This window comes from Streptomyces sp. NPDC101152 (assembly GCF_044768275.1).
Classification (GTDB): Bacteria; Actinomycetota; Actinomycetes; order Streptomycetales; family Streptomycetaceae; genus Streptomyces.
On the sequence record NZ_JBIWPO010000013.1, the window covers coordinates 1 to 55,234 of the forward strand.

The following is a 55,234-nucleotide window of genomic DNA, read 5'->3' on the forward strand; positions in this document are numbered from 1 at the left end:
GTAGACGGCCACGCTCGCGATGCCGGCGTCCCGACAGGCACGGGCCACGCGGACAGCGATTTCGCCACGGTTGGCGATGAGCACCTTGCGCACGACGGCCCTCTCCTCATTCGGCAGGAATTCCGGATGACCAGGCGCGCCCGGGAGAATTTCCTTTCCGGGACCGGCGCCTGATGACTCGTCCATCATCCGAGGGGGTGTTCGACGCTTTCAACCGCCCGCAATCAAGCCTTCGGACCAGATCCTCAGACGGGATACGGCTTTGTTGGCACAGCGCCAGGCAAGTGTCAGGAAAGGGTCAGAAGCGCCGGAGCGCGGGTGCCGCTTACGCGAAGGAGCGGACGCAGAAAGGGCGGGCTCCCAAGAGGAACCCGCCCTTTCCACGTCCGGCGCGATGCCCGTCACGGGCCGTCGGCTGAGGTTCAGCCGCTTCCGAAGCGGAACCCCACTCCGCGCACGGTGACGATCCAGTCGCTGCCCCCCAGCTTTCCGCGCAGACTGCTGACATGGGTGTCCACCGTTCGACGGGACCAGGATCCGCCCCAGACCTGCTGCATGATGCGCTTGCGGGAGATCACGGTCTCCGGGTGACAGGCGAGCAGGTGGAGCAGATCGAACTCCTTGCGCGTGAGCTCCACGACCTGCCCGTGCAGACGGACCTCACGCGAGGCGGCGTCTATGCGCAACGGCCCGTGCAGCACGACCTGCTCGGAGGGCACCTGCGGACGTGAGCGACGCATGACGGCGTCCATACGGGCCATCAGTTCCCGGAAGCCGTACGGCTTGACGAGATAGTCGTCCGCGCCGGCCTGCAACCCCAGGACGCGGTCCAGCTCCGTTCCCCACCCGGTGACGGCGATGAGGGGCACGTCGCTCAGGGAGCGGATGGAGCGGCAGACCTCCAGCCCGTCCAGGTCGGGCAGTTCGAGATCCAGCAGGACGATGTCCGATACCTGGTAGGCCTGCAGAGCAGCGTTTCCCGTGGCCGCCCCCTCGACCTGATGGCCGTGCCGCCGCAGGCCGGTGGCCAGAGCCTCCATGTCCTCGGGGTTGTTCTCGACGACCAGGACCCGCCAGGTCGTCGACGGCTTGGGTATCTGTGTCTGGACGGGCTTCCGATACTCCAGAGTGCTGATCGTTGCGCTGTGGCTCACTGCTGCTCTCCCCCTGAACACGTAGTTCCGCACGAGCACCTTGGCTCATCGAGCCTAAAAACGTACCCGTCAGTTTGTCAAAAAAAGACTAGGTAAACTTACCCAACGTCACAACTCGGGCCGTCTTTGTCCGGCTTGAGCGAACATGAAGGATCAATTCCGCTGCGATCTGTGATGGTAAGCGATCTCACCGGATCACGAGATGGGCAAATCCCGACCGCGAATCAGGTGCAAACGACCACTGACGGCCACTGCGGTTTGTTCTGGTGCGCCAACTCCCCTCCGAGGCGTTGCACATCCCCTGTGGCGGTGGTAGACCGTCCGGGATGTTCTCGACCCGGCTGACTCCCGGATTCCGCTTCTCTCTCGCCCTGGTCATGAGGGGGGAAATGTGATCTTCTGGGCAGTACTGACGGAGTGTCGACACTGACGAGGGCTGCCGGCGGGACCGGCTCTCCCCCCGTTCGGACACCCGACCAATTCCAAACAAACCATCGAGTCCGTTACCTGGACGGGGGACTGAAGGGATTCACGTAGGTGGGACTACAACAGGAGAGGGCGATCCGGACCAGGCGACGGATGCTCAAGGCGGCCGCCGAGCTCTTCGACCGCGAGGACTACGCCTCCGCAAGGCTGTCCGACATCAGCGCGCGGGCGAACATGAGCACGGGTGCCCTGCACTTCCACTTCGCCAACAAGGAGGAGCTGGCCCAGGCGGTGGTGAGCGAGGCCCGCGCGGTCCTGTGGCGCGCCGCGCGCCTCGCGTACGAGAAGAACTCCGACCCGCTGCAGGCCCTCACGGACATCTCGCACACCCTGGGCCAGTTGCTGTCCTGGGACGTGGTGTCGAGGGCGGGGCTGCGACTGGACAACGACCGCTCCCGCAAGGGGCAGGAACAGTTCATCCGCGCATGGCACGCCTGTGTGCAGCGTCTGCTGGACCGGGCGCGCCGGGAGGGCAGTCTCGCGCCGCATGTCCAACTGCGCTCCATCACCTGCGCCGTCGTCGCCGCCACGACCGGCATAGGCGTGCTGATCAAGGGCGGGGAGGGCGACCGGATACGCCTTGCTCTCACCGGGTTCTGGCAGGGCTTCCTGCCGGGGCTCGCCGCGCCGGACATGCTCGGCGACCTGAACCCCGGCGGAACGGACGTGGTGGATCACGTCATGAGGGCGTCGCGTTATCTACCCATCGACGGGGATGACGCCCTCGGTGCGCAGGCGGCGGCCTCAGGACGGACGTGAGGCGGGTCCGCTGCCGGATCCGGGACCGGCCGTGCGGCGCGGTAACGGTCGGCGTAGCCGGGGAACCGCTCCGCGAACCCCGCTCCGGGATCGCAGCCGAGGTCGGTCCAGACCGTGTCGTCCGTGAACCAGTGGTCCACCGCCAGCAGTTGGAGATGGTGACGGGCGAGCCCGTGGTCGTGAAGCCGAGCGGGGGCGGCGTCGACCGGGATGCCGGGTGCGGGCCCGGGGAGGAGGCCGTACGTCTCCGCGACCGCCGTGAGCAGGTCGTCCCCCGGTACGGGGGCGGGGTGGTTGACGAAGTGGACCCGCCCCTCGCCGGCCCGGGGGGCCAAGGCCGCGGACAGCAGGACGTCCGCCAGACTCGCCGCGTCGATCATCGACTGCAGCCCGAGCCGGCCCCGCGGCCGGCCGCCGAGAGCCCGCAGCAGTGCCAGGACGCCGGCGACCACCCAGCGGTCCCCAGCGCCGTAGACCAGGTGCGGGCGCAGAACCGTGCCGCCCGCCGCGAGGACGTGGCGCTCGGCCGCCGCCCTCGTCCGGCTGGTGTCCGATCCCGGGGCGACGGGTACCTGACCGGGCCGCACCCCGCGAAACGGCCCCCGGCCGTGCACCGCCGCGGTGCTCAGGTACACGAACCGTCCGACCCCGGCCCGCCGGGCCTGCTCCACCAGGGCGGCGGTGCCCAGGTCGTTGACCCGGCGCAGCAGCCGAGGGTCGCCGCCGACCTGGGAGGCGCAGTGGACGACCGCGTCGACACCGTCGCAGACACCGCGCAGCGAGTCGGGATCGGTGAGGTCGCCCCGTACGTACTCGATCGGGACGCCGCCCGGAAGCGGTGGACCGGCACTCGGCGAGGAGAGCGCTGACGGCCGTGCCCGCACCAGCAGGCGCAGCCGGACGTCCCCCGCTGCGCGGGCCGCGGCGAGCACGTGCCCGCCGACGAAACCGCCGGAGCCGGTCACCAGGAGGTGCCGGCTCATGTGCCGGACCGCACGGCGGAGCCAAGGACCGCGGTGAAGACCGGCTCCTCCTGCTGCACGCCCTGCACCCGCAGCACCGCTCCCCGCTCCGGGCACAGGTCGTGCCGGGCCAGGATCCAGCAGGGTTCGGTCAGTTCGCAGTACTTGTCGAAGGAGATCCGCATCGACGCGGGGTTGAAGTCGTGTCCGGACGTCAGCGCGTTGGCTGCCTGCCGCGCGGCCTCCAGCAACACCATGCCGGGGACGTGGTCGTTGGGGCGGGCGAAGAGGGTGGGGTGGGTGGTGTCCAGGCGGAGCCGCCAGCCGGGGCGGTGCTTGGAGTGCGCGAGGACGACGTCCCTGCGGTCCACGCGTCCGGTCTCGTAGGGGGCTACGGCGGGGAGCGACGGCAGCGGGCGGTTCGGGACGGACATCCGCTCTCCGCGCAGCCTGCGGTAGACGCGGGCCGAGGTGCACAGGAGGATGCCCATGCTGGTGGCGAGCAGGCGGCCCAGCCGCTCGAAGCGGAGGTCCACCCGCATGCCGACGAGACGGCCGGCCCGCAGCTGGACGTCGGAGCACTCGACCACCACGTCGATCGCCCCCGAGGCGCTGAGCACGGTGAAGTCCCTTGTCTCGAGCCGGTATCCGAGTTCCCGCATCACGAACTGGTCGTCGAGGGGGACCCCGAACTCGGCGTGGGCCAGCATCATCGTCGCCTGCCGGGTGGTCTCGGCGACGAGCAGCGGATCCTGACGGCCGTCGGGCAGCGGGGCGAAGAAGCGGTGCGCGGCGGGCCAGTTCACCGAGACCAGGAAGCGGTGCTCGGACAGGCGCAGCCAGTCGACGGGAAAGCGGTCCGCCGGGTCGGGGCGGTGGCAGAGCCCGCCCGTGGCCCGGCCGGGCGGTGTCAGTACCGGGGAGTCGGTCTGGTATGGGTCGCCCGCCATGGTGCGATCGGGTCGCTCGTCGCCCCGGCCCTCGATCCGGCCGGCGTCATCGGAGCGTGTGAGGAACGATATGGCACCTTCAGACATGGATTGCCCCCTGAGTCGATACCTGCGGGGATCGCTTCCCCCTCGACAAAAGACTGGCAGTCCGGTTCTCTTTGCGTGTCGACCTGACAAACCTCTGACATGGAAACAGGCACGGTTGCATGGCGCGTCAAGCACGAGCGATACAAACCCGCACGTCGATCCTGCTCGCGGCGGCCGAGGTCTTCGACGAACGGGGCTACAACACGGCCACGATCACGGAGATCATCGCCCGGGCCGGCGTCACCAAGGGGGCTCTCTACTTCCACTTCACTTCCAAGGAGGACCTGGCTTCCGGGGTGATAGCGGCGCAGCTGGAGCTCGGGCCGTTGCCTCCGCAGCGCACGAAGCTGCAGGAACTCCTGGACCAGGGGCTGCTGTTCGCGCACCAGCTGCAACACGACCCGTTGACCCGGGCCAGCGTCGGGCTGGCGATGGACCAGTGGAGCGAGAGCGCCGAGGGGGGCCACAACCCGTTCCACGCCAGACCGTTCCAGTCCTGGGCGGACCGGCTGACCGAGGTGCTGGTCGAGGCGCGTGCCAGGGGGGAGTTGCTGCAGCACGTCGACCCGGCGGAGATGGCGGAGCTGCTCTCCGGGTCCTTCACCGGCATCCAGTGGACGTCCCAGGTGCTGTGCCAGCGCAAGGACCTGATGCGCCGGGTGATCTACATGTTCCGCTGTCTGCTGCCGAGCATCGCGGTGCCGCAGATCCTGCCCCTGCTGGAGCTGACCCCCGAGCGGGCCGTGTCCCTCCTCGCCGCCCGCGACGCCGCCCTGGAGGCGGAGGACTCACCCACCGACGACGGGCGCGAGGACGCCGCCGACGCGGGTAACGGCGCCGGCGCGGACGAAAAGGGCGGCGGCGCCTGACCGGCCGGCCGGACACGGGAACGGGAAACCGGCACCTCGCTCCGCGGCACCCGCGTACGGGAGCGCTTGCGAGACGCCGGCAACCGGTCTGCCCCCGGCCGTTCTCCATCGCGGCGCCGTCGCCCCTCAACCGGCCATTCCGTCAAGGGGATCCGGGCGGCCACCCCTCCCGCCGGGCTCCGCACGGGCCGGCGGTGGGAGGGGACGTGAGGTCTCCTCCAGGCGGTAGCCGACGCCGCGGACCGTGGTGATCCACCCCTCGCCCAGCTTGGCGCGCAGGGCGCTGACGTGCGTGTCCACCGTGCGGGTGGAGATGGCCCACTCGTCCGCCCAGACCGCCGCGATCAGGTCCCGGCGCGAGACCACCGTCTCGGGTGCCGAGGCCAGCAGCAGCAGGATGTCGAACTCCTTGCGGGTCAGCTCCAGGGGCTGCTCCGCGAGCCACGCCTCCCGTGCGCCGGGATCCAGGCGCAGCGCTCCGCAGGACACGCCGACCGGACCACCGCCCGTGGCGACGCGTCGCGTCACCGCGTTCATCCGGGCGATCAACTCCCGGAACCCGTACGGCTTCACCAGACAGTCGTCCGCACCCGACCGCAGGCTGAGCACCCGGTCCAGCTCGGAGTCCCGGCTGGTGAAGGTGATCAGCGGTGTGTTGCCCGAGGCCCGGATCTCGGCGCACACCTGAAGACCGTCGAGGTCCGGCAACTCCAGGTCGAGCAGGACGACTTCGGCCTGCTCCCAGGCCTGGAGGCCCGCCCGCCCGGTACGGGCCCGCCGGACCTGGTGGCCGTTGCGCACGAGGCGGCAGACCAGCGGTTCGGCGGTCCCGTCATCCGGATCGATCACCAGTACGCGCATGTGCACTCCACACCGGGCCGTGCCCCTCCGGCGCCCCGCACCGCGGGCCGACGGCCCGGACCGTTACTCGCCCGCCGACCGGGTGTGCACCACGCGGTAGGTGTTGGAGTCCCGCCAGATGGCCAGCGCGTCCACCCGGGCGTCGATCTTCTGCCGCTCCGCCGACCGCTCGGCGGCCGGCTGCTCACGGAACGCGTCGTAGGCCTCCTTGCTGTCCCACTGCGAGTAGACGACGACCCACTTGCCCTCGATACCCCGCCCGCGCAGCCCGCGCAGCACCGTGTGGCTGCGGTAGCCCGGGACCTTCTGGAGCCAGTCCTGGGAGGCGCCCAGGGTCTCGACCAGGTCGTCCTGGTGCTTGTCGGTGACGCCGTACAGGTCGATGACCGTGTAGTCGTCGCGGTGCGGCCCGATCTCGGTCTCCCCGACGCCCGGCTTCTGCTGGGTGAAGACCACCTCGTTCTGCAGCAGCCGGATCGCCGTGGTCATCTCACCGAACAGCGGCAGCGTGCGGTGCTTGAACTCCTCGCCGGCGTACCGGGCCTCGAGGTCCTCGGTGGAGCGCCACTGGATGAAGTTGGCGGTACCGAACTTGGTCTGCCCGCTGTGGACGGTGCTCGATCCCCAGCCCTCGTAGGCCGCGGCGTCGACGATCTCGCGCATCGCGGCGAGCAGGCTGTCCTGCTTCTCGGCGGAGTCGGTCGAGAACAGGTTGAGGACGGTCAGGTTCTTACCATCGGCTGCGATCTTCGGCATTCTCTCTTCTCTTCCGGTAGATCGGTTGGTGAAAGAAGCAGAACTCGAAATTGCTGGATCGGTGCTTCCCGATCAGCATGGCAAGTCGGCCGGTCCGGATGAAGAGCGTGGTGTTCAGGACTGCGCGCAGATTGTCAGGCCTTTGCCGCCCGCGTCAGGTCTTTCGCAGCTACGTCAGGTCTTCGACAAGTGCTCTTGGGCAGTCATCGGCCCGCGCGCGATGCTCGGGCAATGAATTCCGTCACGTCAGCAGCCGAAATCAGCACTCTGCTGGACCGATATCTCATCGGTCTCGACGAGGAGAAACTCGACGACGCATGGGCGCGCGCGCTGTTCAGCGACGACGCCCGGGTCGAGTTCCCGATGGCCCGGCACGAGGGCATCGAGGGACTCGCCGACTGGCACCGGCAGGCGCTGGACGCCTTCGCGCGCACCCAGCACCTCAACTCCCCGGCGGTCGTGGACCTCACCGGTGACGAGCGGGCGGTGCTGCGCGCCAATCTGGTCTCCACCCACGTTCACCACCCGGACGGGTCCGGCGACCCGCTGTTCGTCGCGGGCACTCTCGTGCGCGGCGAGGCCCGGCGCACCGAGCGGGGCTGGCGGCTGACCGACCTGTCGTTCCGGCTGGTGTGGTCGACGGGCACCCCGCCCGTACCGAAGGACGCCCGATGATCGCGCTGGCGGCCGGGATCAAGGATCAGCAGATCGCGACCATGCTGCTCGACATCGGCGTGATCCTGCTGGTCGGTGCCGGACTCGGGGCGCTCGCGCGCAAACTGGGCCAGCCCAAGGTGATCGGCGAGATCACCGCCGGCATCGTGCTCGGACCGAGCCTGCTCGGCCTGCTGCCCGGTGATCCGGCGCACAAGCTGTTCCCGGCCGACGTACGGCCGTTGCTGTCGGCGGTCTCCCAGGTCGGCCTGGTCCTGTTCATGTTCGTGGTGGGCTGGGAGTTCGAACGCAGGCTCATCAGGCCGTACGCCCGGCTGGCCGCCGGCGTCTCGCTGTCGTCCATCGTGCTCGCCTTCGGCCTGGGCGTCGCCGCGGCGGTCGTCCTGTATCCGCACCACGCCACGGTGGCCGGACACCACATCTCCTTCACCGCGTTCGCGACGTTCATGGGCACAGCGATGTCCGTGACGGCGTTCCCCGTGCTGGCGCGGATCCTGACCGAGAACCGGCTGATGGACACCCGCACCGGCGCCCTGTCGCTGGCCAGCGCCGCGATCGACGACGTCCTGGCCTGGTGTCTGCTGGCGTACGTGTCGGCCCTGGTCAGCTCGCACGGCGACTACGCGGGCCTGGCGAGGATCGGAGCGCTCAGCGTCGCCTACGTGGCGCTGATGTTCGTGGTGGTGCGGCCGCTGGTGTCCCGGCTGGTGTGGCGGTGGGCCGCCATGGAGCGCTGGAACCTGCTGCTCGCGGTGCTGTGCGCCGGCGTGTTCGCCTCGTCGTGGCTGACCTCGTGGATCGGCGTCCACCAGATCTTCGGCGCGTTCCTGTTCGGCTTCGTCATGCCGCGCGAGCCCCGGCGGGTGCTCGCGGCCCATCTGCGCAGGCCCCTGGACGACGTGAGCGTCGTGCTGCTGCCGGTGTTCTTCATCGTCACCGGCCTCGGTGTCGATCTCGGTTCCCTGACCGCGGCCGACTACCTGGCTCTGTTCCTGGTCATCGGCGTGGCCTGCCTGGGCAAGCTGCTGGGCGCGATCGTCCCGGCCCGGCTGTCGGGCCTGTCCTGGCGCGAGGCCAAGGACCTGGGCGTGCTGATGAACACGCGTGGCCTGACCGAACTCATCATCCTCAACGCCGCCGTGAGCCTCGGAGTGCTCGACGGACGGATGTTCACCATGTTGGTGATCATGGCCCTCGTGACGACGGCGATGGCGGCCCCGCTGCTGTCCCGGCGCGAGCACCTCACGGCCGGCGAGAACCGGAAGGTCCGTACGACCACCGCGGACGCGACCGCGCCGCGCAGCTGACGAGGGGGATCTCGTGACATCCGTCCAGCCGTTGTCCCAGCACGGCCGGCATCATCTGCGACCGCCGGTCGACGGCCGTGCCCTGCGCACGGTGTGCGGCAACTTCGCCACCGGCGTCACCGTCATCACCACCGGCGGCCCCGAGGACGGCGCCGCCACCACGGTGAACTCCTTCACCTCGGTCTCGCTGCAGCCACCGCTGGTGCTGTTCTGCCTGCACCGGCGCTCCCGGCTGCGCCCGGTCCTGCAGCGCTCCCGCGGCTTCGTGGTGAACTTCCTGACCCGCAGTCAGGAAGGGCTCGCCTGGAAGTTCGCGGGCCGCGACTCGGCGCAGCTGGCGGAGGTCCCGCACCACCGCTCGGCGAACGGGCTACCCGTTCTCACCGAGGCCCTGGCCTTCCTGGAGTGCCGTCTCGCCGAAGAGTACGACGGCGGTGACCACGCCATCCTGGTCGGCGAGGTGACCGCCCTGGGCACCCTGGGCGAGGAGGCCGAACCGCTGGTGTTCTTCAAGGGTGCCATGCGTGTCCTGGACGACGACGTCCCGGCACCCGCCCGGGGCTGAGAGCGGTGGTGACCGTACGTCAGCGCGGCACCGCGACCGGCTCGTCGGCCTCGTCGAACTCCCGCCTGGCCCGCTCGACCTTCCACAGGTTGTCCGCGGACCAGTCGGCGAGATGGGCGAAGATCGGCGCCAGGCTGCGGCCGAGCTCGCTGATCTCGTACTCGACCCGGGGCGGCACCTCGGGGTGGTACGTGCGCACCACCAGGCCGTCCCGCTCCATCTGGCGCAGCCGCTGGGTGAGCACCTTCGGCGTGATGGTGCGGATGTTGCGCTGGAGCTCGACGAAACGCTGCCGGCCGAACTCGTTCAGCGTCCACAGGATCGGCGTCGTCCAGCGACTGAAGACGATGTCGACGACCGGGGAGACCGGACACGCCAGTTCCGAGTCGACCTGCCCGCTCTTGGTGGTGGCACCGCTCATGGCGCCGCTGCTGCCGCCCAATTGAACCCTCCCGGGTAGTCACTTTCCTCTAGGTACCTACTTTACCCAGGATGCTAGCTTCCCGGAAGACGGTCAGCGAACCCCGCTCCCCGTCCCGCGCCATGTCCTTCCGTCCGGCTGTCCCGTCTCTGCGGAAGCCGTACACCCCGTCCCTACGGAGCCCTTCCGTCACATCCCTTAGGAGCGACATGTCGACCCAACAGTCGATGCGCCTTCCCCACCACGCCGCCGCGTCGGAACCGCCGCGCCGCCCGGGACTCATCCTGGCGTTCCTGTGCGTGGCCGGCTTCATGACCTTCCTCGATGTGTCGATCGTCAACGTGGCCCTGCCGACGATCGAGAAGGAACTGCACATCTCCCAGACGTCGTTGCAGTACATCGTCACCACCTACGGCATGCTCCTCGGCGGCTTCCTGCTGCTGACCGGCCGGCTGGCCGACGCCTTCGGCCGACGCCGGATGCTGCAGACCGGCCTCGTCCTGTTCGCCCTCGCCTCCCTGCTCGCCGGTCTCGGGCAGAACGCGGCCATGCTCATCGTGGCGCGCGGCGCCCAGGGCCTCGGAGCCGCGTTCATCGCCACCGCGGCGCTGTCGCTGCTCGCCAACAACTTCGAGGAGGGACCCGAGCGCAACAAGGCCCTCGGCGCCTGGGGCGCGCTCAGCGGTATCGCCGCCGTCGCCGGTGTCACCCTCGGCGGTGTGCTCACCGACGGTCCGGGCTGGCGCTGGATCTTCTTCGTCAACGTGCCGATCGGCCTGGTCTGCGCCCTGATCGCCCCCAAGGTCGTCGCCGAGAGCCGGACGGCCGAGCGCACCCGCTCCTTCGACGTCGCGGGCGCCGTGACGCTGACCGCCGGTCTGGTGCTGCTGATCTTCAGCCTCGGCCAGACCGTCTCCGACTCCCACGTGCCCGCGGGCCGCGTCTACGGCGGCTTCGCCCTCTCCGCGATCCTGCTCGTCTCGTTCGTGCTGATCGAGCGCCGCGCCGAGGCTCCGCTGATCCCGCTCGGCGTGTTCCGGCGCAAGTCGCTGCGCGCCTCGAACATCGTCGCCGTCCTGCTGCTCGGCACCTGCGTCACGCTGTTCTTCTTCGCCAGCCTGTTCATGCAGCAGGTCCTCGGCTGGTCGGCCCTGAAGACCGGTCTGGCCTACGTCCCGCTCGCCGTGATCGTCGCGGTCGGCGCGGGCATCGCCTCCCAGCTGGTGACCAAGGTCGCCGCCAAGCCGGTGCTGATGGTCGGCCTGACCCTGACCAGCGTGGGCATGTTCCTGCTGTGGCGGGCGCCCTCCGACGCCTCCTACGCCGTGGACCTGCTGCCCGCCTTCCTGATCTCCGGCCTCGGTCTCGGCCTGTCGTTCGTGCCGGTGCAGGTCGCCGCGTTCACCGGCACCGACGAGGACGAGTCCGGTCTGTCCGCCGGTCTGATCAACACCGCCCAGGAGGTCGGCGGCGCCCTCGGCCTGGCCGTGGCCGCCACCTACGCCTTCCGCCGGGTCGCGGAGCTGACCAAGTGGGCGGACGGGGTGCCCGCGCGGGTCACCCACGCGCGCACCGAGGTCTTCCACGACGCGTTCCTCGCGGGTGCCTGCTTCGCCGCGGCGGGCCTGCTGCTCACGCTGATCCTGCTGCCCCTCACCAGGGCGGCCGACCAGCCGGCCCCCGCCCCCGCCGCCGCCTGAGACCGGAAGACCCGCCATGCCGACGTCACCGCATCTGTCCGCCGCGGCCGAGGACTTCCTCGCCGAGAACCAGCTGTGCGCCTTCACCACCCTCCGTCCCGACGGTTCGCCCCACGTGACGCCCGTGCGCTTCACCTGGGACGGCGAGGCCGGTCTGGCACGGGTCATGACCGCGGTGACCCGGCGCAAGGCCAGGAACGTGCTGGCCCAGCCCGGCGGCCGGGTCTCCCTGTGCCAGACGGCGGGACCCCGCTGGCTCACGCTGGAAGGCACCGCCACCGTGCACCGCGACCCGTTACGCGTCCAGGAAGGGGTACGGCGGTACGCCAAGCGGTACTGGTCGCCACCGCCCGAGCCGCCGGGCCTGGTCGTGATCGAGATCCAGGTCGACAGGGTCATGGGCCTGATCTGATGCCGAGGGTGCCGGAAGTCGCCGGCACCCTCGCTCATTTCCCCCGCCCGGCCCGACTGCAGAGTCTCTGACGAAACTTGTCAGAGACCTGTACTTGCGGCCGTTCAGCTTCCCGCACTCCCCCGGAATACTGGTGAAAAATCCACTGGGAGAGGAAACATGGACCGCTTTCATGCCGATGTGATTGTCGCCGGTGCCGGCCCTTCCGGTCTGATGCTCGCCGGTGAACTCCGCCTGTCCGGTCTTTCGGTCGTCGTACTCGACCGCCTGGCCGAGCCCATGCAGCAGTCCCGGGCACTCGGATTTTCCGCCCGCACGATAGAGGAGTTCGGCCAGCGCGGACTTCTCGAGAAATTCGGTGAACTCGAGACGATACCCTTCGGTCATTTTGGTGGACTGCCCATCGATTACCGCATCATCGAGGGCGGCAATTTCGGTGTCCGGGGTGTTCCGCAGTCGAGGACCGAGGCCATTCTCCACGCGTGGGCGACCGGTCTCGGCGCCGAGGTGCGTCGCGGGCACGAGGTCGTCGGCATGACCCAGGACGACACGGGCGTCGCGGTCGAGGTGTCCTCCGCCGCCGGTGTCGAGACGCTGCGCGCCCCCTACCTGGTCGGCTGTGACGGCGCCCGCTCCACCGTCCGCCGCCTGGCCGGCGTCGACTTCCCCGGCACCAGCGCCACCATCGAGATGCTGATGGCCGACGTCGCCACCGACGAACTGCGCATCCGCCCGACCGGCGAGGTCGGCGAGTCCGGCATGGTCGTGGTGCTCCCGCTGGGTCCGCACGCCACCCGCGTCGTCGTCTTCGAACGGGGCGCCGGTGTCCGCCCGACCCAGGAACCGCCCACCTTCCCCGAGGTCGCCGCCGCGTTCGGGCGCGTGACCGGCGAGGACATCACCGGCTACCGGCCGCTGTGGACCAGCTACTTCACCGACGCCAGCCGGCAGGTCGCCGAGTACCGCAAGGGCCGGGTCTTCCTCGCGGGCGACGCCGCCCACATCCATCTGCCCATCGGCGCCCAGGGCATCAGCGCCGGCGTGGGCGACGTGGTCAACCTCGGCTGGAAGCTGGCCGCCGCGCTGAAGGGGTACGCCCCCGAGGGACTGCTGGACACCTACCACACCGAGCGCCACCCGGTCGGCGCCCGCATCGTCGCCAACACCCTCGTGCAGCGCTCCCTGTACCTCGGCGGCCCCGAGATGCAGCCCCTGCGTGAGCTCTTCGGCGAGCTGGTCGGCATCGAGGAGGTCCGCCGCCACCTGGTCGGCCTGGTCACCGGCCTGGACATCACCTACGACATGGGCGAGGGCGGCCACCCGCTGCTGGGCCGCCGACTGCCCGACCAGGAGCTGCTGGTCGGCGACGAGAAGACGAGCACGTACGAACTGCTCACCAGGGGCCGTCCGTTGCTGCTGAACCTGAAGGGCGGTGCGGCCCTCACCGAGGCCGCCGCCGGATGGTCCGACCGCGTCGACGTCGTCGCCGCGTCCCGGCCCGACCCCGACGCCCCGGCCGCCGACCTGCTGGTCCGCCCCGACGGCTACATCGCCTGGGTCGGAGCGGGCGGCTCCGCCGAGGGACTGGCCGAGGCCCTGCGGCGCTGGTTCGGCGACCCCGCCTAGGCGCTTCCCGGCCCGTGGCCCTTCGGGGCGTCGCCCACCCGACCGTTCGTCAGAAGAGGAGTTCCGAGTTGACCGGCAAGGCCGAGACACAGATGCCCACCAAGGCCGACACACAGAAGAGCGCGCCGAAGGCCGGCGAGTGGACCGAGTGCGACGTCGTCATCCTGGGTGCCGGGATCGGCGGCTCGATCACCGGCGCGATCCTGGCCCGGCAGGGCGCGAAGGTGGTGCTCGTCGACGCCGGCCAGCACCCGCGGTTCGCGGTCGGCGAGTCGCAGAACCCGCAGCTCGTGGAGTGGCTGCACATCCTCGCCGTGCGCTACGACGTCCCCGAGATCAAGCACCTGCTCGACATCAAGGCCGTCACCAAGTACATCGGTGCCCACCACGGCAGGAAGCAGAGCTTCGGTTTCGTGCGGCACGTCCCCGACCGGGAGCCGGACCCCCGCGAGGCGACGATGTTCGTCATCCCGAAGATGCTGACCGAGGCGTCGCACATGTTCCGCCAGGACACCGACACCTACTACTTCAACGTCGCCGCCAAGTACGGCTGCACCCTGCGCCAGAACTGGCGCGCCACCGACCTCGACTTCGACGACGACGGCGTCACCGTCACGGGCCAGAACGGCGAGGTCTTCCGCGCCAAGTACCTCATCGACGCCAGCGGTTTCCGCTCGCCGCTCGCCCAGAAGTTCGACCTGCGCGAGAAGCCCTCGCGGCTCCGGCACCACGCCCGCTCGATGTTCACGCACTACGTCGGCATCAAGCCCTACGACGACGTGTGCAACTATCCCGAGGCGCTGCGGCCCCCGGAGGAGTCCCCGTTCCACGGCGGCACCCTGCACCACCTGATCGAGCGCGGATGGTTCTGGATCATCCCGTTCGACAACTACAAGGACTCCCGCAACCCCATGTGCAGCGTGGGCCTCACCTTCGACGAACGGCTGTACCCGCAGCCGAAGGACATGACCCCGGACGAGGAGTTCAACCACTACCTCGACATGTACCCGGCCGTGAAGCGCCAGTTCGAGGGCGCGCGACGGGTGCGCGAGTGGATCTCCACGCCCGACCGGATCCAGTACTCGTCCAAGCAGACGATCGGCGACCGCTGGTGTCTGATGTCGCACGCCGCCGGCTTCGTCGACCCGCTGTACTCGCGCGGCCTGTCCAACACCTTCGAGGTCGTGGACGCCCTGTGCTACCGCCTCCTGGAGGCGCTGCGCGACGACGACTTCTCCGCCAAGCGCTTCGAGTACGTCGAGCGCCTGGAGCAGGGGCTGCTGACGTACAACGACATGATCGTCAACAGTTCCTACATCGCGTTCTCCCACTTCCGGCTCTGGAACGCCGTGTTCCGGGTCTGGGCCTGCTTCACCACACCCGCCACCATGCGGCAGATCCAGGCCCGCCAGGAGTTCCAGCTGGACGGCGACGACCGGCACTTCCGGGAGCTGGAGAAGTCCCCGTACCCGGGGCTGTGGTGGCCGGACAGCCACGCCTTCAAGCACCTGCTCGACGTCACCCACGAGACGTGCCTGAGCTACGAGGCCGGGGAGATCGACGGCGACAAGGCCGCCGACATCGTCTTCCAGGCCATCAACGACTGCGAGTCGGTCAACACGCCGTTCGGCTGGAAGGACGGCGAGGACCACCGCTTCTACCGGGCCACCACTCCCACGATGATCAAGTTCATGTGGTGGGCCAGCACCAACGGCCCCAAGGAGATGCGCGACCTGGGCCGCTCGATGCTCAAGGGCGTCGTCAAGTCGGCCGCGCGCGGCCGCAAGGTCTCCTGACGCACGCTCCGCCGGCAGTGCCGCGATGGGCCGTGTTTCGTCCGCGGCGCCGTTGTGGCTTGTCGCGCAGTTCCCCACGCCCCTGGGGACGCTGCAGAACCGCCCGCACGGGGGGCCGGCGCAACTCCCACGCGCCCACCCCGTGCGGGCGGACTCACCGACCTTTCTCCACCTCATCCGCTTCAACTCCGGGACACCGTGTGATCAGTCGTAGAACCCTGCTCGGCGCCGGCACCGCCGCCGCCGGTCTCGCCCTCGTACCCGCAGCCCCCGTCGCCGCCGAGGCCTCGGGGACGCCGTGGAGCCGGCTCGCCGCCAGGCTCTCGGGCCAACTCGTGCTGCCCACCGACCCCTATTACACCGTCGCCCGTCAGGTGGAGCTCGGGCAGTTCGACTCCGTCAACCCCCAGGCGGTCGCCTACTGCACGAGCGCGGCGGACGTCTCGGCCTGCGTGCGCTTCGCCCAGGACTACGGCGTCCGTACCGCGGTGCGCAGCGGGGGCCACAACTACGGCGGCTGGTCCACCACCCCGGGCATGATCATCGACGTGTCCCGGCTGAACGCCGTGACGGTGCAGAGCACCTCGTCGGTGGAGATCGGCCCGGGCGCCCAGAACGTCAACATCCTGAGCGCGCTTGCCCCGCACCACCTGGTGGTCAGCGAGGGCGGCTGCCCGACCGTGTGCGCCGGCGGCTTCCTCCAGGGCGGCGGTTTCGGCTTCCTCACCCGGCCGACGGGCATGGCCTGCGACGCGGTGACCTCCGCAGAGGTGGTGCTCGCCGACGGCCGCGTGGTCACCGCCTCCGCGCAGGAGAACGCGGACCTGTTCTGGGCGATACGCGGCGGTGGTGGCGGCAACTTCGGCGTCGTCACCAAGTTCACGGTCACCCCGCACGTGGGCGACCAGATGGCCATCAGCAACCTGATCTTCCCCTACGACCGGATGGCCGACGTCCTCGACGGCGTCGCCCGCTGGCTGGTGGACGCCCCGAGCACGATCGGCGGCGGCGCCTACGTGGTGCAGCCCGACGCGGCGCCCGGCTCGGTGCCGCAGGCCAACGTCTTCCTCGCCTCCCGCGGCACCCCCACCGAACTCGCCGGTGAGGCGGCCCGGTTGCTCGCGCTGACCGGTGCCCCACTGCAGCGGCAGGACGGCGTCATGACGTACCAGCAGCTCATGATGATGATCTTCGGCTGCGCAAATCTCACCGAGGCCCAGTGCCAGCGCTCCGGGAAGACCCCCGAGGGCACGCTGTCCCGCCCGGCCTTCGGCATCGAGCGCACCCGTCTGGGCGGCGAGCCCTACCCGGCGAGCGCCTGGGCGGACGTGATGACCGCCTTCGACGCCAACCGCCGTGCTGGGCAGGCGCGTTACCTGGACTTCCACTTCTTCGGCGGAGCCGCGAACGACGTCTCGCGCACGGCGACCGCCTACGTGCACCGGGACTCGCTCTTCTCGGTCAACTACCGCGTCCTGATCAACGATCCGGCCCAGGTGACCGACGAGGCCAAGGCGGTGGCGACCGCCTGGGCCGCGGGCGGCTTCGCCACGATCGACCCGTTGTCGAACGGCGAGACCTACCAGAACTGGATGGACCCGTTCCTGCAGGACTGGAAGACGTCGTACTACGCCGAGAACTACGCGCGGCTGTCCCGCGTCAAGGCCAAGTACGACCCGTACCGGTTCTTCTGCTTCCCGCAGTCCATAGGCGCTTGAACGCGATGAGGCCGCCGGACAACGGGGTCCGGCGGCCTCGACGGGACGGCTCGTGCGGGTCAGGGCGTACGGCCGTACCAGCCGACCAGGCGGTCGATGGCCGGGGCGTCCTCCGGGACGTCCACGACGGGGCCGAACGGCACCTGGCCGCCGCGCGGTTCGCGGGGCACCGCACGGTGCATCGCGGCCAGCGGGCCGGCCAGGACCGTCTCGTCCCACTCGGGGCTCTGGCCGGTCGCCTTGGCCAGGTCCCAGGTGTGCAGCACGAACTCGTTGGTGTAGATGACCGCGGCGACGGCGCCCGGCACCGGACCCCAGGGCAGGCCGATCTCCCGGCCCAGGACCGCGGGGTCCGTCCAGACGGACGCCAGTTCCTTCGTCCCGGCCGCCCAGGCCTCGGCCCAGGCACCGTCGGCGACGTCCTCGGCGAAGTGCGGGACGCTGAAGAACTGTCCTCCGGCCCCGATCACGGCGACCCTGCGGAGCACGGAGACCAGGTGATTGGCCAGTTGGCGCACCGAGTAGTCGGGGCACGGCGTGGTGGTGTCGTACTGCTCGGGCCGCACCGCGGCGAGCACGTCGCCGGCCAGGTCGACGGCCTTCAGCAGTCCGTTGCGGGGATCGGAGGGCGCCGGCGCACCTGCGGGCGGGTTCACGGGATTCGTCATGCCGTCGAGTCTTCCGGCCAAACAGGCCACCCTCCGGCCACTTTCCACGAAAGGCTGATCACTGATGCGAGCTGACCGATTGGTGGCGGCTCTGCTCTTCCTCCAGGCGCGCGGCCGGGTGACCGCCGCGGAGCTCGCAGCGGAGCTGGAGATCTCCGAACGCACCGCGCGACGCGACCTGGAGGCCCTGATCGCCTCCGGCGTCCCCGTGTACGCGCAGCGCGGCAGGGGCGGCGGATGGCGACTGGTCGGCGGTGCGCGCACGGACCTCACCGGGCTCACCTCCCCGGAGGTGCGGGCGCTGTTCCTGGCCGCGGGCTCCTCGGGTGGCTCGCCCGAACTGCGCTCCGCGCTGCGGAAGTTGCTGCGCGCGGTGCCGGAGCCGCTGCGGCCGCAGGCCGAGGCGGCGTCCCGGGCCCGGATCGTCGACGAACTGGACTGGTCGCGCACCGCCGTGACGGCGGGTGGCCCGCACCACACGGCCCTGGAGCGCGCGGTACTGGACGGGGTACGGGTCCGGCTCGGCTACGCCCGCCCCGGCGACGAACCGCACGAACGCACCGTGGACCCGCTCGGCCTCGTCCTGAAGGCGGGGCACTGGTACCTGGTGGCCGGCACCGCGCACGGTCTGCGTTCCTTCCGGCTGGGCCGCGTGATCTCGGCCGAGCCGACGGGCGAGCCGGTCCGCCGCCCCGCCGGCTTCGACCTGGCCGACGCCTGGCGCTCGCTCGCCACCCGCCTGGAGGACCGTCTGCTCGCCGCGACGGTCGTGGCGCACGCGGACCAGGACGCGCTGCCCCTGCTCCAGCGGCTGTTCGACGGGCGGCTGAGCATCGGCCGGCTGCTGCCGGACGGCAGGCGGGAGATCGAGGCCAAGGGGCCGTCGGTGGAGGTGCTGGCCGCGCAGCTGACGGGTCTGGGGGCCCGGGTGGAGGTGGTGGGCCCGCCCCGGGCCCGCGCGCACCTGGCCCGGCTCGGCCAGGAACTCGCGGCGCACTACGGGGCCCTTCAGGGGATGACGACCCCATAGTCACTTTCCTCTAGGTACCTACTATACGGAGGATGCTAACGTCGAAGACAGAGCCCGACCGCTGCCAACTCTCCCTCTTCTTCACGCCTTTCTTCTTCACGACCTTGGAGTTCTCATGATCGTTGTCACCGGAGCCTCCGGAAACGTCGGCCGTCCCCTCGTCGAGGCCCTCACCACGGCGGGCGAGAAAGTCACGGCCGTCTCCCGCAGCCCCCTGTCCTACGACCTTCCGGAGGGAGCGCGGCATGTCCGCGCCGACCTCGCCGATCCCCTCACCCTCGGCCCCGCGCTGGACGGCGCGGACGCCCTGTTCATCCTGCTGGCAGGCGAGCTGCTCGGCGGCGGCGCGCCCGCCGCCGAGGTCCTGGCCGCGGTCCGGGAGGCCGGCGTGCGGCGCGTGGTGCTGCTCTCCTCGCAGATCAACGGCACCCGCCCCGACGCCCTCTCGCACGGCCGGCTGCGGGAGTTCGAAGAGGCCGTACGCTCCTCGGGCCTGGACTGGACGATCCTGCGTCCGGGCGGCTTCGCCTCCAACGCCTACGCCTGGATCGAGACCGTCCGCACGCAGCGCGCGGTGATCGCCCCGTTCGCCGACGTGGCGCTGCCGGTCGTGGACCCGGCGGACATCTCCGAGGTCGCCGCCGTCGTCCTGCGCGACGAGGGCCACTCCGGGCAGACCTACGAGCTGACCGGCCCGGCCGCCGTCACCCCGCGCCAGCAGGCGGCGGCGCTGGCGAAGGCGCTCGGCGAGGAGGTGGGTTTCGTGGAGCTGACCCGCGAACAGGCCCGCGAGCACATGGCGCAGTTCATGCCCGAGCCGGTGATCGAGGGCACCCTCGACATCCTCGGCGAGCCGCTCCCCGCCGAACAGCGGGTCAGCCCCGACGTCGAGCGGATCCTCGGCCGCCCGGCGGGCTCCTTCGCCGGATGGGCCGAGCGCAACGTCCACGCCTTCAAGTGACGGCGTCCTGAGCCAGTGCCGCCGGCGCCTTCGAGCAACTCCGCGCCGCGGCCCCCAGCACCGCCCCGGACCCGCACATCCCCCGCCGGGTCCGGGGCGGGCCATCCGCACGAGCGAACGCAGGGAGACCGTCCATGGAAGCCGCAGCGACCGACGCCGCGACCGCGACCGCGCGACTGCTCCACCTCACGCGTGAGGCACCCCCGGCCGATCCGGAGCAACTGGGGGACTGGCTGGACGCTGCCGCCGCGCAGCTCGGATCGACCCTCACCCACCTGACCGCCCTGTGCGGCACACTCCGCGACGCCACGCCGCTCAGCTTTCACCACCCGCAACTGACCCGGTGCGCCGCCCACTTGGCCGAGGCCTCGACAACCTGGGACCAGCTCCGATCGAACCGCACCTGCCTCGGGGTCCTCTGACCGTCAGGACACCGGGACCCGGGTGAAGCGGCCCGCCACGTGCAGGTCGGACTCGACGAGGTCGGCGGTTCGGCGGAGTTCGGGAAGGATGTCCCGTACGCACTCCTCGACCGTGTGCCGGGCGGCGTGCACCGCGACGTCCAGGGCGGCGACGGTGTGGCCCGTGTGGTCGCGGACCGGGACCGCGATGGAGCGCAGGCCCTCCTCCAGTTCCTCGTCGACCACGGCGTAGCCCTGGGAGCGGACGTCACCCAGGTCGGCCGCTACGCCCGGCGTGTCCGCCAGCAGGACCCGGCCCATCGACGTCGCGTACGCGGGCAACCGGGTGCCCACCGTGATGTCGACGCTCATCACGCGGCGCGTGGCGACCCGGGCCGTGTACTGGATGTCGGTTCCGGACAGGACCGACAGCGAGGTCGACTCGTGGACGCGGGCGGCGAGTTCGGTCATGTGCGGCGCGGCGATCTCGGGGAGGGACGTGCGGGAGAGGGGCGGGAAGCCGAGGGACAGGACGCGGGGGGTCGGTGCGAACAGGCGGTCCTCGGCGCGTACGAGGCCGAGGTGCTCGTACGTGATCAGGGCCCGGCGTGCCGTCGCCCGGGGCAGGCCCGTCGCCTGGGCGACCTGGGTGAGGGTCAGGGCGGAACGTCCCTCGCCGAAGGCGGTCAGCACCGTCAGGCCGCGGGCCAGGGACTCGACGAACTCCCGGCCCAGTTCCTGCTTCGACGCGCCGGTCCAGGTCGCCAGGCCGGACGGCGGCGGCGTGGGGTGAGGAGGGGGCGCCGCGGCCAGGTCGGCCTCCATCGCCCGTACCGCGGCGCGCAGGCGGGGGAGGAGGGTGGCGCGGAGGTCCGCCGCGGTGTGCCGGCTGGTGTGGCTCACCACGTTCGCGGCGCACGCGACGCGTCCGGTGCGCGGGTCCCGTACCGGCACGGAGACCGCGACCAGCCCCGGCTCGATCAGTTGGTCGTCCAGGGCGCAGTCGTCCAGGCGGGCCGCCGCGACCCGGCGCTCGAAGCTGCCGTCGTCGCCGTGCCCGGCCGGTGACTCCCTGGGCGGTACCGCGGGAAAGCCGCGGTCCTCCGGGTCCGCCGCCCGGCGTTCGCGCCACGCCCGCCAGTCGGCGTCCGTCCACTCGGTCGCGAACAGGGCGCCCGGTGCGGTGCGTTCGGCCGGCAGGAGGTCGCCGATGCGGAAGCTGAGGGACATCGCGCGGCGGCGGGTGGCCTGGTGGATGAAGCGGATGCCGTCGCGGTCGGCGACGGCCAGGGACACCGACTCGTCCAGCTCGTCGGCGAGGGCGTCCGCGTGCGCGTCCAGGAGCGCCGGCAGACGGAGGGCGGCGAGGTAGGCGTTGCCCAGTTCCATCAGGCGGGGGGCGAGGACCGCGTCGCGGCCGTCGAGGCGGACGTACCCCATGCGGGCCAGGGTGGCGGTGACGCGGTCGACCGTGGAACGGGCCAGGCCCGTCGCCCGTTCCAGCGCGCTCAGACTCAGCGTGCCGCCCGCCTCCGTGAGCCGGTGCAGCACGGCGACCCCGCGGATCAGTGGCGCGACCGCCTCGGCCGGTACGACGGGAGAGGCGGCGTCGAGATCGGGGTCGGGGTTCGCGGGCATCGGCTCTCCGGTACGGCGGTCACGGCAGCCCTACCGTAATGCGCCCGGGCGCTGAGCAGGTCGGACGGCGACCCTCTGCCGGCCGCCTCCCGGCCTCACCCTCGCGTCACCGCCACCTGATAGCCCCCTGACCCGTCCACCCCCAGCACCTCGACCCGGACCCTGCTCTTCGCGTCGCTGAACACCTCACCGGGTGCGTAGGTCGCGTCGGACAGTTCGGCCTGGACGTTCGGGCTGCGGGTGCAGCCGCCGCTGTCGGGGTGGGAGTCGTAGACCTTCACCGGTCCCATCCCGGTGTCCACGTCGGCGTCGACCTCGTAGACGAGGACGCCGGGGCGGCAGACCGCCTCGTCGTTGCCTTCGGGGGTGCGCAGTTCCAGGGCGTACCCGGTGTGCGGGCCGAGGGGGATGAAGACCAGTTTCGGGCCGCCCGCGCGAGCCAGCGGGGTGAGGGTGTACTCCGCCGTGCCGCGGGTCGACGCGCAGCTGACCTGTGTGGGGTCGAGCCAGCCGAGCTTCCACTTGTGCCAGCCGAGGAAGTCGTTGTTGGCGCCCCAGTCCTCGCTCATGATGTCCCAGTGGCCGACCGACCCCCCGCCTTCCTGGGTGTACAGGTCGGGCAGTCCGAAGGCATGCCCGTTCTCGTGCGGCAGCACGCGGTAGCCGGTCCGGGCGTACGAGCCCGAGCCGTCGTCCTGGCGGGAGTAGACGAAGGACGCGTTGGCGATGGGGACGCCGTCCGCGACGGGGGCGTCCGCGTTGCCGGCGAAGGTGACGGACAGGACCGTGTCCAGGGCGGACGGCCCCGCGTTCGGGGTCACCAGGACGTTCAGGAAGTCGTAGGTGCGGAAGTCGACCTGGGGATCGGCGGCGCTCACGATGTCCTGGAGCAGCTCGCGGTAGCCGGGGTCGAAGGGGGCGCCGCGCTCTATGCCGTAGGCCTTGAACGGCTTCGGCATGCGCAGCCAGTGCCGGATCGGGGTCTCGGGGCGGTAGTCGAGGCGGCCGTAGGAGGCGGTGCGATACCACTGGCGGGTCTTCGGGAAGAACTCGCGGAAGCGGTCGAGGGCGTCGCCCGGGCCCGGCGCGTCCGAGAAGTCGATCATCAGGGTCAGGGCGTGGACGGTGCCCGTCGAGCGGGAGTAGCCGGCCGTGGTGGGCACGCCCTCGGACATCTGGACGGTGCGGTTGCCGTTGATCAGGCAGGGGGTGAGCGCGGCGCTGCGGGCCATCGCGGTCGGGCCGGCTGCCGTGCGGCCCGTCCTGAGGTGTGCCGTGCCGGCGGAGGTGGCGACCATCAGGATGAGCGCGGTCGCGGCGGCGACGGCGGCCGCCCGGCGCGGGGGTATCCGACGGCTGAGCGGCATGCACGGGCCTTTCGTCCATGGCAGCCGCCGTTCCCGGGCTGCGCCCTTTCGATCACCCTGGTTCGGGGAAAGGACGACCGCCCGCTGAACGAGTCCGAACGGGGTCCGAACCGCGCTCTCAGCGGGACCCGGACGGTGTCCGCGGCAGGTCCGGGCGGGGTCCGAGCGCGGGGTCCGGACGGAATCTGGACCGGGCTGAGACGGGTCGGGGCGGGATCCGGACAGGGTGTGAGCGGGGTCCGGACGGGATCCCAGGGGCCGGTCCGGGCGGGGTTCGGACGGGGTGAGCGGGTTCCGGGCGGGATCTCGACCGGTCCGGGCAGGGGCGGGGCGGGGCATGAGCGGGGTCGGGCGGGATCTGGGCCGGGTCTGAGCGGGGTAGGAGCGGGGTCCGGGGGGCGTTCGGACGTCCGGGTGGGGGCTGAGCCGGGTTCGGGCGCGGGGCGGGGTCCCGGCCGGCCCGGGCGGGGTCTCAGCCGCGTCTGGACCGGGGGCCTGGTGGGGGCCGAAGCGGACTGGGAACGGGCGGGGGCCGAACCGAGTCCGAGCCGGGCCCGAAGGGTGTTCTGCCGGGTAAACGCGGGTGTGACCCAGGTCACAAAAAATCAGGTCGGGTCCGGGAAATAACCGGGGACGCTTTCCCCGTTTAACCCTTCGTCCGAGCGAAACGGGGAACGTCTCCCCGGATCGCAGCCCCATCGGCGAGATCGACCACGCAGCCCGTCGATGGGCCCAGAACCAGAGGAGGACACCGTGACCGCCACGACGACCGCGCAGCCCGCACAGCGCAAGGTGACCCGGCCCCGCGCCGACGCCCTGCGCAACCGGGAGCGGATCGTCACCGCCGCCCGCGAGATGTTCACCGAGTACGGCCCCGACGTGCCACTCGACGAGATCGCCCGCCGGGCCGGCGTCGGCAACGCCACGGTGTACCGCAACTTCCCCGACCGCGACGCGCTCGTCCGCGAGGTCGTCTGCTCCGTCATGGACCGGACGGCGGAGGCGGCCGAGCAGGCGCTCGCGGAGCACGGGGACGCCTTCGAGGCGCTGGAGCGTTTCGTGCACACGTCAGCCGACGAACGCGTCAGCGCCCTGTGCCCGATGGTCTCCAGCACCTTCGACAAGAACCACCCCGATCTCGAAGCGGCCCGCGAGCGGTGCGAGCAGATCATCGAGGAGGTCATGGACCGCGCCAGGTCGGCCGGCCAGCTCCGCCCCGATGTCGGCGTCGGCGACCTGATGGTCGCCGTTGCCCAGCTCAGCCGGCCGCCGGCCGGCATGGACTGCCTCGGCGGCGACCGCTTCGTCCACCGTCATCTGCAGCTGTTCCTGGACGGACTGCGGGCCCCGGCCCGCTCGGTCCTGCCGGGTGCGGCCGCCACCATGGAGGATCTGCGCCGGCAGTGACCGACCCGACCGATTAGTTCAGCGCTCCACACCAGTCCCAATCTCCGAACCGCACGGCCGTCGACGAGGACCGGCCGTCGGCCTTCGTCTCCGTTTTTCGAAGCTTCCGAAGCCTTTCGAAGCTTGCCGAAGCTATCCGTCACGAAGTCCCGAAGTGGGTACACCCATGTCTGAAACAGCCGCAAAGGCTCCCGGCAGCACCCCAGGTGCCGCCGACTCCAATCGCTGGAAGGCGCTCGTCTTCATCGCGCTGGCCCAGCTGATGGTCGTCCTCGACGCCACCATCGTGAACATCGCGCTGCCCTCCGCCCAGCACGACCTGGGCATCTCCGACGGCAACCGGCAGTGGGTCGTCACGGCCTACGCGCTCGCCTTCGGCGGTCTGCTGCTCTTCGGCGGCCGCATAGCCGACCTGTGGGGCCGCAAGCGGGCCTTCGTCATCGGCCTGACCGGCTTCGCCGCCGCCTCCGCGCTCGGCGGGGCGGCCACCACCGGCGCCATGATGTTCGGCGCCCGCGCCCTGCAGGGCGTCTTCGGCGCCATGCTCGCGCCCGCCGCGCTCTCCCTGCTCGCCGTGATGTTCACGGACGCCAAGGAGCGCGCCAAGGCCTTCGGCATCTACGGCGCGATCGCTGGCGGCGGCGGCGCCGTCGGCTTCATCCTCGGCGGTGTGCTGACCGAGTACCTGGACTGGCGCTGGACGTTCTTCGTCAACATCCCGTTCGCCATCGTCGCGGCGCTCGGCGCGTACTTCGTCATCCGTGAGCCCGAGGGCGGCCGCAACCGCAACCCGCTCGACATCCCCGGTGTGCTGCTGTCCACCCTGGGTCTGATCTCGCTGGTCTACGGCTTCACCCGGGCCGAGACCGACGGCTGGGGCGACTCCATGACCGTCGGCCTGTTCATCGCCTCCGCCGTCCTCCTGCTGGCCTTCGTCGTCACCGAGGCCAGGGTCAAGGCGCCGCTGCTGCCGCTGCGCGTGGTGACCGACCGCAACCGCGGCGGCATCTACCTCTCGCTCGGCATCGCCATTATCGCGATGTTCGGCACCTTCCTCTTCCTGACCTACTACCTCCAGGTCGTGAAGGGCTTCTCGCCGATCAAGACCGGCTTCGCCTTCCTGCCGATGATCGCCGGCATGATGGTCGGCTCCACCCAGATCGGCGCCCGTCTGATGACCCGGGTCCCGGCCCGGCTGCTGATGGGCCCCGGCTTCCTGGTCGCCTCGGTCGGCATGCTGCTGATGACGCAGCTGGAGATCGGCTCGTCGTACGCCTCGACGATCCTGCCCGCCATGCTGCTGCTCGGTCTCGGCATGGGTACGGCGTTCATGCCGGCCATGTCCCTGGCCACCCTGGGCGTCGAGCCCCGGGACGCCGGTGTCGCCTCCGCGATGGTCAACACCTCGCAGCAGGTGGGCGGCGCGATCGGCACCGCCCTGCTGAACACGATCGCCGCGTCCGCGACGACCGCGTACATCAAGGACCACATCGCCGGTGCGGCCTCCAAGTCGCAGCAGCAGCTGGTGGCCCTGCAGGGCCAGGTGCACGGCTACACCAACGCGATCTGGTTCGCCGTCGGCATGCTGGTGGCCGCCGCGGTCATCGTGGTGACGCTGGTCAACGCCGGCACCCCCGGCTCGAACACCGTCGCCGGCTCCGAGGAGGGCGTCGAGGACGAACTCGCCGTCCCGGTGGTCGCCCACTGACGGCCCCCGACCGGCCGTAGCCGTACCCCTTCGGAATCACCGACCATCCGTACGCAGGGGGAAGGGGACGCCCCCCGCGTACACCCCGGGACCTGCCCTGGTCTTCGCTGAGTGAGCGGCTCAGCGGAGCCAGGGCAGGTCCGCGCCCGCCTCGTTGGGCTGCAGGCCCTCGGCGACGATCTGCATGATCTCGCCGAGGGTCTCCTGCTGTTCGGGGGTCAGCCGCGCGAAGACGGCCTGCCGGACGGCCGTGACATGGCCAGGCGCGGTGCGCTCCAGCACCTCCCGGCCGGCCGGCGTCAGGACCGCGAACTGGCCGCGCTTGTCGGAGGGGCAGTCCTCGCGGCGCACCCAGCCGTTCTTCTCCAGCCGGGCGATCGCGTGCGAGAGCCGGGAGCGGGTGATCTTCGACTTCATCGCCAGCTCGGTCATCCGCAGCCGCTGGCGCGGGGCCTCGGCGAGGCCGACGAGGAGGCCGTAGTACATGTGCGGCATGCCCGCGTCCCGCTGGAGCTGACGGTCGAGGTGGTCCTCGAGGAGCGTCGTGGCGTGCCAGTAGGAGCGCCAGATGCGCTGTTCCTCATCGGTGAGCCAGCGGGGCTCGGTCTCGTCAGCGGATGCGGATGCCGTATTCATGTATCTACTGTACGAGGCCTCTCCTTGAAAATTAAACAAATGCGGCGTAAGCTCCGTTCAGAGAGTTTGAGAATTCAACCATCAGGGAGCTGTCGTCATGTCCGCCGCCACGCAGGAGCGCATGCCCGCGCTCTACCTCAGCCACGGCGCCCCGCCGCTCGCGGACGACCCGATCTGGCCCGGTGAACTCGCCGCCTGGTCGGCAGACCTGCCCCGCCCCAAGGCGATCCTCATGGTCTCCGCCCACTGGGAGGAGGCCCCGCTCGCTCTCGGCGCGGTACGCACGGTCCCGCTGGTCTACGACTTCTGGGGCTTCCCCGAGCACTACTACCAGGTGCGCTACGAGGCACCGGGCGCCCCCGAACTCGCCGAGTCCGTGCGCAAGTTGCTGCGCGCCCCGGGCACCCCCGTGCAGGACATCCCGGACCGCGGCCTGGACCACGGCGCGTACGTGCCGCTCGTCGAGATGTTCCCGGCCGCAGACATCCCGGTCCTGCAGATCTCCATGCCGACCCTCGACCCGGTCAGGCTGATGGAGATCGGCCGCAAGCTGGCGCCGCTGCGCGACGAGGGTGTACTGATCGTCGGCTCCGGGTTCTTCACCCACAACCTGGCCGCCCTGCGCCACGCCGGCAGCGGCGTGCCGACCTGGTCCTCGGAGTTCGACGACTGGGGGCACCGGGCGCTGGAGAACCGGGACTGGGACAGCCTGCTCGACTTCCTCGACAAGGCCCCGGCCGGCCGCTACGCCCACCCGCGCACCGAGCACTTCGCCCCGCTGTTCGTCACGATGGGCGCCGCGGAGGCGGCCGGTGAGCTGGACGGGCAGAAGTCGGTGATCGACGGCTTCTGGATGGGGATGGCGAAGCGGTCGGTGCAGTTCGGCTGAGAGGCCCTGCCTGCGGCCCCTGCAGCCCGCCTCAGAGCTCCTTCTCGTACCAGGCGACGTCCCAGTAGCGGCCGAACTTCCGGCCCACCTCCCGGTAGGTGCCGACGTGCCGGAACCCGAAGCGTTCATGCAGCCGCGTGGACGCTTCGTTGGGCTGGGCGATGCCCGCGTACGCGCGGTGCAGGTCCTCGCCGGCCAGGGACGCGAAGAGGGCCTTGTAGAGGAGGGTGCCGATGCCGCGTCCGCCCGCGTGCGGGGCGACGTACACCGTGACCTCCACCGAGGTCCCGTAGGCGGGCTTGGGCCGGTAAGGGCTGGATGTGGCGTAACCCAGAATTTCCTGTGTGTCCGCGTCTGCGGCAACCTTCAGGCGGTGCGGTCCGTCTTCAGGGTGGGAGAGCAGCCAGGGGCGGCGCTCCTCGGCAGTGAACACAGCCGTATCGAATGTGATCGGCGTCTCACGTACGTAGTGGTTGTAGAGGTCGGTGAGGGCTTCGAGGTCAGCCTCGACTCCCGGTCTGACCTGCACCTCCGTACGCTGCGGCGACATCTGGCCTCCTCGTGTGGCCGGACAGGGTACTGCATGATCAGAAAAATGGGAGGACGGGTTGGGAATTCTGTCCGGATTCCAGTCGTTGTTTCCAACGGATGCAGGGCACCCGACCACAGTGCTGAGCGGTACTCGAAGGCGAGTGCCCGGCGTCTGAGACAGGACAACCCGCCAGCCCACCATTGCAAGGGAGCACGCATGGCAACCCGTGCCGTCGCCCGTCGTCAGTCCGCCACCGGCGAGACCGTCGACACGGCAAGCAGTGTTCGCGCACATGGCGGCGAGATCGCAGACCGCGACCTGGTCGGCATGTACCTCGACGAGATAGCGCGCACACCGCTGCTCGACGCCGCCAAGGAGGTCGAGCTGTCCCAGATCATCGAGGCGGGTGTGTTCGCGCGACAGGTTCTCGACGGGTACGAGGAGTCCAAGGCCGACGCCTCCCGCGAGGAGCTGGAGGCCCTGGTCGCCGAGGGCGAGCGGGCCAAGGACGTCTTCATCCGCTCCAACCTCCGCCTGGTCGTGGCCGTGGCCCGCCGCTACCCCCGCAGCGGTCTGCCCCTGCTCGACCTGATCCAGGAGGGCAACGCGGGTCTGGTGCGCGCGGTCGAGAAGTTCGACTACGCCAAGGGCTTCAAGTTCTCGACCTACGCGACCTGGTGGATCCGTCAGGCCATCACGCGCTCGATAGCCGACCAGTCCCGCACCATCCGGCTGCCCGTCCACCTGGTGGAGGAGCTGGGCCGGATCCGCCGTGTCCAGCGCGAGTTCAACCGTGAGCACGGCCGCGACCCGGAGCCCGCGGAGATCGCCGCCGAGCTCGGCTCCACCGCGGACCGGGTGATCGACGTCCTGGACTGGGCCCGTGACCCGGTCTCCCTCAACATGTCGGTGGACGACGAGGGCGAGACCCAGTTCGGCGACCTGCTGGAGGACACCTCGGCGGTCTCGCCGGAGCAGTCGGTCCTGACCCTCCTGCGCAGCGAGGAACTGGACGACCTCATCGGCCGCCTCGAACCGCGCACCGCGTCCATCATCAAGATGCGCTACGGCATCGAGGACGGCCGCGAGCGCACGCTGACCGAGGTCGGCAAGGAGCACGGGCTGACGCGCGAGCGCATCCGTCAGATCGAGAAGCACGCCCTGCTGGAGCTGAAGAAGCTGGCCCGCAGCACCGGCTTCGAAGCGGCGGCGTAGGGCGCCGCAGAGCCACCCTGCCGGTGGGCACCGGGACGCGCGGGCGGCCCGGTGCACGGCGGTCGGCGTGCGACGGTCGGTGACCGCGTACGCCGGGTGGCTCAAGACAGCGCAAACATGGCGGTGTTACGCCGCTTCAACCGTCGAAGGCGGGGAACAAGACTTCAGGGCACGGGAGTTCGACCCACAAGGCCGACCCTGAAGCCTCAAAAGGTCCAGTCCAGACGACCTCTGACCCCCCGACCGCCCGGTCCCCCGACCACTGGACTCCCTGACCCCTCGAGCCAAGTCCCGACGCACATCCCCCCCGGCGCCGGGACCTTCCCGAGTCGGGCTTCGGCGCCCTTCCCCCCGGGCGCCGGGGCCCGGCTTCTTTCCGCGCCGATCGCGGGCCCTTCGGGTCGTGCGGGCGTGCCGGAGGGCGGGTCACCCCGGACCTGAACCCCGGGGTGGCCCGCCGAATGGCAGATTGTGCCACACCGGCATAGCCTGCCGGCGTGAGCAGCTCCACCCCCGCACCGGACCAACGCCCGCCCTCGCTCTCCCTCACCGAGCGGCGCAAGGCCGCGACCAGAATGGAGATCGCCCGCGCGGCGGCCGGACTGTTCATGCGTCAGGGCCTGCGAGCCACTCGGGCGGAGGACATCGCGCAGGCCGCGGGTGTCGCGCCGCGCACGTTCTACCGCTACTTCGCGACCAAGGAGGAGGCCGTCGCCCCGCTGTACGCGACCGGCGCCCAGCGCTGGTCGGACGCGGTCGCCGAGGCCCCCGCCGACCTCTCCGTGCCCGAGGCCCTGGCACACGCGGTCCGGCACACCTTCACCCCGGGCGCGGGCGTCTCCACGTCCTCCTGGGACTTCGTTCGCACCCTGATCCGCCTGACCGACACGAGCCCGGCGCTCGGCAAGGTGTGGGCCGAGGTGTGCCACGAGGGGGAGGGCAGACTGGCGGAGGTGCTGGAGGAGCGGTTGCGTGACGACAACGTTGGCACGGGCTCCGGTTCCTCCCCGCTGCTGCGGTTCGCCGCCGCGGTGGCCTGTGCCGCGGTGAGGGTGGCCGTGGAGGCGTGGGCGGCCGGCGAGGCACCGCCGACGGGGCCGACGGGCCCCGCGGCGATCGCGCTGCGGAACCTGGAGGCGCTGCGGGACTTTCCGTGGGGGGAGATCGCGGGGGAGGGGCGGTAGGACGCCGGTATCCCCGGCCCGCCTCCGCCTCACCCACCCCCTGCCCGCAGCAGCCGTCCCCCCAACTCCCGTACACACTCCGCGAGTTCCGTCGGCTCCTGCACGGTGAATTCGAAGCCCGCCAGAGCCAGGCGGACCGCGGTCCAGTCCGGGGTGTCGCTGACCGTGGCCCGCAGGCGGCAGGACGCGGGGCCCAGCGGTTGTGGCGCCCCCAGCCACGCGGGCAGGCGCGCGGCGACGGCCTCGGCGGGGGCGGCGAAGGTGACCTCGAAGTCGTAGGACTCCTGCTGCCGCTGCATGGAGCGGCGCAGGTATTCGGCCGCGCTCCCCGTCGGCAGCTCCCGTGGGGTGAAGCGGGCGCCCGTCGCGAACGGGTCGCTCACCCGGTCGACGCGGAACGTCCGCCAGTCGGCGCGATCGAGGTCGTAGGCGACGAGGTACCAGCGGCGCCCGGTCGAGACCAGCCGGTACGGCTCCGTGAGGCGCCGCGACCCGGTGCCGTCCTTCGCGCGGTAGGCGAACCGCAGCCGCTCGTGCCCCGCCACCGTGGAGGCCATCACGGTCAGCGTCTCGGGCGCGATGCTCGCCCCGTCCCCGCTGGTCAGCGGCATCGTCGCGGCCTGCAGTGTGGAGACGCGGTGGCGCAGCCGGGAGGGCAGCACCTGCTCCAGTTTGGCCAGGGCCCGTACGGACGCCTCGTCCACCCCCTCCAGCGCGTGCCCGGCGCCGGCGCGCAGGCCGACCGCGATCGCCACCGCCTCCTCGTCGTCGAGCACGAGCGGGGGCATCGCCTTGCCCGCGACCAGCCGGTAGCCGCCGTCCGACCCCATCGTGGCCTGCACGGGATAGCCGAGTTCGCGCAGCCGGTCGATGTCGCGCCGGACCGTGCGCCGCGAGACCCCGAGCCGCTCGGCGAGCTCGCCGCCGGGCCACTCGCGCGGCGTCTGGAGGAGGGAGAGGAGCTGCAGGAGCCGTGCCGGGGTGTCCGTCGTCATGGGTTCGAGGATGCCCTACCACTAGGACATGGTCTGACCTACTGGAGTCGTAGCTTCACGGTATGACCTCCACCGAAACACCTGACGTGAGTACGGCCGTCGTAGCGGACCGACGTCGCTGGTTCGCGCTCGCGATCGTGATGACCGCGGCCTTCATGGACCTCGTCGACGTCACGATCGTCAACATCGCGATCCCCTCGATCCAGCGGGACGCGGGAGCGTCCTTCAGCCAGATCCAGTGGATCACCGCGGGGTACGCGCTGGCCTTCGCCGCCGGTCTGATCACGGGCGGACGCCTCGGTGACATTCACGGACGCAAACGGCTGTTCCTCGTCGGCATCGGCGGCTTCACCCTCGCCTCCGCGCTGTGCGGCTTCGCCGCGAACCCGGAGATGCTGGTCGCCTCGCGGATCCTGCAGGGCGGCATGGCGGCGATGATGGTGCCGCAGGTCCTCTCGATCGTGCACGCGACCTTCCCGGCGCACGAACGCGGCAAGGTCTTCGGCCTGTTCGGCGCGATCGTGGGTCTGGGCGCCGTCACCGGACCGCTGCTCGGAGCGCTGCTGACGGAGTGGAACCTCTTCGGTCTCGCATGGCGCCCCATCTTCCTGATCAACCTGCCCGTCGGCATCGCAGGCCTTGTCCTCGGCAGCCGCTTCATCACCGAGTCCAGGGCCCCGCGCGCGATGAAACTGGACCTGGTGGGCGTCGCGCTGGTCACGCTGGGCCTGCTGATGCTGCTCTACCCGCTGACCCGCGGTCGCGAGCTGGGCTGGCCGCTGTGGGGGTACGGCTCGATGGCCGGCGCGGTCGTGGTCTTCGGGGTGCTGGTGGCGTACGAGCGGAGGAAGGCGGTCCGGGACGGCTCGCCGTTGATCGAGCTCTCGCTGTTCCGCGTCAAGAGCTTCGCGGCCGGGATCGCCGTGCAGACCGTCTTCGGTGTCGCGCTCGGCGTGTTCTTCCTGGTGTGGACGCTGTACATGCAGGTCGGGCTGGGCTGGAGCCCACTGCGGGCGGGGCTCACGGGCGTTCCGTTCTCGATCGCGGTCTCCACGGCGGCCGGGCTGTCCGTGCAGCAGCTCGTGCCCCGGTTCGGGCGCGGGGTGCTCCAGGCGGGCGCGCTGCTGATGGCGGTCGGCGTGCTGCTCTACATCGGGGAGTCCGAGCGGTACGGGCCGGCCATCGCCTCCTGGCAGATGGCGCTGCCGCTGGTCGTGATGGGCATCGGCATGGGGTTGATCGTCGCGCCGCTGACGGACGCGGTGCTGTCGGACGTACCGCGCGAGCACGCGGGCTCGGCGTCCGGGCTGATCAACACCGTGCAGCAGATGGGCAACGCCCTGGGGCTCGGACTGGTGTCGGTCGTGTTCTTCGGTGAGGTCGGCGACCGGCTGCGGCCCGCCCAGGTGGGGCCGGCGTTCGTGAACGCCTTTCAGCACGCGCTGGTGTGGGTGGCGGTCGTCATGGGCGCGATCTTCGTGCTGATGTTCGCGCTGCCGAGGCGGCCGGCCCAGCATGTCGAGGGTGGCGGTACGGCCTCGTCCGGGCGCTCCGTGCGCGAGGAGGAGCCGCAGCTGGTCGGCTGATCCGCCGCCGGGTCGTCCAAGGGTCCGTCCTCCATGCCATGGGGAGGGCGGGCCCTTCGTCTGTGCGTACCTGCCTTGACGCCCGTTTGTGTCCGCTCCATGCCCGAACCTGTTTACTTTCCGGAAATGCGGGCGTAGCCTCACGACTGAGGCCACAAGTTCGGGCATCAATCGGAAACAGTCGGACATCGGGTCGGAGGCGAACGGACATGTACGCACCGGAGCGGCAGCAGGAGATCCTCCGGCTCGCCCGTGACGGCGGCCGGGTGGACGTCGTGTCGCTGGCCGAGGAGTTCCAGGTCACGGCGGAGACGATCCGCCGGGACCTCAAGGCACTCGACCGCGCCGGCCTGGTCCGCCGGGTGCACGGCGGCGCCATCCCGGCCGGACGTCTCGACTTCGAGCCGGACCTCGCCGAGCGCGAGGGCACCTCCGCCGACGAGAAGGACCGCATCGCCAAGGCGGCCGTCGCGGAACTGCCCGTCGAGGGCACCCTGATCCTCGACGCCGGCACGACGGTGGCCCGCCTCGCGGCCGCCATCCCGCTGGAGTCCTCCCTCACCGTCGTCACCCACAGCCTGCCCATCGCTGCCCGCCTCGCCGACCACCCCGGCATCCAGCTCCACCTGGTCGGCGGGCGCGTACGGCACCGTACGCGCGCCGCCGTGGACGCCTGGGCGCTGCGCGCGTACGGAGAGATCCGGGCGGACGTCCTCTTCGTCGCGGCCAACGGCTTCTCCGCCGACCACGGCCTGACCACCCCCGACCTCGCCGAGGCCGCCGTCAAGCGCGCGGCCCTCGCCGCCGCCCGCCGCGTGGTGCTGCTCGCCGACTCCGCCAAGCACGGTCAGGAGCACTTCGCCCGCTTCGGCGACCTCAGCGACGTGGACCTGCTGATCACCGACAGCGGACTGAGCCAGGACGACGCCGTCGCCATCGAACGGGGCGGCACCGAAGTGCTGTGTGTCTAGAGCGGCACGCAAGTGCTGTGTGTTTCAGAAACGAGTGCGCATGATCCTCACCGTCACCCCCAACCCGTCCCTCGACCGCACCTACGAGGTCCCCTCGCTGGAGCGCGGCGAGGTCATCCGGGCCACCGGCGAACGCATGGACCCGGGCGGCAAGGGCGTCAACGTCTCGCGGGCCGTGGCGGCCGCCGGGCAGCGCACGGTCGCCGTTCTGCCGCTGGGCGGCGCGCCGGGGGCGCTCGTCGCGGACCTGCTCGACGCGCAGGGCATCGAGGTCGCGCCGGTGCCGGTCGCCGGAGCCACCCGCTCCAACATCGCGCTCGCGGAGGCGGACGGGGTCCTCACCAAGATCAACGCGCCGGGTCCCGAACTGTCGGCGGACGAGCAGGAGCTGCTCCTGGAGACGGTGCGCGCGCAGTCGCGGGACGCGGACTGGATCGCGTGCTGCGGAAGCCTGCCGCGCGGGCTCGCGCCGGCCTGGTACGCCGACGTCGTCGCGCGAGCGCACGCCGGGGGCGCGCGGATCGCGCTGGACACCTCGGGGCGTGCGCTTCTGGAGGCGCTGCGCGAGCGGCCCGACGTGGTCAAGCCGAACGCCGAGGAACTCGCGGAGGCCGTCGGGCGCCCCCTCGCCACGGTGGGCGACGCGGTGAAGGCGGCCGAGGAGCTGCGCGAGATGGGCGCACGCGCCGTCCTCGCGAGCCTGGGCGCCGATGGGCAACTGCTCGTCGACGGCACGGGCACCTGGTTCGGCAGCGCCCGCGTCGACGCCGTCCGCAGCAATGTCGGCGCCGGTGACTCGTCCCTGGCGGGCTTCCTGATCGCGGGCGGCAGCGGCCCGGACGCCCTCGCCTCGGCGGTGGCCCACGGCGCGGCGGCCGTCCGGCTCCCGGGCAGCGTGATGCCCACCCCGTCCGACCTGGACCCGGCGTCGGTCACGGTGACGACCGACGTTCCGGTGGACCGCCCACTGACGGAGCCCGTGTCATGAGCCTTCGTACGACGTCCAGGACTGCGCCCCTCGCGCCACGCGCCTCGACGCCCCCCGACGCGGCCCCCCACCCGACCCTCGAGCGGCGACGCTCCCCGTTACTCGCCGCCGCTGACGGGCCTTCCGGTCCCCCATCCCCCCACGACATCCCCACCCCCGTCCCCACACCCGCCCACCCGACTGTCCGGGCGGTACGCGTGCGAAGGAGCCCGCGATGAGCGACATGATCACCGCGGACCTGGTCGATCTCGACCTGTCCGCCGACACCAAGGAAGCGGCGGCACGTGCCCTCGCCCAGCGCATGGTGACCCTGGGCCGGGTGACCGACCTGGAGGGCTTCCTCGCCGACGTGGCCGCCCGCGAGGCCCAGATGCCGACCGGCCTCGACGGCGGCATCGGCATCCCGCACTGCCGCAGTGAGCACGTCACCGAACCGACGCTCGCCTTCGGGCGCAGCGCCGCGGGGATCGACTTCGGCGCTCCGGACGGCCCCGCCGACCTGATCTTCCTCATCGCCGCGCCCGCCGGTGCCGACGACGCCCACCTGACGATCCTGTCCTCGCTGGCCCGGCAGCTGATGAACGCCGAGTTCACCGCCGCGCTGCGATCGGCGGGAGACGCGGCGGCCGCGGCGGCGCTGATTCGCGGCGACGCGCCGGCGGCGGACGCCTCCAGCGCCGCCGACGGCGCCCCTGCAGACTCCGTGGCGTCGTCGGTGGCGGCCTCCGCCGACGCCGCCACGGACAACCCGGCCCCGGCCCCGGCTCCGGGCGCCGCCGACGAGCGCCCCTTCCGCATCGTCGCCGTCACCTCCTGCCCGACCGGCATCGCCCACACCTACATGGCGGCCGAGTCCCTGGAGAACGCGGGCCGCGAGGCGGGCGTCGAACTCGTCGTCGAGACCCAGGGCTCGGCGGGCTTCACCCGGCTCGACCCGGCGGTCATCGCGGCGGCGGACGGCGTGATCTTCGCGCACGACGTTCCCGTACGGGAGAAGGAACGCTTCGCCGGCAAGCCCACCGTCGACGTCGGCGTGAAGGCCGGCATCAACCGCCCCGGCGAGCTGATCAGCGAGGTGCGCGGCAGGGCGGAGCGCGGCGAGGTGACCGCGGGCGCCCCCGCACGCGGGGGTACGCCGGTCGAGCGGGCCGGCGAGTCCGGCGAGGGCTACGGCACCAAGCTGCGCAAGTGGCTGATGTCCGGCGTGAGTTACATGGTCCCGTTTGTCGCGGCGGGCGGTCTGCTGATCGCCCTCGGGTTCGCCCTCGGCGGCTACCAGATCAAGACCGCGCCCTCGGTGCTGAACCACTTCGTCTGGACCCAGACCGACAGCTGGGCCGCCCTGATGTTCCAGATCGGCGGCGTGGCCTTCGGCTTCCTCGTCCCGGTCCTGGCCGGTTACATCGCGTACGGCATGGCGGACCGGCCCGGTCTCGTCCCCGGCTTCGTGGGCGGCATGATCGCGTCCACGATCAACGCGGGCTTCCTCGGCGGTCTCGTCGCCGGTCTGCTCGCCGGCGGTGTGGTGATGGCGATCCAGCGGATCAACATCCCGGCGGTGCTGCGCGGCATCATGCCGGTGGTGGTGATCCCGCTGATCTCCTCGGCGGTCGTCGGGTTCCTGATGTTCGTGGTCGTGGGCAAGCCCATCGCCTCCGCCCAGAAGGGCATGACCGACTGGCTCAACGGCCTCTCCGGCTCCAACGCCGTCCTGCTCGGCGCCCTGCTCGGCCTGATGATGTGCTTCGACCTCGGCGGCCCCGTCAACAAGGTCGCCTACACCTTCGCCACCGCCGGCATCGCGGTCTCCAGCCCGAGCGACTCGGCGATGAAGATCATGGCCGCGGTCATGGCCGCCGGCATGGTCCCGCCGCTCGCGATGGCACTGGCCACCACGGTCCGCGGCCGGCTCTTCACCGAGACCGAGCGCGAGAACGGCAAGGCCGCCTGGGTCCTCGGCGCCTCCTTCATCTCCGAGGGCGCGATCCCGTTCGCCGCGGCCGACCCGCTGCGCGTCATCCCCTCCTCCATGGTGGGCGGCGCCATCACCGGCTCGCTGTCGATGCTCTTCAGCGCCACCCTGCGCGCCCCGCACGGCGGCATCTTCGTGGTCCCGCTGATCGGCAACCCGTTCCTCTACCTGATCGCCATCGCGGTCGGCGTGTGCGTCACGGCGACCCTGGTGGTGGTCCTCAAGGGCATGCGCAAGCCGGTGCCGGGAGCCGCGACCGCCGCGGCGACGGACGACGCGGCCACCGCGGCCTCCGGGGCGAAGCAGCCCGTGGCGGCCTGACCGGCGCGCTCCGCATGCCGACCGCATGTCCCTTTCGCGCGGTGTGAGTTGGTCACCGCCCGCAAGCGGCAAGTGCGTCACCTGCGAGATTCATCACGGTCCGGGGCCAAAGTCCCGGACCGTGGTGTCTACTGGCCACATGCCCGATGAGCACGTCTCGATCCTCCAGTCGCTGGGCGTGGCCCTGCTCGCCCTCGCCACCGTCGCCTGGGTGACCGGCCTGATCCGTCTCCTGCGCCGCGCCCGCTCCGGAGCCGACCTGTGGGGCGCCGACGCCCTGCACGCCCTTCCGCAGCAGCCTCAGGCAGGTCCGCGTCTGGAGTCCGTCGAACTGACCCCGGCGGAACGCGACGCCTTCGCCGGTCTCGTACGACAGCTCAGCGACGGGCGCTGAAGGCCGCCGTCGTCAGGAGACCTGCGCCGCGCGCCGCTCCATGGCGTCCCGGGCCGCGTCCTCGGTGACGTAGACCTCGCACATGTGCCGCCCGTCCGGGGTCGCCGTGTGCTCGACCTCCCAGAGGGAGACCTCCTCGCCGTCGCGCAGCAGGAACGCGTGCTCGTACAGCGAGAAGCACAGCCCCGCCCGGCCCACGCGGCACGGGCCCCCGAAGGCCTGCGTGATCTGGTGCGCGAACGCCGTGGTGAGCAGCGTCGCCGTCTCCGCCCCCGGCCGGTCGCCGTTCTCCGCACGGCGCAGCAGCCGGCGCGCGTGGTCCGCCGAGTCGTCCGGCACGTACGCGTGCCGGGGCGCCGGGACCGGCGACAGCAGCACGGTCACGGGCAGCTCGAAGTCCGGCGCGTCCGGCGGCAGCGGCAGACGCCCGGTGGCGGTGCGCAGCTCCTCCTCGTCGACGTACACCTCGTGCTGCGCGGTGCCGCCCGGCGCGGTGTTGTGCACGAGCTCCCACAGGGTGAGCGCCGAGCCGTCGGCGAGCAGCCAGGTGTGCCGGTACGTCTCGCGGTGCAGCCCCGCGCTGTGGTGCGCGGAGTGCAGCGAACTGTCGTGCGCCAGCGCGCAGTCGAGCCGCCGTAGGATGTCGTCCGGCAGCTCGAAGGAGTTCAGGGCACGACCGAGGAGCCGCTCGAGGTGCTCCTCCGGAGACCCGGGCGACTCGGGTGGTTCGTACGCTGTCGTCTCGTACGGAACGCTCAAGGCTTCTCCCGGCGTTGCTGCATGTCACCTTGTGGGTGCATACCGTAGCCCCTCGGTCGGACATCATGTCCGGGAACCGAGAAAACGTACGTCAGGGAAAACGCGCGGACCGCCCGAGAAGTTCCCGCACGGCCCGACGAACTGTCAAAATCCCCCGCTCAGAAGCCGTTTGCGGCGATCATGAGTGTCCTGGCACCGGTGCCAAGCCGGTCAGTGATCGCCGTACAACTCCTGGTACGACGGCCACGTCCCGCCCGGTCCGTCCACCGACTCGGCGGCGCGCACCGCCCGCACGATGGCGCGCGTCACCACATCCGCGCCCGCAGCGAGGATGCCGTTCAGCGCCAGAGGCTGCTCGGCGTCCAACGGGTGCGCCCCGGTGGCCAGCGCGAACACCGTGTCCCCGTCGTTGAGCAGGTGCACCGGCCGCACGGCGCGCGCGATCCCGTCGTGTGCGGTGCCGGCCAGCTTCTGCGCCTGCGCCTTCGAGAGGTCCGCGTCGGTGGCCACCACGGCGAGCGTGGTGTTCAGGGCGGGCGGTGCCTTCCTCGCTGCCGCCGCCGCTTCGGCGAGGCGCCGGCGCGCGGCCTCGTGGACGTGCGCTTCGGGCAGGTGCACGTGCCCCAGGGCCAACTCCCCGTACAGAGCGCCCGTTCCGGAGTCCATCACCGACCCGACCGCGTTGACCACCACCAGCGCGGCCACCGTGATCCCGGAGTCGAGAACGGTGCTCGCGGTACCGACCCCGCCCTTCAACGTCCCCGCCGTGGCTCCCGTACCGGCGCCCACGCACCCTTCCGGCACCCGCGCGCCCACCGCGCTCGCCGCTGCCGCTTCGACCGCGGCCCGGCCGGTGGCGGCGTCCGGCCTGGCCCGGAAGTCGCCGCCCCGCCCGAGGTCGAAGACGCAGGCGGCCGGCACCACCGGCACGACGTGTGCCGGGTCCGGGCCCACCCGCACCCCGCGCCCCCGCTCCTCCAACCAGGCCATCACCCCGGACGCCGCGTCGAGCCCGTACGCGCTGCCGCCGGTCAGCACGATCGCCTCGACCTTCTGCACCAGGTTGCGCGGGTCGAGGGCGTCGGTCTCCTTGGTGCCGGGTCCGCCACCGCGCACGTCCACCGCGGCGACGGCACCGCCCTCCGGGGCGAGGACGACCGTGGTGCCGGTGAGCCTGCCCTCGCCGGTGTGCGTCGCGTGTCCCACCCGCACCCCGGCGACGTCCGTCAAAGCGTCGACTGCCATGGGGCCAGTGTCGCCCGGCCCGCGTTGATCGTGTCCGCGTCAGGCGACCGGACTCGCCTCGCGCTCCCCGCTGGTCCCGCTCGCCCCGCTCTGTCCGGCGGCCATGCGCGCTGTCAGTGTCACCCCGGTCGCCACCGCCAGCGCCGAGACGACGCCCGCCGCGATCACCGCCCAGTGGCCCAGGAACGTACAGACGATCACCAGCAACGCCGTCACCGGCAGCACCAGTTGCTGGGCGATCCCCACCTTGTAGTGGCGGGAGTGCAGCGCCCACACGCTGAGCAGGTACAGCGCCGTCGGCAGGGTCACCGCGGCCGAGGCGGCAGTCGTGGAGAGGTGCGCCCTGCCGATGGCCTGCTCCACCGCGACCTCCAGGCCCGCGCCGATCGCGGCGGCCGAACCGAAGATCAGGTAGTGGCCGTAGCCCCACAGGAACGCCTGGCCGTTGCCGCGCAGGCGCCCGTGGATCGGCACCACGAAGTAGATCCACCACGCCGCGAAGACGATCAGCAGCCCACCCGCCGCGATCGGCAGCAACTCGCCCAGCGCGTCGTGCTCGTTCACCCCGGACTTCACGGCAGCCGTCGCCGCGGCGATCGTCTCGCCGATCACGATGATGGTGAACAGCCCGTAGCGCTCGGAGATGTGGTGCGGGTGCCAGGACGTGGTGAAGTCCTTCTCCGCGTAGAGCGGAACGCACATCTCGACGACCGCCATCACCAGGAAGACCCAGGGCCGCGCAGGCCCCGGCAGCACCACGAGCCCGAGCCAGCCGACCTGGCACAGCAGCACACCGATCGCGTACCGCACCGCCATGGTCCGCTCGGCCCCCTCGGCGGATCTCGCCGCTCTCAGCCACTGCGAGGCCATCGCCACCCGCATGATCACGTAGCCGATCAGGACCACGCCGTAATCATGCTTCTCGAAGGCCCGCGAGACGCCCGCCGCCAGCACCAGCACCCCGGCGATCTGGACGAGCGTGACGACCCGGTACAGGGCGTCGTCGTTGTCGTACGCCGAGGCGAACCAGGTGAAGTTCATCCAGGCCCACCAGATGGCGAAGAACTGCATCGCGTAGCTCGCGATCCCGCTGCCCGCGTGCCCTCCAGCCACCGCGTGCACCAGGCCGACGCCGGCCTGCGCGACGGCCACCACGAAGCACAGGTCGAAGAAGAGCTCGAGCGGGGAGGCGACGCGGTGCGCCTCGTCCCGGCCGCGGGCGGCGAGCCGGCGCAGCGGTCTGTGGCCGGCGGGCGCACCGGAGGAGCCCGACGGCGAAGCCGAACTGGATGTCATGCGGCCCAGCACATCAGATAACGCACCGGAATTCTCATGAGCGGATTCCGGAGGGGAGGGAGGGTGGTCGCCGAAGGCCCCCGCGCTGCCCTGCCGCCCTCCGCCCCGCCCGGCGCCCGCCCCGTACCCTGGAGGCATGACCTCTGCCCCCGCTCCCGAGCCGCGCGCCCCGAAGCCCGCGCTGATCTTCGACGACCCGTTGGACCAGCAGTCCTCGGACGACACGGACCGCGGCTGGGGCGAGCGGCCGGGCGGCGACGGTGACGCGGCGGCCGACCTGAAACGCTTCCTCGACGAGAAGCCGCCGCACCACCTCTGAGCCGCGCCGGCCACCGCCCGCCGCACCCGACGGGCGGCCGTCGCTACCGCTCGCCGGGACCGGACCCGCGCTGCGCGACCAGGGCGTCGCGGATCTCCTTGAGCACCTCCAGCTCCGTCACCTCGATCACCTCGTGCGTGCCCTCCCTGGCCTGCCTGCGGGCCTCCTGCCGTGCCAGGTACTTCGACATCGGCAGCACCATCAGGAAGTAGACGACGGCCGCGGTGATGACGAAGCTGAGGGTGGCGCCCAGGACGGAGCCCCACAGGAGCTGGATGCCCTTCGAGCCTTGGCACGACGAGCTCAGGCACGTCTTGTAGTTGTCGAGGTTGGTCGTGCCGATCGACCCGACCAGCGGGTTGATGATCCCCTTCACCACCGAGTTCACGATGTTGGTGAACGCGGTGCCGATGACCACCGCCACCGCGAGGTCGACCACGTTCCCGCGCATCAGGAAGGTCCTGAAACCCTTCAAGACGCTCGGTTCCTTCTTCATGCTCACCTCGGGGCCTCTTCTCACGCACACGGGTTGGGGAACGAACAGCTCCGCAACCTACGTCACCCCGCAGGGCGGGTGCGAGGCGGTTCAGCACAGCGTCACCGCCAGCCGTGCCGTCGCGCTCGCCCCGGCGAGGCGTGCCGCCGTCGTTCGGGGCACGGAGAGGACGACCAGCGCTCCGCTGTCGGCCATGCTCGGCGAGGGCTCCGGCACCTGCGTCACCCGCGCCCCGCGGGCGAGTACGCGCGCGTCGCCGCCGGTGGCCGTCTCCTGGGCGGCGATGACGTCGACCCGGTCGCCGGGTCGCAGCAGCCGCACCGTGGCCCCGTCGGCGATGCGCACGGGCGCGGCCACCATCTCGATGACGGGCCGCTCCCGCACGGGATCCGCCACCGGGTGTCCGCGGGCCCCGTCACCGCCGCGCGGGCCTGCGGCGACCAACGCGGCCGCCGTGACGACGAGGCCGGCCGCCACGGCCCGCCGCCGGCTGCGGACGAGCCGCCGCAGCTGATACCGCCCGCCGCGCACCCGCACGGGGGCGAAGTGCGGGACCTCGCACGTGGCCGGCGCGTCGGTGCCGGGCGGGCGCGGGGCGGACGGGGAGGGGAAGAGGGGCGGAGGAGGAAGGGACATGCGGATCACCACCTGCGTCGAGGGAATCGGCTCGCAGGTCCACGATGAGGCTTCGCGCCGATCTCCGCCGAGGCCGGTGGATCACCGGCCGGTTGTGGACAACTCCCTCACCCGAACGGGGAGTTCCGTTCCGTCTCGGCCCGTCCCGTCACTCGTCTCAGCCCCTCCCGCCACCCTCCACGCCCCTCCCGTCACCGCGTCACGGCAGCTCGAAGCCCGGGTCCATCCCGCCCAACGCCGTCGTGCACAGGCAGTCCCGGTCCTCGTTCGCGGGCAGGGCGGCCACGGCCTCGAAGAGCACGCCCCGCAGCCGGTCGACGTTGGCCGCGAACACGCGCAGCACCTCGTCGTGCGAGACGCCCTCGCCGGTCTCGGCCCCCGCGTCGAGGTCGGTGACCAGGGTCAACGAGGTGTAGCAGAGCTCCAGTTCACGGGCGAGGGACGCCTCGGGATGGCCGGTCATGCCCACCACCGACCAGCCCTGTGCCTGGTGCCACAACGATTCCGCACGGGTCGAGAAGCGCGGCCCCTCGACCACGACGAGGGTGCCGCCGTCCACGGGCTCCCAGTCCCGGCCGCGCGCCGCCTTCAGTGCGGCCGCACGTCCGACGGGGCAGTAGGGGTCCGCCAGGGACACGTGCACCACGTTCGGCACGTTGCCGCCGGGCAGGGGCAGCCCGTCGAAGTACGTCCCGAGCCGGGACTTCGTCCGGTCGACCAGTTGATCCGGCACGAGCAGCGTGCCCGGCCCGTACTCGGGGCGCAGCCCGCCCACCGCGCACGGCCCGAGGACCTGACGCACCCCCACCGACCGCAGCGCCCACAGGTTGGCGCGGTAGTTGATGCGGTGCGGCGGCAGATGGTGGCCGCGGCCGTGGCGGGGCAGGAAGGCGACGCGCCGTCCGGCGACTTCGCCGAGGAAGAGGGAGTCACTGGGCGGCCCGTACGGGGTGTCCACCTGGACCTCGGTCACGTCCTCGAGGAACGAGTAGAAGCCCGAGCCGCCGATTACACCGATCTCTGCGTTCGCCATGGCCAGCACAGTATCCGGGCCCCGGCCGAACGCGGAGCCCGGTTCCGGAAACCCCGAGAACCCCGCCGTCGTACGACGGCAGGGTCCCGTGAGGCGGTCCTAGGCGGCGGAGCTGCTGCTCGAGGAGGTGCCGGTGCTCGACGACTTCGCGTCCGAGGAGGACGAGGAAGACGAGGACGCCGAGGTCGACGACGAGTCCGATGACGCCGAGGTGGACGCCTTGGACGCCGCCGGCGAGCTGCTCGACGAGGAGCCGCGGCTGTCGTTGCGGTAGAAACCGGAGCCCTTGAAGACAATGCCGACCGCGGAGAACACCTTCTTCAGGCGGCCACCGCAGTTGGGGCACTCGGTCAGGGCGTCGTCGGTGAACTTCTGCACCGCCTCGAGGCCCTCGCCGCACTCGGTGCACTGGTACTGGTAGGTCGGCACTGTCTTCCTCCTGGCACTCTCACTCAATGAGTGCTAACGAGGGTCCATAGTGACGTATTCCTGAGGATCAGTCCACCGTCACCGGCCGTCGGTGACCCACGCCACGTGCGACCGTCCGGTTGCGGGGGCGGGCGACGAGCCGGGACCGCAGGCTCACGAGGGTCGCCAGGGCGAGCACCGTACCGGCCGTCGGCACCAGGAACCCGGCGCCGCCCCAGAGGCGGTCCTCGAGCTGCCCGGCGACCGTGACGGCCGCGGCCTGTCCGAGCGCGACCGCTCCGGTCAGCCAGGTGAACGCCTCCGTGCGGGCGCCGGCCGGCACCAGGCCCTCGACCAGCGTGTAGCCGGTGATGATCGCCGGCGCGATGCACATGCCGACCAGGAGGCCGAGACCGGCGAGGACGAGCACGGAGTGCGCGGCCCACAGACCGGAGGCCACCAGCGCGAGCGCGCCGTAGCCCACCAGCAGGCGCCGCTGCGGGGCAGACTTCCACGCGACGGCGCCGCAGACGATCCCGGAGAGCATGTTGCCCGCGGCGAAGACGCCGTACAGGACACCGTTGAGTCCGGGTTCGCCGATCGACGCGCTGAACGCGGCCAGGGACACCTGCATGCCGCCGAAGACGGTGCCGATGCCCAGGAAGACCGCGATCAGGACGCGCACGCCGGGGACGCGCAGTGCGGAGGCGTGCTCCACGCGCGCGTGCCCGGCGAGGGTGACCGCGGGCTGCGTGCTCTTCTGTGCCGCGAACAGCAGACCGCCGAGCAGGGTCAGCCCGGCCTCCGTCACCAGACCCGCCGACGGGTCGACGGTGGTGCACAGCGCGGTGGCGAGCAGCGGGCCGAAGACGAAGGTCAGCTCGTCCGTCACGGACTCGAAGGCGGCGGCCGTGGTCATCAGGTCGGTGCCCTGGAGCCGTACGCCCCAGCGGGCGCGCACCATGGGGCCGATCTGCGGCACCGAGGCGCCCGTCGGCACGGCCGCCGCGAACAGCGCCCACAGGGGCGCGTGGGCCAGCGCGAGCGCGGTGAGGGTCAGCCCCGACAGCGCGTGCAGCAGCACGCCGGGGACCAGCACGGCCCGCTGCCCGTAGCGGTCCGCCAGGCGCCCGCTGTAGGGCGCGAAGAGCGCCATGGAGACACCGGTGACGGCCGCGGCGGCGCCCGCGGCGCCGTACGAGCCGGTGGTGTGCCGCACGAGCAGCACGATGGAGATGGTGAGCATCGCGAACGGCTGGCGTGCGGCGAAGCCGGGGAGCAGGAACGTCCAGGCGCCGCGGGTGCGCAGCAGCTGTCCGTAGCCCGGGCGGGACGGTGCCGCCGTGTTCTTCGACGGCTCGGTGGTGACCGTGGATGCCACGGCCCGTGCCTTTCTGCCGCCTGGTAGCGCGCCCGTGCGGGGGCGCCGAGAGCTGTCCTCTTGCGCGGAACTGCGGTAGATACCGGGGTCCCCCTGCCAAGGGACGGTCCGGTCGCCATACGGTCGCGCCAGCTCTGCGTCAGGCAGAGTTGGTTCGATCAGGTGCGCCTTCATCGTACAGGGATCAAGGCCGTACACCCCTGTGAAAACGAGCACCATGCGCGCGTGCACCTGCGATTGGCCGGGGTGTGAACCGTGCGAAACACACCGTTAACGGCACGCGGCACGCGGCCCGGGAGCACAGGCGCTGTGCGGGATCAGCGCCCGGTGTCCGACCCGCCCGTCCCCAGCCAGCCGGCCAGCTTTCCGCCGTGGCCCACCGCGCGCAGTCGCTGCTCGGCCGCGTCCCGCACCGGGTCGGTGGCGACGACCAGGAGTTCGTCGCCGCGCCGCAGGACCGTCGCCGGCAGCGGCACAAACGATTTTCCTTCGCGGACGACGAGGGTGACCGCGGCCCCGGCCGGCAGGCGCAGCTCGTTGACCTCGACGCCGTGCATCTTGGAGCCCTCGGGGATGGCCACGGACAGCAGGTGCCCGCGCAGCCGCTCCAGCGGAGCGGACTCGATGCCGAGGTCGGCCGCCTCGCCGCCCTCGCCGAGGTTCAGCGTGCGGGCGAGCCAGGGCAGCGTCGGCCCCTGGACGAGGGTGTAGACGACGACCAGGACGAAGACGATGTTGAAGATGCGGCGGCTGGAGTCGACGCCCTCCACCATCGGGATGGTCGCCAGGATGATGGGGACCGCGCCGCGCAGCCCGGCCCAGGACATCAGCGTCTGTTCCTGCCAGGGCACCCGGAACGGCACCAGGCACAGCACGACGCTCAGCGGGCGCGCGACCATGGTCAGCGCCAGGCCGATGACGAGGGCGGGCACCACGTCGTCGCCGAGGTCGTGCGGGGTGACCAGGAGGCCGAGCAGGACGAACATGCCGATCTGGGCGATCCAGCCGAGCCCGTCGGCGAACCCGCGGGTGGCGGGCCAGTGCGGCAGCTTCGCGTTGCCCATGATCATCGAGGCGAGGTAGACGCCCAGGAATCCGCTGCCGTGTGCCAGCGCGCCTCCCGCGTACGCGGTCATCGCGATCGCCATGACGGCGATCGGGTACAGACCGGAGGCGGGCAGCGCCACGTGCCTGAGCCCCCAGGCGCCGAGCCAGCCCACCGCGAGACCGATGGCCGCCCCGATGGCCAGCTCCAGCGCTATCTCGCCCACCAGCACGTACCAGTGCGCCACCGGGCCGGCCGTGGAGAAGGCGACCACCAGGATGACCACGGGGGCGTCGTTGAAGCCGGACTCGGCCTCCAGCGTGCCCGTCACGCGCGCGGGGAGGGGGATCCTGCGCAGGACCGAGAACACCGCCGCCGCGTCCGTGGAGGAGACCACCGCCCCGATGATGAGCGCCTGCCGCCACTCCAGCCCGACCAGGTAGTGCGCGGCCGCGGCCGTGATCCCGACGCTCACCGCGACCCCGGCCAGCGCCAGCGCGGAGGCGGCGGGCAGGGCCGGCCTGATCTCCTTCCACTTCGTGCCGAGACCGCCCTCGGCGAGGATCACGACGAGGGCCGCGTAACCGATGACCTGGGTGAGTTCGGCGTTGTCGAAGCGGATGTCGCCGATGCCGTCCTGGCCCATGAGGATCCCTATCCCCAGGTACACGAGCAGGCTGGGGAGCCCGCTGCGCGAGGAGATCCGAACCGCTGCCACGGCGACGAGCAGGACGAGCGAGCAGACGAGCAGAAGCTGGTTGAGGTGGTGGACAGTCAGCGGCCGTTCCCTTTCCCTGGCTCGCACGCGTCCCGCGTGGAAGCTCACGTCCATGGGACACGAAGTCGCGGGACTCCGCATCCAGGTACTTCGTTACCTTACCTAACTCTTGACGATTTCTTGACGCTCCCGGCGGCAAGATCGAACATGCGCGCGCGTTCGTTCCCGACTCCGCGTCAAGGGGCTCGGGGCCCTGCGCCTATGGTTGCTCCAGCGCTCATTCGAAGTCACAGCCCGTCTGCCGCTCGCGTTAGGACAGCAAGGACAGCGATGCCCCCCAACATCACCGCCACAACGGGTGACAAGCCCGGCAAGTCCGGTAGGAAGAAGGGGCGCAAAGCCCGGCTGATCGTGCTGGTGCTGGTCCTGGCCCTCGTCGGAGGCGTCGCTTACGGGGCGTACTGGTCCGTCAGCACCGTCCGCGCGTCGTTCCCGCAGACGACGGGTTCGATCACGCTCGACGGTCTGTCAGGGCCCGTGGAGGTCAAGCGAGACGGCTACGGCATCCCGCAGGTCTACGCGTCCTCGGACGAGGACCTGTTCATGGCACAGGGCTACGTCCAGGCCCAGGACCGGTTCTACGAGATGGACGTCCGCCGCCACATGACCTCCGGGCGCCTGTCGGAGATGTTCGGCAAGGGCCAGGTCAAGAACGACGAGTTCCTGCGCACCCTGGGCTGGGACCGGGTGGCCAAGCAGGAGTACGACACCAAGCTGTCGGCCTCGACGAAGAGATATCTCCGGGCCTACGCCAAGGGGGTCAACGCCTACCTGCGGGGCAAGGACGGCAAGGACATCTCCCTCGAGTACGCGGCCCTCGGCTTCACCAACGACTACAAGCCCGCGCAGTGGACCCCCGTCGACTCGGTCTCGTGGCTGAAGGCGATGGCCTGGGACCTGCGCGGCAACATGCAGGACGAGATCGACCGCGCCCTGATGACCAGCCGTCTCGGCCCCAAGCAGATCGCCGACCTGTACCCCGACTACCCGTACAGCCGCAACAAGGCGATCGTCCAGGAGGGCCAGTACAACGCGCTCACCCGGACGTTCGAGCAGAGCGGCGGCTCGCCCACCTCGGGTACGTCCACCTCCGCCACGTCCACGAGCGGAACGTCCAGGGGCGGCTCGACGGGCCGTTCGTCGTCGTCCGGGTCCTCGGGGTCCTCGGCCCTGCAGAGCCAGCTCTCGGGCCTCTACAAGGTCCTGGACGGCGTTCCCACGGCCGTCGGCGTGAACGGCCAGGGCATCGGCTCCAACTCCTGGGTGGTCGACGGCAGTCACACCATCACCGGCCATCCTCTGCTCGCCAACGACCCGCACCTGTCGGCCTCGCTGCCGTCCGTCTGGTACCAGATGGGCCTGCACTGCCGCACGGTCTCCAGCAAGTGCCAGTACGACGTCACCGGCTACACCTTCGCCGGCATGCCCGGTGTGGTCATCGGCCACAACCAGGACATCGCCTGGGGCATGACCAACTCCGGCGTCGACGTGACCGACCTCTACCTGGAGAAGCTCACCGGCGAGGGCTACCTGTACGACGGCACGGTCAGGCCGTTCAAGACCCGCACCGAGACGATCGACGTCGCCGGGGGCGCCCCCAAGAAGATCGTCGTCCGGCAGACCGCCGACGGCATGCCGCTGCTGTCCGACCGAGACGACGAACTCGTCACGGTCGGCAAGAAGGCCACCGTCAACACGGCGGCACCCGACCGCGGCGACGGCTACGGGATCGCGCTGCGCTGGACCGCCCTGGACCCCGGCACCACCATGGACGCCGTCTTCGCCATCGACAGGGCGGCGAACTGGAAGGACTTCCGCTCGGCCGCCGCCCTGTTCGACGTGCCCTCGCAGAACCTGGTCTACGCGGACAGCACCAACATCGGCTACACGCTGCCCGGAAAGATCCCCACGCGCGCGAAGAAGGACGACGGTTCGATCCCTGCGCCCGGCTGGGACTCCGGCTACAAGTGGACGGGCTTCGTCCCGAAGGCCGCCCTGCCCTACGAGTACAACCCGAAGCGCGGCTACATCGTCACCGCCAACCAGGCCGTGATCGACCCGGCCAAGTACCCCTACACGCTCACCACGGACTGGGGTTACGGCACCCGCAGCCAGCGCATCACCGACCTGATCGAGTCGAAGATCAAGGGCGGCGGCAAGATCTCCACGGACGACATGCGCCAGATGCAGCTGGACAACAGCAGCGAGATCGCCAAGCTGCTCGTGCCCAAGCTGTTGAAGATCGACATCAAGGACCAGGACGTCCGCGGAGCGAAGGCCGTCCGCGAGGCACAGGACCTCCTCCAGGGCTGGGACTACACCCAGGAGGCCGACTCCGCGGCGGCCGCGTACTTCAACGCGGTGTGGCGCAACATCCTCAAGCTGGCCTTCGGCAACAAGCTGCCCAGGGAACTGCGCGTCCAGGGCCAGTGCCTGTGGGTCGATCCGGTCACCACCACCGGGCCGGCGGACGCGACCAACAAGGTCCGCGAGTGCGGTCAGCGCGACCCCGACCAGGCCCAGCCGGACGGCGGCGACCGCTGGTTCGAGGTCGTGCGCAAGCTGATGGACGACCCGAAGAGCGACTGGTGGAGCACGCCCAAGTCGCTGACCCGGCCGGGCGCGCAGAACAACCGTGACGATCTGTTCAAGCGCGCCCTGATCGACGCCCGCTGGGAGCTGACCGCCAAGCTCGGCAAGGACATCGACACCTGGAGCTGGGGACGGCTGCACCGCCTGTTCCTGAAGAACCAGACCCTCGGCACCGACGGACCCGGCCTCCTGCAGTACGTCCTCAACCGCGGCCCCTGGAAGCTCAGCGGCGGCGAGGCGACGGTCGACGCCACCGGCTGGAACGCCGCCGGCGGCTACGGCGTCGAGTGGGTGCCGTCGATGCGCATGGTGGTCAACCTCGGCGACCTCGACAAGTCGAAGTGGATCAACCTCACCGGCGCCTCCGGACACGCCTTCAGCGCCCACTACACCGATCAGACGAGCAAGTGGGCCGACGGGGAACTCCTCGACTGGAACTACTCGGCCGCGGCCGTCGACAAGGACACCAGCGACACGCTGCACCTGAAGCCGTGAACCCTGTGCGGTGAACAGCCGGAAGGGGCCCTCCACGCGCGCGTGGAGGGCCCCTTCGGTCAGCCGCCGTCACGGAAGCGGCGCAGCCCCGACGGGGTCACCACCGCGTGCACCGGCCGGTCGTGCGCCTGGGCCGGGACGTGCTCGACGACTTCCGAGTCGTACAGCAGGACCACCAGCGCGGCTCGCGCGCCCGCGCGCTCCAGACGGGCCAGGACGCGGTCGTACGACCCGCCGCCGCGCCCCAGCCGCATCCCGCGCGCGTCGACCGCAAGGCCCGGCAGCAGCACGACGTCGGCCCCGGTCACGGCGTCCGGGCCGAGCCGCTCGCCGGCCGGCTCGAAGAGGGCCATCTTCCCGCCGTGTTGCACACGCGCTAGAGAACCCTCGCCGGTGTACGCGCCCCAGTCCAGGTCGTTGTCGGGCAGGAGCGCCGGCAGCAGGACCCGCACGCCCCGCGCGCGCAACCGGTCCAGGAGCGCGAGGGTGCCCGGCTCGCTCCCCACGGAGACGTACGCCGCCACCGTGCGCGCGTGCGCCAGCTCCGGCAGACCGAGCGCGCGATCGGCGAGCGCGCCCGCCGCTTCCCGCACGTCGTCCGCCGTCAATCTGTTTCTCACCGCGAGGAACTCTCGCCGCAACATTCCCTTGTCAGGCTCGGCCGCACGTCCGACGTGACCCACTGATCGCACCCGTATCCTTCCCAATCCGTTCATATGAGAGCCAATTAACCGGAGTCGCCGATTCCGCGCAAAGGCACCGGATAAGGTTGCGGCCATGACTCAGTCCCACCCCAGGATCACCAAGGCTGTCATTCCCGCAGCGGGCCTCGGCACCCGGTTCCTGCCGGCCACCAAGGCCACCCCCAAGGAGATGCTGCCGGTCGTCGACAAGCCCGCGATCCAGTACGTGGTCGAGGAGGCCGTGGCCGCCGGGCTCGACGACGTCCTCATGGTCACGGGCCGCAACAAGCGCCCGCTCGAGGACCACTTCGACCGCAACTACGAGCTCGAGTCCGCCCTCCAGAAGAAGGGCGACGCCGGCCGACTCGCCAAGGTCCAGGCCTCCAGCGACCTGGCCACCATGCACTACGTGCGGCAGGGCGACCCCAAGGGGCTGGGTCACGCCGTGCTGTGCGCCGCCCCGCACGTCGGCCACGAGCCCTTCGCCGTCCTGCTCGGCGACGACCTGATCGACCCGCGCGACCCCCTGCTCGCGCGCATGGTCGAGGTCCAGGAGCAGTACGGCGGCAGCGTCGTCGCGCTCATGGAGGTCGCGCCGGAACAGATCCACCTCTACGGCTGCGCCGCCGTGGAGCCGACCGGGGACAGCGACGTCGTCCAGGTCACCGGCCTGGTCGAGAAGCCCGACACGGCCGACGCCCCCTCGAACTACGCGATCATCGGGCGCTACGTCCTCGACCCGCACATCTTCGACATACTGCGCAAGACCGAGCCGGGCCGCGGCGGCGAGATCCAGCTCACCGACGCCCTCCAGCAGCTCGCCCAGACCTATTCCTCGGCCGCCACCGACGCGGGGAAGGCCGGCGGCCCGGTGCACGGCGTGGTCTTCAAGGGCCGCCGCTACGACACCGGCGACCGCGGCGACTATCTGCGTGCCATTGTCAGACTCGCGTGCGAACGTGAGGACCTGGGCCCGGACTTCCGGACCTGGCTTCGCAGTTACGTAGCCGAGGAGATGTAGCAACGTTGAGCAGCGCCGCGCCCCGCGCCACCGGCCCGGACCACCTGTGGTCGGTGGACGAACACCTGGAGGACATCCTCACGACCGTCCGTCCGCTGGAACCCATCGAGCTGAACCTCCTGGACGCACAGGGCTGCGTCCTGGTCGAGGACGTCACGGTGCCCCTCTCGCTGCCGCCGTTCGACAACAGCTCCATGGACGGATACGCGGTCCGGGTCGCGGACATCGCGGGCGCGAGCGAGGAGTTCCCCGCCGTCCTGGACGTCGTCGGGGACGTCGCGGCGGGCCAGGCCGAGCTGCTCCGGGTGGGCCCCGGCCAGGCCGCCCGCATCATGACCGGCGCCCCGCTGCCGCCCGGCGCCGAGACCGTCGTCCCCGTCGAGTGGACCGACGGCGGCCTCGGCGAGGGCCCCGCCACCGGGATGCGCGCCCGCAGCCTGGCCCCGGAGGGCGCCGAGGGGCAGGTGCACGTGTACCGGTCGGCCGAGGCACGCGCGCACGTACGCGCGAAGGGCAGCGACGTGAAGGCCGGGGACCGCGCCCTGGAGGCCGGCACCGTCCTCGGTCCGCCGCAGATCGCGCTGCTCGCCGCCATCGGACGCGGCACCGTACGCGTGCGCCCGCGCCCGCGCGTGGTCGTCATGTCCACCGGCAGCGAACTCGTCCAGCCCGACGAGCAGCTGGACAGCGGCCAGATCTACGACTCCAACAGCTTCGCGCTGACCGCCGCCGCCCGCGACGCCGGCGCCATCGCCTACCGGGTGGGCGCCGTCGCCGACGACGCGGAGACGCTCCGCTCCACCATCGAGGACCAGCTCGTGCGCGCCGACCTCGTGGTCACCACCGGCGGGGTGAGCGTCGGGGCGTACGACGTCGTCAAGGAGGCGCTGTCCCACGTCGGGGACGAGGACGAGGCGGGCAGCGGCATCGAGTTCCGCAAGCTCGCCATGCAGCCCGGCAAACCCCAGGGCTTCGGCTGCATCGGCCCCGACCACATCCCGCTGCTCGCCCTCCCCGGCAACCCGGTCTCCTCGTACGTCTCCTTCGAGATCTTCGTGCGCCCCGCGATCCGCGCCCTCATGGGGCTCGACGACGTCCACCGGCCCCGCACCCGGGCCACCCTCACCGCCGACAAGGCGCTGACCTCGCCGAAGGGCCGCAGACAGTTCCTGCGGGGCACGTACGCCGACGGCTCGGTGACGCCGGTCGGCGGCGCCGGATCGCACCTGGTCGCGGCCCTCGCGCACGCGGACGCGCTGATCGTCGTACCCGAGGACGTGGAGTCCGTGGAACCGGGCAGCGAGGTCGAGGTCGTGCTGCTCGGCTGAGCCACGCGCGCGTGGCGGTTCGTGGGCCGGTCCTGGTCCGTTGTCCGCGCCGACTTGGGGGTACCGTGTCGCGCACAACAGGCCCACGCGCCGCACCGCGACGGGCCCGGACCGGGAGCGCCACACACCATGACCGTGCCATCCCGGGGGGAGACCCCCGGACCCCCCGCGCAGGACCGACTGACGCACATCGACGCGGCGGGCGCCGCCCGCATGGTCGACGTGTCCGGCAAGGAGGTCACGGCGCGCACCGCCCGGGCGAGCGGGCGGGTCCTCGTCTCGCCCCGCGTGGTCGAGCTGCTGCGCGGTGAGGGAGTCCCCAAGGGGGACGCCCTCGCCACCGCGCGCATCGCCGGGATCATGGGCGCCAAACGCACCCCGGACCTCATCCCGCTGTGCCACCCGTTGTCGGTGTCCGGTGTGAAACTGGACCTGTCGGTCGCGGACGACGCCGTGGAGATCCTGGCCACCGTGAAGACCACGGACCGCACAGGTGTCGAGATGGAGGCCCTCACCGCGGTCTCCGTCGCCGCGCTCACCGTGATCGACATGGTCAAGGCGGTCGACAAGGGAGCGGTCATCACGGACGTGCGCGTGGAGGAGAAGACGGGCGGCAAGTCGGGCGACTGGAGCCGGACATGACGTCCGGCGGCGCGCTGCCCGCCCCGTACCGCGCGCTCGTCGTCACGGCCTCCAACCGAGCCGCCGCGGGCGTCTACGAGGACAAGGGCGGCCCACTGGTCGCCGACGGGCTCAAGGGCTTCGGGTTCGCCGTCGACGGGCCGCAGGTCGTCCCCGACGGCGACCCCGTGGAGAGCGCCCTGCGTGCGGGCGTCGAGGCCGGGTACGACGTCATCGTGACCACCGGCGGCACCGGCATCTCGCCCACCGACCGCACACCCGACGCGACCCGCCGGGTCATCGACCACGAGGTGCCCGGCATCGCCGAGGCCATCCGGGCGTTCGGACGGGAGAAGGTGCCGACCGCCGCGCTCTCCCGGGGCCTTGCCGGTGTGGCGGGGCGCACGCTGATCGTCAACCTGCCGGGTTCCACCGGCGGGGTGCGGGACGGCCTGGCTGTCCTGGAGCCCCTGCTGGTGCACGCCGTCGACCAGATCCGCGGCGGCGATCACCCCAGACCCGGCGCCACCCGTGGGGGTGCGAGCTGAACAGCCCATCCTGGCCCGTCGTACTGGCGGACGGCGACATCGTCCTGAGGCCGATAAAGCTGCGCGACCAGCGGGCGTGGCGTGAGGTCAACCGGCGCAACCGGGACTGGCTGCGCCCCTGGGAGGCGACCATTCCGCCGCCCACGCCCAGTGGTCCGATCGCGCACCGGCCCACCTACCGGCAGATGGTCCGCCACCTGCGTTCCGAGGCCAACGCGGGCCGGATGCTGCCGTTCGTCATCGAGTACCAGGGGCGGCTGGTCGGGCAGTTGACGGTCGCCGGGATCACCTGGGGCTCCATGTGTTCGGGGCACATCGGCTACTGGGTGGACGAGGCGGTGGCCGGCCACGGCGTCATGCCGACCTCCGTCGCCCTCGTCGTGGACCACTGTTTCCGCACCGTCGGTCTGCACCGCATCGAGGTCTGCATTCGTCCCGAGAACGGGCCGAGCCGCCGGGTGGTGGAGAAACTCGGATTCCGTGAAGAGGGGCTCAGGCCGCGTTATCTCCACATCGACGGCGCCTGGCGGGACCACCTCGTCTTCGCGCTCACCGCGGAAGAGGTCCCCGACGGGTTGCTGAA

Annotated in this window: 54 protein-coding genes (1 of these 54 cut by a window edge); 31 read left to right on the forward strand and 23 right to left on the reverse strand. The window is 71.2% G+C overall.

What is annotated here, in order from left to right; translation table 11 throughout:
- Both ACIRVK_RS18950 and ACIRVK_RS18955 read right to left on the reverse strand, forming a co-directional pair.
- On the reverse strand, positions 1–93 hold a 93-nt coding region (locus ACIRVK_RS18950; protein ID WP_280842533.1), incomplete at its 3' end, for a biotin carboxylase N-terminal domain-containing protein.
- Between the two features lie 329 nt (positions 94–422).
- Positions 423–1,154: a response regulator transcription factor gene (locus ACIRVK_RS18955; RefSeq protein ID WP_404248375.1), complete on the reverse strand. Its 732-nt coding sequence runs from the start codon at positions 1,152–1,154 to the stop codon at positions 423–425.
- A gap of 537 nt (positions 1,155–1,691) precedes the next feature.
- Between ACIRVK_RS18955 and ACIRVK_RS18960 the strand changes: the two genes are divergently transcribed.
- Positions 1,692–2,399, forward strand: a complete 708-nt coding sequence (locus tag ACIRVK_RS18960; protein WP_404248377.1) for a ScbR family autoregulator-binding transcription factor — start codon at positions 1,692–1,694, stop codon at positions 2,397–2,399.
- Here ACIRVK_RS18960 and ACIRVK_RS18965 read toward each other — a convergent pair.
- On the reverse strand, positions 2,336–3,382 hold the full coding sequence (locus tag ACIRVK_RS18965; RefSeq protein WP_404248379.1) for an NAD-dependent epimerase/dehydratase family protein: 1,047 nt from the start codon (positions 3,380–3,382) through the stop codon (positions 2,336–2,338). The two genes, ACIRVK_RS18960 and ACIRVK_RS18965, sit on opposite strands and share 64 nt — an antisense overlap.
- Complete coding sequence (locus ACIRVK_RS18970; protein WP_404248381.1) at positions 3,379–4,311, reverse strand: ScbA/BarX family gamma-butyrolactone biosynthesis protein; 933 nt, start codon at positions 4,309–4,311, stop codon at positions 3,379–3,381. Before ACIRVK_RS18970 ends, ACIRVK_RS18965 begins: the two co-directional genes overlap by 4 nt.
- 206 nt (positions 4,312–4,517) lie before the next feature.
- Between ACIRVK_RS18970 and ACIRVK_RS18975 the strand changes: the two genes are divergently transcribed.
- On the forward strand, positions 4,518–5,267 hold the full coding sequence (locus ACIRVK_RS18975) for a ScbR family autoregulator-binding transcription factor (protein ID WP_404248383.1): 750 nt from the start codon (positions 4,518–4,520) through the stop codon (positions 5,265–5,267).
- Between the two features lie 126 nt (positions 5,268–5,393).
- Here the strand turns inward: ACIRVK_RS18975 and ACIRVK_RS18980 are convergent, their stop codons facing one another.
- Entirely contained in the window at positions 5,394–6,128 is a 735-nt protein-coding gene (locus ACIRVK_RS18980) for a response regulator transcription factor (protein ID WP_404248385.1), read from the reverse strand.
- Between the two features lie 63 nt (positions 6,129–6,191).
- On the reverse strand, positions 6,192–6,884 hold the full coding sequence (locus tag ACIRVK_RS18985) for an antibiotic biosynthesis monooxygenase family protein (protein WP_404248387.1): 693 nt from the start codon (positions 6,882–6,884) through the stop codon (positions 6,192–6,194).
- A 28-nt stretch (positions 6,885–6,912) separates the two neighbouring features.
- On the opposite strand from ACIRVK_RS18985, the gene ACIRVK_RS18990 reads away from it, so the two are divergent.
- From ACIRVK_RS18990 to ACIRVK_RS19005, 4 genes are read left to right on the forward strand one after another with little or no spacing between them, the layout of a single operon-like run.
- The gene (locus ACIRVK_RS18990) at positions 6,913–7,119 is read left to right on the forward strand and encodes a hypothetical protein (RefSeq protein ID WP_404248389.1); all 207 of its coding nucleotides are present in this window, start codon (positions 6,913–6,915) and stop codon (positions 7,117–7,119) included.
- On the forward strand, positions 7,116–7,559 hold the full coding sequence (locus tag ACIRVK_RS18995; RefSeq protein ID WP_404248391.1) for a nuclear transport factor 2 family protein: 444 nt from the start codon (positions 7,116–7,118) through the stop codon (positions 7,557–7,559). Before ACIRVK_RS18990 ends, ACIRVK_RS18995 begins: the two co-directional genes overlap by 4 nt.
- Positions 7,556–8,866 (forward strand): cation:proton antiporter, encoded by a 1,311-nt coding sequence (locus ACIRVK_RS19000; protein ID WP_404248392.1) that lies wholly within the window; start codon positions 7,556–7,558, stop codon positions 8,864–8,866. The genes ACIRVK_RS18995 and ACIRVK_RS19000 overlap by 4 nt, the downstream gene beginning before the upstream one ends.
- A gap of 13 nt (positions 8,867–8,879) precedes the next feature.
- Complete coding sequence (locus ACIRVK_RS19005) at positions 8,880–9,431, forward strand: flavin reductase family protein (protein ID WP_404248394.1); 552 nt, start codon at positions 8,880–8,882, stop codon at positions 9,429–9,431.
- A 19-nt stretch (positions 9,432–9,450) separates the two neighbouring features.
- On the opposite strand, the gene ACIRVK_RS19010 is transcribed toward ACIRVK_RS19005, so the two are convergent.
- Complete coding sequence (locus ACIRVK_RS19010) at positions 9,451–9,852, reverse strand: winged helix-turn-helix transcriptional regulator (protein ID WP_404248396.1); 402 nt, start codon at positions 9,850–9,852, stop codon at positions 9,451–9,453.
- Between the two features lie 209 nt (positions 9,853–10,061).
- On the opposite strand from ACIRVK_RS19010, the gene ACIRVK_RS19015 reads away from it, so the two are divergent.
- The 5 genes from ACIRVK_RS19015 to ACIRVK_RS19035 all read left to right on the forward strand — a co-directional run bounded on the left by ACIRVK_RS19015 (position 10,062) and on the right by ACIRVK_RS19035 (position 17,104).
- Complete coding sequence (locus tag ACIRVK_RS19015) at positions 10,062–11,552, forward strand: MFS transporter (RefSeq protein WP_404248398.1); 1,491 nt, start codon at positions 10,062–10,064, stop codon at positions 11,550–11,552.
- Positions 11,553–11,568: 16 nt separating this feature from the next.
- Complete coding sequence (locus tag ACIRVK_RS19020; protein WP_404248400.1) at positions 11,569–11,964, forward strand: pyridoxamine 5'-phosphate oxidase family protein; 396 nt, start codon at positions 11,569–11,571, stop codon at positions 11,962–11,964.
- 159 nt (positions 11,965–12,123) lie between these two features.
- Positions 12,124–13,590, forward strand: coding sequence for an FAD-dependent monooxygenase (locus tag ACIRVK_RS19025; protein WP_404248402.1), 1,467 nt, complete (start codon positions 12,124–12,126; stop codon positions 13,588–13,590).
- Positions 13,591–13,682: 92 nt separating this feature from the next.
- Positions 13,683–15,386, forward strand: a complete 1,704-nt coding sequence (locus ACIRVK_RS19030) for an NAD(P)/FAD-dependent oxidoreductase (protein ID WP_404248734.1) — start codon at positions 13,683–13,685, stop codon at positions 15,384–15,386.
- Between the two features lie 200 nt (positions 15,387–15,586).
- Positions 15,587–17,104 carry an FAD-binding oxidoreductase gene (locus ACIRVK_RS19035; protein ID WP_404248404.1) on the forward strand — a complete coding sequence of 506 codons (1,518 nt, stop codon included), beginning with the start codon at positions 15,587–15,589 and terminating at the stop codon, positions 17,102–17,104.
- Between the two features lie 59 nt (positions 17,105–17,163).
- Here ACIRVK_RS19035 and ACIRVK_RS19040 read toward each other — a convergent pair whose 3' ends face one another.
- The gene (locus ACIRVK_RS19040; RefSeq protein WP_404248406.1) at positions 17,164–17,772 is read right to left on the reverse strand and encodes a TIGR03086 family metal-binding protein; all 609 of its coding nucleotides are present in this window, start codon (positions 17,770–17,772) and stop codon (positions 17,164–17,166) included.
- A gap of 64 nt (positions 17,773–17,836) precedes the next feature.
- Here ACIRVK_RS19040 and ACIRVK_RS19045 point away from each other — a divergent pair, with 64 nt between their 5' ends.
- The 3 genes from ACIRVK_RS19045 to ACIRVK_RS19055 all read left to right on the forward strand — a co-directional run bounded on the left by ACIRVK_RS19045 (position 17,837) and on the right by ACIRVK_RS19055 (position 20,185).
- A complete protein-coding gene (locus tag ACIRVK_RS19045; protein ID WP_404248408.1) occupies positions 17,837–18,802 on the forward strand; it encodes a helix-turn-helix transcriptional regulator in 966 nt (321 codons plus the stop codon).
- Positions 18,803–18,917: 115 nt separating this feature from the next.
- On the forward strand, positions 18,918–19,763 hold the full coding sequence (locus ACIRVK_RS19050) for an SDR family oxidoreductase (RefSeq protein ID WP_404248410.1): 846 nt from the start codon (positions 18,918–18,920) through the stop codon (positions 19,761–19,763).
- Between the two features lie 134 nt (positions 19,764–19,897).
- Complete coding sequence (locus tag ACIRVK_RS19055) at positions 19,898–20,185, forward strand: hypothetical protein (protein ID WP_404248412.1); 288 nt, start codon at positions 19,898–19,900, stop codon at positions 20,183–20,185.
- A 3-nt stretch (positions 20,186–20,188) separates the two neighbouring features.
- Here ACIRVK_RS19055 and ACIRVK_RS19060 read toward each other — a convergent pair whose 3' ends face one another.
- Both ACIRVK_RS19060 and ACIRVK_RS19065 read right to left on the reverse strand, forming a co-directional pair.
- On the reverse strand, positions 20,189–21,802 hold the full coding sequence (locus ACIRVK_RS19060; protein WP_404248414.1) for an IclR family transcriptional regulator C-terminal domain-containing protein: 1,614 nt from the start codon (positions 21,800–21,802) through the stop codon (positions 20,189–20,191).
- A 95-nt stretch (positions 21,803–21,897) separates the two neighbouring features.
- A complete protein-coding gene (locus tag ACIRVK_RS19065) occupies positions 21,898–23,169 on the reverse strand; it encodes a M6 family metalloprotease domain-containing protein (protein ID WP_404248416.1) in 1,272 nt (423 codons plus the stop codon).
- Between the two features lie 726 nt (positions 23,170–23,895).
- Here ACIRVK_RS19065 and ACIRVK_RS19070 point away from each other — a divergent pair.
- Positions 23,896–24,576 carry a TetR/AcrR family transcriptional regulator gene (locus ACIRVK_RS19070; protein WP_404248418.1) on the forward strand — a complete coding sequence of 227 codons (681 nt, stop codon included), beginning with the start codon at positions 23,896–23,898 and terminating at the stop codon, positions 24,574–24,576.
- 166 nt (positions 24,577–24,742) lie between these two features.
- Positions 24,743–26,284, forward strand: coding sequence for an MFS transporter (locus ACIRVK_RS19075; RefSeq protein ID WP_404248420.1), 1,542 nt, complete (start codon positions 24,743–24,745; stop codon positions 26,282–26,284).
- Positions 26,285–26,404: 120 nt separating this feature from the next.
- On the opposite strand, the gene ACIRVK_RS19080 is transcribed toward ACIRVK_RS19075, so the two are convergent.
- The gene (locus ACIRVK_RS19080; protein ID WP_404248422.1) at positions 26,405–26,920 is read right to left on the reverse strand and encodes a MarR family winged helix-turn-helix transcriptional regulator; all 516 of its coding nucleotides are present in this window, start codon (positions 26,918–26,920) and stop codon (positions 26,405–26,407) included.
- 97 nt (positions 26,921–27,017) lie between these two features.
- Between ACIRVK_RS19080 and ACIRVK_RS19085 the strand changes: the two genes are divergently transcribed.
- Positions 27,018–27,809, forward strand: coding sequence for a dioxygenase (locus ACIRVK_RS19085; RefSeq protein ID WP_404248424.1), 792 nt, complete (start codon positions 27,018–27,020; stop codon positions 27,807–27,809).
- Positions 27,810–27,840: 31 nt separating this feature from the next.
- Here ACIRVK_RS19085 and ACIRVK_RS19090 read toward each other — a convergent pair whose 3' ends face one another.
- Complete coding sequence (locus ACIRVK_RS19090; RefSeq protein ID WP_404248426.1) at positions 27,841–28,359, reverse strand: GNAT family N-acetyltransferase; 519 nt, start codon at positions 28,357–28,359, stop codon at positions 27,841–27,843.
- Positions 28,360–28,557: 198 nt separating this feature from the next.
- Here ACIRVK_RS19090 and ACIRVK_RS19095 point away from each other — a divergent pair, with 198 nt between their 5' ends.
- Positions 28,558–29,556 (forward strand): RNA polymerase sigma factor RpoD/SigA, encoded by a 999-nt coding sequence (locus tag ACIRVK_RS19095; protein ID WP_404248428.1) that lies wholly within the window; start codon positions 28,558–28,560, stop codon positions 29,554–29,556.
- Positions 29,557–30,053: 497 nt separating this feature from the next.
- Complete coding sequence (locus tag ACIRVK_RS19100) at positions 30,054–30,740, forward strand: TetR/AcrR family transcriptional regulator (protein ID WP_404248430.1); 687 nt, start codon at positions 30,054–30,056, stop codon at positions 30,738–30,740.
- Positions 30,741–30,769: 29 nt separating this feature from the next.
- Here the strand turns inward: ACIRVK_RS19100 and ACIRVK_RS19105 are convergent, their stop codons facing one another.
- On the reverse strand, positions 30,770–31,735 hold the full coding sequence (locus ACIRVK_RS19105) for a helix-turn-helix transcriptional regulator (RefSeq protein ID WP_404248432.1): 966 nt from the start codon (positions 31,733–31,735) through the stop codon (positions 30,770–30,772).
- A gap of 62 nt (positions 31,736–31,797) precedes the next feature.
- On the opposite strand from ACIRVK_RS19105, the gene ACIRVK_RS19110 reads away from it, so the two are divergent.
- From ACIRVK_RS19110 to ACIRVK_RS19130, 5 genes are all read left to right on the forward strand, one after another.
- Positions 31,798–33,321 (forward strand): MFS transporter, encoded by a 1,524-nt coding sequence (locus ACIRVK_RS19110; RefSeq protein ID WP_404248434.1) that lies wholly within the window; start codon positions 31,798–31,800, stop codon positions 33,319–33,321.
- Positions 33,322–33,530: 209 nt separating this feature from the next.
- Complete coding sequence (locus ACIRVK_RS19115) at positions 33,531–34,292, forward strand: DeoR/GlpR family DNA-binding transcription regulator (RefSeq protein ID WP_404248436.1); 762 nt, start codon at positions 33,531–33,533, stop codon at positions 34,290–34,292.
- 40 nt (positions 34,293–34,332) lie between these two features.
- A complete protein-coding gene (gene pfkB, locus ACIRVK_RS19120) occupies positions 34,333–35,280 on the forward strand; it encodes a 1-phosphofructokinase (protein WP_404248438.1) in 948 nt (315 codons plus the stop codon).
- Between the two features lie 214 nt (positions 35,281–35,494).
- Positions 35,495–37,573: a fructose-specific PTS transporter subunit EIIC gene (locus ACIRVK_RS19125; protein WP_404248440.1), complete on the forward strand. Its 2,079-nt coding sequence runs from the start codon at positions 35,495–35,497 to the stop codon at positions 37,571–37,573.
- 139 nt (positions 37,574–37,712) lie between these two features.
- Positions 37,713–37,967: a hypothetical protein gene (locus tag ACIRVK_RS19130; protein WP_404248442.1), complete on the forward strand. Its 255-nt coding sequence runs from the start codon at positions 37,713–37,715 to the stop codon at positions 37,965–37,967.
- 12 nt (positions 37,968–37,979) lie between these two features.
- On the opposite strand, the gene ACIRVK_RS19135 is transcribed toward ACIRVK_RS19130, so the two are convergent.
- The 3 genes from ACIRVK_RS19135 to ACIRVK_RS19145 all read right to left on the reverse strand — a co-directional run bounded on the left by ACIRVK_RS19135 (position 37,980) and on the right by ACIRVK_RS19145 (position 41,267).
- Positions 37,980–38,726: a DUF6227 family protein gene (locus tag ACIRVK_RS19135; RefSeq protein WP_404248444.1), complete on the reverse strand. Its 747-nt coding sequence runs from the start codon at positions 38,724–38,726 to the stop codon at positions 37,980–37,982.
- Positions 38,727–38,936: 210 nt separating this feature from the next.
- Positions 38,937–39,971, reverse strand: coding sequence for a P1 family peptidase (locus tag ACIRVK_RS19140; protein WP_404248446.1), 1,035 nt, complete (start codon positions 39,969–39,971; stop codon positions 38,937–38,939).
- Between the two features lie 39 nt (positions 39,972–40,010).
- A complete protein-coding gene (locus tag ACIRVK_RS19145; protein ID WP_404248448.1) occupies positions 40,011–41,267 on the reverse strand; it encodes a low temperature requirement protein A in 1,257 nt (418 codons plus the stop codon).
- Between the two features lie 136 nt (positions 41,268–41,403).
- Between ACIRVK_RS19145 and ACIRVK_RS19150 the strand changes: the two genes are divergently transcribed.
- Positions 41,404–41,586: a hypothetical protein gene (locus ACIRVK_RS19150; protein ID WP_404248450.1), complete on the forward strand. Its 183-nt coding sequence runs from the start codon at positions 41,404–41,406 to the stop codon at positions 41,584–41,586.
- Positions 41,587–41,629: 43 nt separating this feature from the next.
- Here the strand turns inward: ACIRVK_RS19150 and mscL are convergent, their stop codons facing one another.
- From mscL to ACIRVK_RS19180, 6 genes are all read right to left on the reverse strand, one after another.
- Positions 41,630–42,088 (reverse strand): large conductance mechanosensitive channel protein MscL, encoded by a 459-nt coding sequence (mscL, locus tag ACIRVK_RS19155; protein ID WP_404248452.1) that lies wholly within the window; start codon positions 42,086–42,088, stop codon positions 41,630–41,632.
- An 84-nt stretch (positions 42,089–42,172) separates the two neighbouring features.
- Positions 42,173–42,718 carry a hypothetical protein gene (locus ACIRVK_RS19160; protein ID WP_404248454.1) on the reverse strand — a complete coding sequence of 182 codons (546 nt, stop codon included), beginning with the start codon at positions 42,716–42,718 and terminating at the stop codon, positions 42,173–42,175.
- Positions 42,719–42,917: 199 nt separating this feature from the next.
- A complete protein-coding gene (locus ACIRVK_RS19165) occupies positions 42,918–43,751 on the reverse strand; it encodes an S-methyl-5'-thioadenosine phosphorylase (RefSeq protein ID WP_404248456.1) in 834 nt (277 codons plus the stop codon).
- 99 nt (positions 43,752–43,850) lie between these two features.
- Positions 43,851–44,180, reverse strand: coding sequence for an FmdB family zinc ribbon protein (locus tag ACIRVK_RS19170; RefSeq protein WP_404248458.1), 330 nt, complete (start codon positions 44,178–44,180; stop codon positions 43,851–43,853).
- 67 nt (positions 44,181–44,247) lie between these two features.
- The gene (locus ACIRVK_RS19175) at positions 44,248–45,540 is read right to left on the reverse strand and encodes an MFS transporter (RefSeq protein WP_404248460.1); all 1,293 of its coding nucleotides are present in this window, start codon (positions 45,538–45,540) and stop codon (positions 44,248–44,250) included.
- A 317-nt stretch (positions 45,541–45,857) separates the two neighbouring features.
- Positions 45,858–47,390: a potassium/proton antiporter gene (locus ACIRVK_RS19180; protein WP_404248462.1), complete on the reverse strand. Its 1,533-nt coding sequence runs from the start codon at positions 47,388–47,390 to the stop codon at positions 45,858–45,860.
- Positions 47,391–47,633: 243 nt separating this feature from the next.
- Between ACIRVK_RS19180 and ACIRVK_RS19185 the strand changes: the two genes are divergently transcribed.
- Positions 47,634–50,450 carry a penicillin acylase family protein gene (locus ACIRVK_RS19185; RefSeq protein WP_404248464.1) on the forward strand — a complete coding sequence of 939 codons (2,817 nt, stop codon included), beginning with the start codon at positions 47,634–47,636 and terminating at the stop codon, positions 50,448–50,450.
- A 59-nt stretch (positions 50,451–50,509) separates the two neighbouring features.
- Here ACIRVK_RS19185 and ACIRVK_RS19190 read toward each other — a convergent pair whose 3' ends face one another.
- Positions 50,510–51,094, reverse strand: coding sequence for a 5-formyltetrahydrofolate cyclo-ligase (locus tag ACIRVK_RS19190; RefSeq protein WP_404248466.1), 585 nt, complete (start codon positions 51,092–51,094; stop codon positions 50,510–50,512).
- A gap of 133 nt (positions 51,095–51,227) precedes the next feature.
- Here ACIRVK_RS19190 and galU point away from each other — a divergent pair, with 133 nt between their 5' ends.
- The 5 genes from galU to ACIRVK_RS19215 all read left to right on the forward strand — a co-directional run.
- Positions 51,228–52,154 carry a UTP--glucose-1-phosphate uridylyltransferase GalU gene (gene galU / locus ACIRVK_RS19195; protein ID WP_404248468.1) on the forward strand — a complete coding sequence of 309 codons (927 nt, stop codon included), beginning with the start codon at positions 51,228–51,230 and terminating at the stop codon, positions 52,152–52,154.
- 5 nt (positions 52,155–52,159) lie between these two features.
- Complete coding sequence (gene glp, locus ACIRVK_RS19200) at positions 52,160–53,482, forward strand: gephyrin-like molybdotransferase Glp (protein ID WP_404248470.1); 1,323 nt, start codon at positions 52,160–52,162, stop codon at positions 53,480–53,482.
- Between the two features lie 129 nt (positions 53,483–53,611).
- Positions 53,612–54,124, forward strand: a complete 513-nt coding sequence (gene moaC, locus ACIRVK_RS19205; RefSeq protein ID WP_404248472.1) for a cyclic pyranopterin monophosphate synthase MoaC — start codon at positions 53,612–53,614, stop codon at positions 54,122–54,124.
- Positions 54,121–54,651, forward strand: coding sequence for a molybdenum cofactor biosynthesis protein B (locus tag ACIRVK_RS19210; protein ID WP_404248474.1), 531 nt, complete (start codon positions 54,121–54,123; stop codon positions 54,649–54,651). Before moaC ends, ACIRVK_RS19210 begins: the two co-directional genes overlap by 4 nt.
- Positions 54,648–55,234: the 5' portion of a GNAT family N-acetyltransferase gene (locus ACIRVK_RS19215; protein ID WP_404248736.1), read on the forward strand. It continues 94 nt past the right edge of the window; 587 of the gene's 681 nt are visible here — the first part of the coding sequence; its start codon is at positions 54,648–54,650; the stop codon falls past the right edge of the window. The genes ACIRVK_RS19210 and ACIRVK_RS19215 overlap by 4 nt, the downstream gene beginning before the upstream one ends.

What these genes read in the sequence shown, in the direction of transcription:
- ACIRVK_RS18965 (WP_404248379.1), bottom strand. Translation starts at nt 3,382, where the DNA reads ATGAGCCGGCACCTCCTGGTGACCGGCTCCGGCGGTTTCGTCGGCGGG.
- ACIRVK_RS18970 (WP_404248381.1), bottom strand. Translation starts at nt 4,311, where the DNA reads ATGGCGGGCGACCCATACCAGACCGACTCCCCGGTACTGACACCGCCC.
- ACIRVK_RS18975 (WP_404248383.1), top strand. Translation starts at nt 4,518, where the DNA reads ATGGCGCGTCAAGCACGAGCGATACAAACCCGCACGTCGATCCTGCTC.
- ACIRVK_RS18980 (WP_404248385.1), bottom strand. Translation starts at nt 6,128, where the DNA reads ATGCGCGTACTGGTGATCGATCCGGATGACGGGACCGCCGAACCGCTG.
- ACIRVK_RS18985 (WP_404248387.1), bottom strand. Translation starts at nt 6,884, where the DNA reads ATGCCGAAGATCGCAGCCGATGGTAAGAACCTGACCGTCCTCAACCTG.
- ACIRVK_RS18995 (WP_404248391.1), top strand. Translation starts at nt 7,116, where the DNA reads ATGAATTCCGTCACGTCAGCAGCCGAAATCAGCACTCTGCTGGACCGA.
- ACIRVK_RS19000 (WP_404248392.1), top strand. Translation starts at nt 7,556, where the DNA reads ATGATCGCGCTGGCGGCCGGGATCAAGGATCAGCAGATCGCGACCATG.
- ACIRVK_RS19010 (WP_404248396.1), bottom strand. Translation starts at nt 9,852, where the DNA reads ATGAGCGGTGCCACCACCAAGAGCGGGCAGGTCGACTCGGAACTGGCG.
- ACIRVK_RS19015 (WP_404248398.1), top strand. Translation starts at nt 10,062, where the DNA reads ATGTCGACCCAACAGTCGATGCGCCTTCCCCACCACGCCGCCGCGTCG.
- ACIRVK_RS19020 (WP_404248400.1), top strand. Translation starts at nt 11,569, where the DNA reads ATGCCGACGTCACCGCATCTGTCCGCCGCGGCCGAGGACTTCCTCGCC.
- ACIRVK_RS19025 (WP_404248402.1), top strand. Translation starts at nt 12,124, where the DNA reads ATGGACCGCTTTCATGCCGATGTGATTGTCGCCGGTGCCGGCCCTTCC.
- ACIRVK_RS19030 (WP_404248734.1), top strand. Translation starts at nt 13,683, where the DNA reads ATGCCCACCAAGGCCGACACACAGAAGAGCGCGCCGAAGGCCGGCGAG.
- ACIRVK_RS19040 (WP_404248406.1), bottom strand. Translation starts at nt 17,772, where the DNA reads ATGACGAATCCCGTGAACCCGCCCGCAGGTGCGCCGGCGCCCTCCGAT.
- ACIRVK_RS19045 (WP_404248408.1), top strand. Translation starts at nt 17,837, where the DNA reads ATGCGAGCTGACCGATTGGTGGCGGCTCTGCTCTTCCTCCAGGCGCGC.
- ACIRVK_RS19050 (WP_404248410.1), top strand. Translation starts at nt 18,918, where the DNA reads ATGATCGTTGTCACCGGAGCCTCCGGAAACGTCGGCCGTCCCCTCGTC.
- ACIRVK_RS19055 (WP_404248412.1), top strand. Translation starts at nt 19,898, where the DNA reads ATGGAAGCCGCAGCGACCGACGCCGCGACCGCGACCGCGCGACTGCTC.
- ACIRVK_RS19060 (WP_404248414.1), bottom strand. Translation starts at nt 21,802, where the DNA reads ATGCCCGCGAACCCCGACCCCGATCTCGACGCCGCCTCTCCCGTCGTA.
- ACIRVK_RS19065 (WP_404248416.1), bottom strand. Translation starts at nt 23,169, where the DNA reads ATGCCGCTCAGCCGTCGGATACCCCCGCGCCGGGCGGCCGCCGTCGCC.
- ACIRVK_RS19070 (WP_404248418.1), top strand. Translation starts at nt 23,896, where the DNA reads ATGGGCCCAGAACCAGAGGAGGACACCGTGACCGCCACGACGACCGCG.
- ACIRVK_RS19075 (WP_404248420.1), top strand. Translation starts at nt 24,743, where the DNA reads ATGTCTGAAACAGCCGCAAAGGCTCCCGGCAGCACCCCAGGTGCCGCC.
- ACIRVK_RS19080 (WP_404248422.1), bottom strand. Translation starts at nt 26,920, where the DNA reads ATGAATACGGCATCCGCATCCGCTGACGAGACCGAGCCCCGCTGGCTC.
- ACIRVK_RS19085 (WP_404248424.1), top strand. Translation starts at nt 27,018, where the DNA reads ATGTCCGCCGCCACGCAGGAGCGCATGCCCGCGCTCTACCTCAGCCAC.
- ACIRVK_RS19090 (WP_404248426.1), bottom strand. Translation starts at nt 28,359, where the DNA reads ATGTCGCCGCAGCGTACGGAGGTGCAGGTCAGACCGGGAGTCGAGGCT.
- ACIRVK_RS19095 (WP_404248428.1), top strand. Translation starts at nt 28,558, where the DNA reads ATGGCAACCCGTGCCGTCGCCCGTCGTCAGTCCGCCACCGGCGAGACC.
- ACIRVK_RS19105 (WP_404248432.1), bottom strand. Translation starts at nt 31,735, where the DNA reads ATGACGACGGACACCCCGGCACGGCTCCTGCAGCTCCTCTCCCTCCTC.
- ACIRVK_RS19110 (WP_404248434.1), top strand. Translation starts at nt 31,798, where the DNA reads ATGACCTCCACCGAAACACCTGACGTGAGTACGGCCGTCGTAGCGGAC.
- ACIRVK_RS19115 (WP_404248436.1), top strand. Translation starts at nt 33,531, where the DNA reads ATGTACGCACCGGAGCGGCAGCAGGAGATCCTCCGGCTCGCCCGTGAC.
- pfkB (WP_404248438.1), top strand. Translation starts at nt 34,333, where the DNA reads ATGATCCTCACCGTCACCCCCAACCCGTCCCTCGACCGCACCTACGAG.
- ACIRVK_RS19125 (WP_404248440.1), top strand. Translation starts at nt 35,495, where the DNA reads ATGAGCGACATGATCACCGCGGACCTGGTCGATCTCGACCTGTCCGCC.
- ACIRVK_RS19130 (WP_404248442.1), top strand. Translation starts at nt 37,713, where the DNA reads ATGCCCGATGAGCACGTCTCGATCCTCCAGTCGCTGGGCGTGGCCCTG.
- ACIRVK_RS19140 (WP_404248446.1), bottom strand. Translation starts at nt 39,971, where the DNA reads ATGGCAGTCGACGCTTTGACGGACGTCGCCGGGGTGCGGGTGGGACAC.
- ACIRVK_RS19145 (WP_404248448.1), bottom strand. Translation starts at nt 41,267, where the DNA reads ATGACATCCAGTTCGGCTTCGCCGTCGGGCTCCTCCGGTGCGCCCGCC.
- ACIRVK_RS19150 (WP_404248450.1), top strand. Translation starts at nt 41,404, where the DNA reads ATGACCTCTGCCCCCGCTCCCGAGCCGCGCGCCCCGAAGCCCGCGCTG.
- ACIRVK_RS19160 (WP_404248454.1), bottom strand. Translation starts at nt 42,718, where the DNA reads ATGTCCCTTCCTCCTCCGCCCCTCTTCCCCTCCCCGTCCGCCCCGCGC.
- ACIRVK_RS19165 (WP_404248456.1), bottom strand. Translation starts at nt 43,751, where the DNA reads ATGGCGAACGCAGAGATCGGTGTAATCGGCGGCTCGGGCTTCTACTCG.
- ACIRVK_RS19185 (WP_404248464.1), top strand. Translation starts at nt 47,634, where the DNA reads ATGCCCCCCAACATCACCGCCACAACGGGTGACAAGCCCGGCAAGTCC.
- ACIRVK_RS19190 (WP_404248466.1), bottom strand. Translation starts at nt 51,094, where the DNA reads ATGTTGCGGCGAGAGTTCCTCGCGGTGAGAAACAGATTGACGGCGGAC.
- galU (WP_404248468.1), top strand. Translation starts at nt 51,228, where the DNA reads ATGACTCAGTCCCACCCCAGGATCACCAAGGCTGTCATTCCCGCAGCG.
- moaC (WP_404248472.1), top strand. Translation starts at nt 53,612, where the DNA reads ATGACCGTGCCATCCCGGGGGGAGACCCCCGGACCCCCCGCGCAGGAC.
- ACIRVK_RS19210 (WP_404248474.1), top strand. Translation starts at nt 54,121, where the DNA reads ATGACGTCCGGCGGCGCGCTGCCCGCCCCGTACCGCGCGCTCGTCGTC.